Below are 57,671 nucleotides of genomic sequence, written 5' to 3'. Positions count from 1 at the left end.
CCGAGCGGCCGGATCTACACCCTGGCCGACACCGTCGGGTTCGTACGGCATCTGCCGCACCACCTCGTCGAGGCGTTCCGCTCCACCATGGAGGAGGTCGGCGAGTCCGACCTGATCCTGCACGTCGTGGACGGCTCCCACCCGGCCCCGGAGGAACAGCTCGCCGCGGTCCGCGAGGTGATCCGCGACGTCGGCGCGGTGGACGTGCCCGAGGTCGTGGTGGTCAACAAGGCGGACGCCGCCGATCCGCTGGTGCTCCAGCGACTGCTGCGCATCGAGAAGCACGCGATCGCCGTCTCGGCACGCACGGGCGACGGCATCGAGGAACTGCTCGCGCTCATCGACACCGAACTGCCCAGGCCGTCGGTCGAGATCGAGGCACTCGTGCCGTACACCCGGGGCGGTCTCGTCTCGCGCGTGCACGCCGAGGGCGAGGTGATCTCCGAGGAGCACACGTCGGAGGGCACCCTCCTCAAGGCCCGGGTCCACGAGGAACTGGCCGCGGAACTCTCCGCGTTCGTTCCCGTGGCGCACTGACGGCGCGGCGGCGGCACCGCCCGGTACGGACCGAGGGCCCGCTCCCCGAGAGGCACATATGCCTCTCGGGGAGCGGGCCCTCGCCGTCGACGCCGCCGGGCCGCGCGTCACGCGCCCGGTCGCGGCGCCGTCATCGTGAAGCGACGCCGTCACCGGACACCGGTCCGGTGACGGCCCGGTCTCACCGTCCCGCGTACTTCTTGCTGACCGCCTCGTAGACGCCCTCGGCCTCCTTGCCGAACCGCGGTCCGGCCAGCCAGCCGGCCGTCACCGGGCCGATGGAGGTGTTCGAGACCAGCGCGGGCTCGCCGTCCCGGCCGGTCGCGACCCAGCCACCGCCGGACGCGCCGCCGGTCATCGTGCAGCCGATGCGGTACATCGTGGGGTCCTGTGCGGCCAACGACAGCCGGCCCGGCTCGTCCTCGCAGCGGAACGCCTTCTGGCCGTCGTACGGAGGCGCCGCCGGGAAACCGGTGGCGGTCATGGTGCCGATCTTCGACACGGCCGGGGCGTCGAACTCGACGGGCAGCGCGGAACCGACCGTCTCCTCCAGGGACTTGCCCGTCGCCCCCTTCTCCGGCGTGACGCGCAGCACCGCGAAGTCGTACGGCGCGCCCTGCCCGCCGACCGAGGACCCCTGGGAGATCCACTGGTCGGACGTCTGCGCCCACTGCCCCCACCACACGCCGTAGGGGGCCATCTGCTCCCTGGTCGCCTTCTTCAGCTCGGCCGTCGGCAGACCCTCGTTGTTGTACGACGGCACGAAGGCGATGTTGCGGTACCAGCCGCCCTTCTTGCCCGCGTGCACACAGTGCCCCGCCGTCCACACCAGATTCGACTTACCAGGGTGCGCCGGGTCCTTCACCACGGTCGCGGAGCACACCATGGAGCCCTCGGGGCCGTCGAAGAAGAGCTTCCCGGACTCGGCGGCGCTGGAGTGGTACGGCGTTCCGACGGCGACGGCGCGCACCGGCGCGGGCTTCGGGTCCGTCACGCCGGCATCGCCCGAGATGTCGTTCTCGACCGGCCGCTCCGGCGCCTTGTCGGCGTCCCGCATCCGGTCGGGGTCCCAGAGGTCCTCGATGACCGGATTGACGAAGTCCCTGGCCTCGCGCAGCCACTTCTCCTTGTCCCAGTTCTTCCACTCGCCGTTCCGCCACCGGTCGAGGTCGATCCCGCGGTCCTTGAGCCGCTCCTTCAGATCGTCCGGGATGGTGATCTTGCCGTCGGACGCCTGGGTCGCCGCCGCGTTCGGCTTGTCGCCCCCGGCGTCCTCCTCCGGCCCGCAGGCGGTGGCGGTGAGCGCGAGGACCGCGGTGACCGCGGTCACGGCCGGCAGCGAGAAGCGCCTGCGCCGCACGCCCCTCCGGCGTGCGGCGAGAGCCGGTCGACTGAGTCGCATGTGGTGATCCCCCTGGGACTTCGTAACTCAACACTTCGGTACGGCACTTCGGCACTGCTGCGGGCCAACGGCCTCGAACGCCCTGCAGGCATGCGGAAGGCCGCCCGAGCGCCTGGTGCGGCCCTCCACTATGCCGGTGCCGGTGGGGACGGCGTGAGGCAGGTCCGTGGTTCCACCCCCGCAAGGATCTTCGGATATACCCGTGATCCGCCGGGCCCGGCGTCGTTGGTACGTGCGAGGGACGCCGGGGAGGGAGTTCATCCCCTGAGTCCGTCCGTCCGCGCACCGACGTACCGACCCACCGACGTGCGACGCAACCGTCCCAGCGGGAGGACCGACAGCCGTGGCCGTGACCGAACCAGCTCCGGTGGCAGCACCGGCGGCGTACGAGGGGATCCTGCGCCGTCAGTCGATGCGCGAGTCCGCCGCCCGTACCTACGCGCGCTCACTGCCCATCGTCCCGGTGCGCGCCAGGGGGATGACCATCGAGGGCGCGGACGGGCGGCGGTATCTCGACTGTCTCTCCGGGGCCGGCACCCTGGCGCTCGGCCACAACCATCCGGTGGTGCTGGAGGCCATCAAGAAGGTGCTCGACTCGGGCGCGCCCCTGCACGTCCTCGACCTCGCCACCCCGGTCAAGGACGCGTTCACCACCGAACTGTTCGCCACCCTGCCGCGGAGGTTCGCCGACGACGCCCGGATCCTGTTCTGCGGACCCGCCGGGACGGACGCCGTGGAAGCGGCCCTCAAACTGGTCCGTGCCGCCACCGGCCGCGAGGGACTTCTCGCCTTCACGGGCGCCTACCACGGCATGACCGAGGGCGCCCTGGCCGCCTCGGGCGGTGCCGAGGACGTACGGGTGACGCGCCTGCCGTTCCCCCGCGACTACCGCTGCCCCTTCGGGATCGGGGGAGAGCGCGGCGCGGAGATCGCCGCCCGGTGGACCGAGAACCTCCTGGACGATCCGAAGGGCGGCGTGCCGGCCCCGGCCGGGATGATCCTGGAACCGGTCCAGGGGGAGGGCGGAGTGATCCCGGCCCCCGACGACTGGATGCGCCGCATGCGCGAGATCACCCGTGCCCGGTCCGTGCCGCTGATCGCCGACGAGGTCCAGACGGGCGTCGGCCGCACCGGCGCCTTCTGGGCGGTCGAGCACAGCGGGATCACCCCCGACGTGATGGTGCTCTCCAAGGCCATCGGCGGTTCCCTCCCGCTCGCCGTGGTCGTCTACCGCTCCGCGCTCGACACCTGGCAGCCCGGAGCGCACGCCGGCACCTTCCGGGGCAATCAGCTCGCGATGGCCGCCGGAACCGCCACTCTCTCCCACGTACGGGAGAACCGCCTCGCCGAACGCGCCGCGACGCTCGGGGCCCGGATGCTCGCCCGACTCCAGGGCCTGGCGGCGGACCATCCGTGCGTCGGGGACGTCCGGGGCCGGGGACTGATGATCGGGGTGGAGCTCGTCGACCCCGAGGCCGCCGCGCCCGACGGCAGCCCCGAACCACCGCCCGCCCCCGCGCTCGCCGCCGCCGTCCAGCAGGAATGCCTGCGCCGCGGGCTCATCGTCGAACTCGGCGGGCGCCACTCCGCCGTCGTACGCCTCCTGCCGCCCCTCACCCTCACCGACGAACAGGCGACGGCGGTCGTGGACCGTCTCGCCGACGCCCTGGCAGCCGCCGAGCGACTGCCGTACCGCCGGATCGCGACCGGGCCGATCCACTGACCCGGCCACCTCACAAGGAAGACCGCAGTGAACCCCACCCCCCCACCCCAGGCCGATGGCCCGCCCCCCATGCCGCAGCGAGCGGAGGCCGGACCCGCCGGAAGCCTCCTCGTCGAGCCCACCGTGCCGCGCCAGAAGGCCGCACCGGACGACGAGCGGTACACCCCGCCGGCCCGGACCGCCGACGCGACGCCGGACGACCACTTCGACCATCTCGACCACCCGGACCCGCTGCGCGCCGCCGACGCGGCGGGCGTCGAGAACCTCCTCCGCTGCTGGGTCCGTGAGAGCGGCCTGGCCCGCCCCGAGGCGGACGTCCTGCGCGTCCCCCTCCCCGCGAGCGGAACAGCGCTGCTCGTCCCCGTCGTGCACTGGTCCGTCACGGGCTGGCACCGGTTCGGACCGCCCGTCCTGGAAGGGGCGCCCGACAGCGCACCGTCCGTCGACGCCGTCACGGTCGCCGCCCTGCTGGGCCGCGAGGCCGACCGTGACGAGGGAGCCGACATGGTGGCGCGGGTCGCCGATTCGGTCCGCCGCACCGCGGGCTTCATCGCGGAGCGGCGGCGTGCCCCCGAGCCTCCGGCCGCGGCGGACCTCTTCCTCACGGCCGAGCAGTCGCTGCTCCTCGGCCACCCGCTCCACCCGACGCCCAAGAGCCGTGAGGGGCTCTCCGAATCAGAGGCCCGCCGCTACTCGCCCGAGTCGTACGGCTCCTTCCCGCTGCACTGGACGGCTGTCGACCGGTCCGTCCTGGCCACCGACTCCGCCTGGACCGAACGCGGCCGTCCCGTGCCCGCCACGGAACTGCTCACCGCCCAGGCCCAAGGGCTGCGCCTCCCCGAGAACACCGCGCCGATCCCGCTCCACCCCTGGCAGGCCCGCGACCTGCTGCACCGGCCCGAAGCGGCCGCCCTGCTCGACGCCGGGCTCCTCCACGACCTCGGACCGTACGGCGGGCACTGGCACCCCACCTCCTCCGTCCGCACCGTGCACCGGCCCGGCGCCCAGCTGATGCTCAAGCTCTCCCTCGGCCTGCGCATCACCAACTCCCGTCGTGAGAACCTCCGCAAGGAGCTCCACCGCGGGGTGGAGGTCCACCGCCTGCTGCGCAGCGGGCTCGCCGCACAGTGGCACGCCGCCCACCCCGGCTTCGACATCGTCCGCGACCCCGCCTGGCTCGCCGTCGACGGCCCGGACGGCGCGCCCGTCGCGGGCCTCGACGTGGTGCTGCGGCACAACCCGTTCGGTCCGCACGACGACGCGGTCTGCATCGCCGGGCTCACCGCGCCGCGCCCGTGGCCGGGCCGCAAGGGCATGCACTCGCGCCTCGCCGAGGTCGTCCTCTCTCTGTCCGCCGCCACCGGCAGGGGCGTCGGCGCCGTGGCCACCGAGTGGTTCCTGCGCTACCTCGACCGGGTCGTGCGCCCTGTGCTCTGGCTCGACGCCCACGCCGGCGTGGCCCTCGAAGCACACCAGCAGAACACCCTGGTACTGCTCGACCGCCACGGCTGGCCCGTCGGCGGCCGGTACCGTGACAACCAGGGCTACTACTTCCGCGAGTCCCACCGCGCCGCCCTGGAGCGACGGCTTCCCGGCATCGGAACGGCCAGCGACACCTTCGTCTCCGACGAAGTCACCGACGAGCGCTTCGCCTACTACCTCGGGATCAACAACGTGTTCGGGCTGATCGGTGCCTTCGGCTCCCAGCGGCTCGTCGACGAGAGGGTCCTCGTCGCCGCGTTCCGCCGGTTCCTCGGCTCGGCCGCAGCACTCGGCTCCCCGCTGCCCGCGCACCTCCTGGACAACACCCATCTGCGCTGCAAGGCCAACCTGCTGACCCGGCTGCACGGCCTCGACGAACTCGTCGGTCCCGTCGACACCCAGTCCGTGTACGTCACCATTGCCAACCCGCTGCACGCCTGAAGGACCGCGACGACCGGAGACCGCATGATCAGCGAAAGAGCGGGACCCGCGAAGGCCCGTGACCGACGCACGACCACGACCACCGCCTGAACCACCGGGAGGAGAGCGACCACATGGCTTCCGCCGACGCACCCACAGGCGCCGGTACCGGCCCGGCCCCGCAGACCGACACGAGCGCCGAGGACACCCTGGACCTGCCGCTCTCCGAGGAACTCCTCGGACTGCTCAGGGACGGCACGCGTGCCACGGCCACCGCCGCGGCACCCCTCGAGGCGCCGGACGCGCCCGGGCCGTCGGGCTCGTCGTCCGCCTCGTCCGTGTCCTCCGCGACGCCACCCGTGTCCTCCGCGACGCCACCCGTGTCCTCCGCGACGCCACCCGTGTCGTCCGTGACGGCGGCATCGGGCGGCGCGGACCCGACGGGCGCCGCACGCATCACGGCCACCGGCACGACCGTCCCACGTACGCCGGAGAGCGGCGGGGCCTCCGCCGCCCTGCTCGACCGGCCGGCGGACTGGGGCCCCGTCAACACCCCGGCCGGAGTGTTCCAACTCGTCCCCGTGCGACTGGAACGCGATCTCGCCCTCATCAGCCGCTGGATGAACGACCCTGCGGTGGCGGCGTTCTGGGAACTCGCCGGAGCCGAAACGGTCACCGCGGACCATCTGCGTCCCCAACTGGACGGCGACGGACGCAGCGTGCCGTGCCTCGGGGTGCTGGCGGGCATCCCCATGAGCTACTGGGAGATCTACCGCGCGGACCTCGACCCGCTGGCCCGCCACTACCCGGCACGCCCGCACGACACCGGAATCCACCTGCTCATCGGAGGAGTCGACGATCGCGGACGCGGTGTCGGCACCACCCTCCTGCGGGCCGTCGCCGACCTGATCCTCGACCACCGCCCCCTGTGCGGGCGCGTCGTCGCGGAACCCGACCTGCGCAACACCCCGTCCGTGTCCGCCTTCCTCAGCGCCGGCTTCCGTTTCTCCGCGGAGGTCGAGCTTCCCGGCAAACGAGCCGCCCTGATGGTCCGCGACCGAACCCACCGGGCCCACCTGTGAACGAACGACTGCGATACATACACCGCTCGAACCCCATCGGTTCCACCCCGAGGAGTCACCGTGCCGAAATATCCCGCGCGCATTGATTCAGCGACTGATTCGACAACTGGTTCGGCGACTGATCCAGTGAGCGATTCAGCGGAATCCGCCGCGCCGCTCAGCACGCCCGAGCTGAATCCGGCGGACTGGGAGGGAGCCGCCGTCCGACTGCTCGCGAAAATGCTCGGCCAATTCGCCTACGAGGAGGTCGTCGAGCCGGTCGGTCCCCTCGACGGCGGCGATGCGTACACCCTCCGGCTCGACGACGGGGGCACCCTGATCTTCAGGGCCCGGCGCGGGGTGTACGGGAGCTGGCTCATCGCCCCCGAGTCGATCCAGGAACTGCGCGGCACCGCCGGGGAAGCGCCGACGCGAGCCGCGCACGACACCGTCGGGAGCGCGTCGCCGGAATCGACGCGCGCCAGGACGCGGGAGCTCGCGGACCCGGCGGCCGGGGCGGAGTGCGACAGCCTCCCCGGGGCGTCCGGCAAGCCCCGGCCGGAACGGAGTGCCGACGCCGTCGCGATCCCGGGCCGTCGCACGGATCCCGCACCGGACAGCAGCGCCGAAGCCGTGTCGACACCGCACCGAGGCGCCGACGACACCGCCCCGTCACGGCACCCGGGCTCCGACGCCGTGCCGTTCCGCGACCCCCTGAGCTTCCTCGCCCGCGCCCGCCGCCTCCTGGGGATCGACGGCGCCACGCTCGGCCACCTCATCCGCGAGATCACCACCACCCTCGCCGCCGACGCCCGGCTCGCCCGCACCGCGCTCACCGCCGCCCGTCTGGCCGAACTCGACTACGCCGAGCTGGAAGGGCACCAGACCGGCCACCCCTGGCTCGTCGCCAACAAGGGCCGCCTCGGCTTCTCCGCCACCGACGCCTCCCGCTACACCCCTGAGGCCCGCCGGCCCGTACGGCTGCCGTGGCTCGCGGTGTCCACCCGGATCGGGGCCTACCGGGGCGTCACCGGCCTGGCCACGCCCGGGCAGCTGTACGCGCGGGAACTCGACCCGGCCGTCCGCGACTCCTTCGCGGCCGTGCTCCGCGCCCGCGACCTCGACCCGGACCGATACCTCTTCCTGCCCGTGCACCCCTGGCAGTGGGACGAATGGATCGTCCCGCTCTTCGCCCCGGCCATCGCCTCGGGCGACATCGTGCCCCTCCACGCCGATCCGGACCGCAGGCTGCCGCAGCAGTCCATCCGCACCTTCACCAATGTGTCCCGCCTCGACCGGCACACCGTCAAGCTGCCGTTGTCGATCCTCAACACCCTGGTCTGGCGCGGGCTGCCGACCGAACGCACCCTCGCAGCCCCCGCAGTGACCGCCTGGGTCCAGGGCCTGTGCGAGCGCGACGGCTTTCTCCGCGACACCTGCGGGGTCGTCCTGCTCGGCGAAGTGGCCTCCGTGACCGTCGAGCACCCGCTCTACGATCACCTGCCGGAGACGCCGTACCAGTTCAAGGAGATCCTCGGCGCGATCTGGCGCGAACCTCTCCAGCCCCGGCTCGCCCCCGGCGAGCGCGCCCGGACCCTCGCCTCGCTGCTCCACACCGATCCGCACGGACGCGCCTTCACGGCCGAACTCGTCGAACGCTCCGGACTCGCCCCCACCGCCTGGCTGACCCGCCTCTTCGCCGCGCTGCTGCCCCCGCTGCTGCACTTCCTCTACCGCTACGGCACGGTCTTCTCGCCGCACGGCGAGAACGCCATCGTCGTCTTCGACGGACAGGACGTGCCGGTGCGCCTGGCGATCAAGGATTTCGTCGACGACGTGAACGTCAGCGCCCAGCCACTGCCGGAACACGCGTCCATGCCGCAGGACGTGCGCGACATCCTGCTCACCGAGGAGCCCTCCTTCCTCACCCAGTTCATCCACGCCGGACTGTTCATCGGTGTCTTCCGCTTCCTCTCCCCGCTGTGCGAGGAACAACTGGGTCTTTCCGAGGCCGATTTCTGGTCACTCGTGCGAGCCGAGGTGCTCCGGTACCACGCCCGCTTTCCCGAGCTCAAGGACCGGTTCGAGATGTTCGACATGCTCACGCCGCGCATCGACCGTCTCTGTCTGAACCGCAACCGTCTGCATGTGGACGGCTACCGGGACCGCCCGGGACGCCCTCACGCGGCCATCCACGGGAGCGTGCCCAATCCGCTCCACCCCGCTGAATCCGACCGGGAGTGAGCGCCGTTGTCAGTGGTGCCCCGTAGGGTGGTCGGGCTATGACGAAGCCATCCCTCCCCGAGCTCCTCCACGCCGCCGTGACCGCCGTCGGCGGTACGGAACGGCCCGGCCAGGCCGCCATGGCCGCGGCCGTGGCCGAGGCCGTCGACGACAACTCCCATCTGCTCGTACAGGCCGGCACCGGCACGGGCAAGTCCCTGGGCTATCTGGTGCCCGCGCTGGCCCACGGGGAGCGCGTCGTGGTGGCCACGGCGACCCTGGCGCTCCAGCGCCAGCTCGTGGAGCGCGACCTTCCGCGTACGGTCGACGCTCTGCACCCGCTGCTGCGCAGACGCCCTCAGTTCGCCATGCTCAAGGGGCGCTCGAACTACCTGTGCCTGCACCGCCTGCACGAGGGCGTGCCGCAGGACGAGGAGGAAGGGCTGTTCGACCAGTTCGAGGCGGCGGCCCCGTCGAGCAAGCTCGGCCAGGACCTGCTGCGGCTGCGCGACTGGTCGGACGAGACGGAGAGCGGTGATCGCGACGACCTCACCCCCGGCGTCTCCGACCGGGCCTGGGCGCAGGTCTCCGTCTCCTCCCGGGAGTGCCTGGGCGCCACCAAGTGCGCGTACGGGGCCGAGTGCTTCGCCGAGCAGGCCCGTGAGCGGGCCAAGCTCGCCGACGTCGTCGTCACCAATCACGCCCTGCTCGCCATCGATGCCATCGAGGGCGCCCCGGTGCTCCCGCAGCACGAGGTGCTGATCGTAGACGAGGCCCACGAGCTGGTCTCCAGGGTCACCGGCGTGGCCACCGGCGAGCTCACCCCCGGCCAGGTCAACCGCGCGGTGCGCCGCGCTGCGAAGCTGGTGGACGAGAAGGCGGCCGACGCCCTCCAGACCGCCTCCGAGGGGTTCGAGCGGGTGATGGAGCTGGCGCTTCCCGGCCGTTTGGAGGAGATCCCCGAGGACCTGGGCTACGCGCTGATGTCCCTGCGTGACGCGGCGCGTACGGTGATCACGGCTCTGGGCACCACGCGCGACAAGTCCGTCCAGGACGAGGACGCGGTCCGCAAGCAGGCCCTCGCGTCCGTGGAGACGATCCACGGCGTCGCCGAACGGATCACCCAGGGCTCCGAGTACGACGTGGTCTGGTACGAGCGCCACGACCGCTTCGGTGCGTCGCTGAGGGTCGCTCCGCTCTCGGTCTCCGGGCTGCTGCGCGAGAAGCTCTTCGCCGACCGGTCCGTGGTCCTCACCTCGGCCACCCTCAAGCTCGGCGGCGACTTCAACGGCGTGGGGGCGTCGCTGGGACTCGCTCCCGAGGGCACCGAGGGCGACGACCTCCCGCAGTGGAAGGGGCTCGACGTCGGGTCGCCGTTCGACTATCCGAAGCAGGGGATCCTGTACGTCGCCCGGCACCTGGCCGCGCCCGGCCGCGAGGCGTCTCGCACGGACATGCTGGACGAGCTCGCCGAGCTGGTGGAGGCTGCGGGCGGGCGCACGCTCGGGCTGTTCTCGTCCATGCGCGCGGCCCAGGCCGCGGCCGAGGAACTGCGGGGCCGGCTCGACAAGCCGATCCTGCTCCAGGGCGAGGAGACGCTCGGCGAACTGATCAAGAACTTCGCAGCCGATCCCGAGACCTGTCTCTTCGGCACGCTGTCGCTCTGGCAGGGCGTCGACGTGCCCGGACCCAGCTGCCAGCTCGTGGTCATGGACCGGATTCCCTTCCCGCGCCCCGACGACCCGCTGATGAGCGCACGCCAGAAGGCGGTGGACGAGGCCGGAGGCAACGGCTTCATGGCCGTCGCGGCCACGCACGCGGCACTGCTGATGGCGCAGGGCGCCGGTCGGCTGGTTCGAGCCACGGGGGACAGGGGGGTCGTCGCGGTCCTCGACCCGCGGTTGGCCAACGCCCGGTACGGCAGTTTTCTGCGCGCCTCGCTGCCCGACTTCTGGTACACGGTCGACCGCAATCAGGTGCGACGCTCACTCGCGGCGATCGACGCGGTGGCCAAGGCCGACGGCCGGTAGCCGGTCGGTCCGCTGCGTCTCCGGCGGGTCCCGCCCGCGCGTCGGCCGCCGGGACGCGGGCGGGACCCGGCTGCCCTGGTTCCCAACGGCCTGCTCGCCCGTCGGGCCGTTCGGTCGGTTCCGCTCCCGGCGCCTTCGCGACCCTCCTCGGCAGCGATGGCGGGACGGTCATGCGCATGACAGGGCTCGCATGGAAGAGGGGCCCCGGGATCGGCGCAGTGGATCCCGGGGCCCCGGTCGGGACCTGCGACGTGTCAGACCCGTCGCAGTACCGCCACTACCTTGCCGAGAATGGTCGCCTCGTCACCGGGGATCGGCTGGTACGCGGCATTGTGGGGGAGGAGCCAGACATGGCCGTCCTCGCGCTTGAAGCGCTTGACGGTGGCCTCGCCGTCGAGCATGGCGGCGACGATGTCACCGTTCTCCGCGACGGGTTGACGACGCACGGTGACCCAGTCGCCGTCACAGATCGCCGCCTCCACCATCGAGTCACCGACGACCTTGAGGACGAAGAGCTCTCCGTCGCCGACCAGCTGGCGGGGGAGCGGGAAGACGTCCTCGACCGACTCCTCGGCGAGGATCGGACCACCGGCGGCGATCCGGCCGACGAGCGGTACATAGGACGCCGCGGGCTTGCCGGCCGTGTCGGCGGGCTGGGTGCTGGGCTGGTCCGAACCGCGGACCTCGTACGCCCGGGGACGGTGGGGGTCGCGGCGGAGGAACCCCTTGCGTTCCAGGGCCATCAGCTGATGGGCCACGGACGACGTGCTGGACAGGCCCACCGCCTGACCGATCTCCCGCATGGAGGGCGGGTAACCGCGCCGCTGGACGGAATCCCGGATCACCTCGATCACGCGCCGTTGCCGGTCCGTGAGCCCCGAGCTGTCCGCCCGGATGCCTGGAGGTCGGCCGGGCAAGGAGCGCGCTGGGCGCATGGGCTCCGGCCCCTCCGTGCTCGTGAGGTGGTCATTCATGGCGCGTACCGGATCAAGTCGGCCCTGGGAGCGGTCCTGGGCGGTGATGGTGGCACTGTCTGCGGTGGTGGTCACGTCGGCCCCTCTCGAATGGTCTCCCTGGCTGGACAACGGTAGTGGCTTTCGAAAGGTTGCGCCAAACACACGTTCGAGTGAAAAACGAATAAAAGACTGTCGCCAGTTAACTGCTGGGTGTATGCGGATTCGCTGCCGGGTGTTTGTGCGAACAGGTGCCGGTGGCGTGCGGCCTTGTCGCGTGCCGACCGCGTTGCGTGCCGGCGGTCGTGCCTCGTGCGGCCCCGGCTTCGTCCTCCTCGTGCGGGCGAGGGCGGGCGCGTGCGTGGGACGGATCGTGCGTGGATGCGGTGGGCGGGGCCGTGGAGGTGAATCCGGACCGCACGCAACGCGATTCATTACGGTAACGTCCGCGGGCGCGGAGTGGCTGTTCGGGGCTCCGGCCGTACGCCGCGCGGGCATGGCGAAGGGCCCCGCGATTCCGGCGGGCGGGTGGTTCCCGTACCCTCGTCCACGGCCGCACGCCGCCTGCCGGCTGTCCGCGAACCGCGACACGCTCACAGGGCCAAATGCGCGACGGAACCCAAGATCTAGTGGTTGGATTGTTCCGGCCGCCCAGAAGTTGTGGTCCCTGGTCCGTCAGGGGTGTGGCCATCGCCTATGCTTGTGACTGCTTCGAGGGGCCCCGACGGGCCCCGCCGAGGCTGTTCAGTCGTGCTGTGAAGGAGGGTTGGGAGCCATGCACTGCCCCTTCTGCAGGCACCCCGACAGCCGGGTCGTCGACAGCCGCACCACCGACGACGGCACGTCGATCCGTCGCCGCCGCCAGTGCCCCGACTGCTCCCGCCGTTTCACGACGGTGGAGACCTGCTCGCTGATGGTGGTCAAGCGCAGCGGTGTGACCGAACCCTTCAGCCGGACCAAGGTCATCTCCGGCGTGCGCAAGGCATGCCAGGGGCGACCGGTCACCGAGGACGCCCTCGCCAAGCTCGGCCAGCGGGTCGAGGAGGCGGTGCGCGCCACCGGCAGTGCCGAGCTGACCACCCATGACGTGGGCCTGGCGATCCTCGGCCCCCTGCGGGAACTCGACCTCGTCGCATACCTGCGTTTCGCGTCCGTGTACCGGGCGTTCGACACACTTGAAGACTTCGAGGCGGCCATCGCGGAGCTCCGCGAACGGCAGCCTCCCACGGAGGAGCGCGGGACCGGCGCGGCCCTTGAGGTCCCCGTTCCCGCCGTCGCCGCCGACTGAGCGGCACCGGCCGGTCCTGCGGCATGTCCGCGGGCCGGCGCGGCCAATCGGCTTTTTGAACCCGCTCAGGGCGTCCTTCGTGGCGCCCGGAGCAGCAGAGACAGACTGTGCCCTGGGAAGTTCTGGGCACTTCAGGGCGTTTTTGCCCACATATGGGAGGCGGCATGACAGAGACGGCGAGCGGCCCGGCACGAGGTTCCCGAGCCAAGGGTTCCAAGGCGAGCAAGGGGCTGCGCATCGAGCGCATCCACACCACCCCCGGCGTGCATCCGTACGACGAGGTGGTCTGGGAGCGCCGTGACGTCGTCATGACCAACTGGCGCGACGGCTCGATCAACTTCGAGCAGCGCGGCGTCGAGTTCCCCGACTTCTGGTCGGTGAACGCGGTCAACATCGTCACCAGCAAGTACTTCCGCGGGGCCGTCGGCACCCCGCAGCGCGAGACCGGTCTGCGGCAGCTCATCGACCGGATCGTGAAGACGTACCGCAAGGCCGGCGAGGACCACGGCTACTTCGCCTCGCCCGCGGACGCCGAGATCTTCGAGCACGAACTGGCATACGCCCTCCTGCACCAGATCTTCAGCTTCAACTCCCCGGTGTGGTTCAACGTCGGAACGCCCCAGCCGCAGCAGGTCTCCGCCTGCTTCATCCTGTCCGTCGACGACTCCATGGAGTCGATCCTCGACTGGTACAAGGAAGAAGGCATGATCTTCAAGGGCGGTTCCGGGGCCGGTCTGAACCTCTCCCGTATCCGTTCCTCCAAGGAACTGCTGTCCTCCGGCGGCAACGCCTCCGGCCCGGTCTCCTTCATGCGTGGCGCCGACGCCTCCGCCGGAACGATCAAGTCCGGTGGCGCCACCCGGCGCGCGGCCAAGATGGTCATCCTCGACGTCGACCACCCCGACATCGAGGGCTTCATCGAGACCAAGGTGAAGGAGGAGGAGAAGATCCGCGCCCTGCGCGACGCGGGCTTCGACATGGACCTGGGCGGCGACGACATCACCTCCGTCCAGTACCAGAACGCCAACAACTCGGTCCGCGTGAACGACGAGTTCATGAAGGCCGTGGAGTCCGGCGGCAAGTTCGGGCTGCGCGCCCGCATGACCGGCGAGGTCATCGAAGAGGTCGAGGCCAAGGCCCTCTTCCGCAAGATGGCCGAGGCGGCCTGGGCCTGCGCCGACCCGGGCATCCAGTACGACGACACGATCAACCACTGGCACACCTGCCCCGAGTCCGGCCGGATCAACGGCTCGAACCCGTGCAGCGAGTACATGCACCTGGACAACACCTCGTGCAACCTTGCCTCGCTGAACCTGATGAAGTTCCTCAAGGACGACGGCAAGGGCAACCAGTCCTTCGACTCCGAGCGCTTCGCGAAGGTCGTCGAGCTGGTCATCACCGCGATGGACATCTCCATCTGCTTCGCCGACTTCCCCACCCAGAAGATCGGCGAGAACACCCGCGCCTTCCGTCAGCTGGGCATCGGCTACGCCAACCTCGGCGCCCTGCTGATGGCGACCGGCCACGCCTACGACAGCGACGGCGGCCGCGCCCTCGCCGGTGCCATCACCTCGCTGATGACCGGCACCTCGTACCGCCGTTCCGCCGAGCTCGCCGCGGTGGTCGGCGCGTACGACGGCTACGCCCGCAACGCCGAGCCGCACCAGCGCGTCATGAAGCAGCACGCGGACGCCAACGCCGCAGCCGTGCGTATGGACGACCTGGACAGCCCGATCTGGGCCGCCGCGACGGAGGCGTGGCAGGACGTGATCCGCCTGGGCGCGAAGAACGGTTTCCGCAACGCGCAGGCGTCGGTCATCGCCCCCACCGGCACCATCGGTCTCGCGATGTCCTGCGACACCACCGGCCTCGAACCGGACCTGGCCCTGGTCAAGTTCAAGAAGCTGGTCGGCGGCGGCTCGATGCAGATCGTCAACGGCACGGTCCCGCAGGCTCTGCGCCGCCTGGGCTACCAGGAGGAGCAGATCGAGGCGATCGTCGCCCACATCGCGGAGCACGGCAACGTGATCGACGCCCCCGGCCTGAGGACCGAGCACTACGAGGTCTTCGACTGCGCGATGGGCGAGCGCGCCATCTCCCCGATGGGCCACGTCCGCATGATGGCCGCGATCCAGCCGTGGATCTCCGGCGCCCTGTCCAAGACGGTCAACATGCCGGAGTCGGCGACCGTCGAGGAGGTCGAGGAGATCTACTTCGAGGCGTGGAAGATGGGCGTCAAGGCGCTCGCGATCTACCGCGACAACTGCAAGGTCGGCCAGCCCCTCTCCGCGAAGACCAAGGAGAAGGAGAAGTCCGCGACGGACGCGGTTGCGGCCAGGACCGAGGCGACCATCCGCGACGCGGTCGAGAAGGTCGTCGAGTACCGCCCGGTCCGCAAGCGCCTCCCCAAGGGCCGTCCGGGCATCACCACCTCCTTCACGGTGGGCGGCGCCGAGGGCTACATGACCGCCAATTCCTACCCGGACGACGGTCTCGGCGAGGTCTTCCTGAAGATGTCGAAGCAGGGCTCCACGCTCGCGGGCATGATGGATGCCTTCTCCATCGCCGTCTCGGTCGGTCTGCAGTACGGCGTCCCGCTGGAGACGTACGTCTCGAAGTTCACCAACATGCGCTTCGAGCCGGCCGGCATGACGGACGACCCGGACGTGCGGATGGCGCAGTCGATCGTCGACTACATCTTCCGCCGCCTCGCGCTGGACTTCCTGCCCTTCGAGACCCGCTCGGCGCTGGGCATCCACTCGGCCGAGGAGCGTCAGCGCCACCTCGACACCGGTTCGTACGAGCCCTCGGACGACGAGATCGACGTGGAGAGCCTGGCCCAGTCCGCTCCGGTGCGGACGGAGCCCCTGAAGGCCGTGGCCGCCGTGCAGGAGGCCGAGAAGCCGGCCCCGAAGACGGCGCACACCTCGGCGGAGCTCGTCGAGATGCAGCTCGGCATCAGCGCGGACGCCCCGCTCTGCTTCTCCTGCGGCACGAAGATGCAGCGTGCCGGGTCCTGCTACATCTGCGAGGGCTGCGGCTCGACCAGCGGCTGCAGCTGAGGCCGGCGGGAGTCGCGTCGGACGCGCCGTCCGACGTAGACCGCTCCTGTAGCTGACCGGCAGCACACGAAGGGGATCGACCATCGGTCGATCCCCTTCGTCGTGCCCGTGACCGGGGCGACGTACCGATTCGACGATGCCGCGCCGGACGCACCGTGCGCAGAAGGAGGGGAGTCGCCGACCACACCGACGGCAGGAGCGCCGGCGCCTCTTTCAGGTTGTGCTCGACGATCCCCCGCATGAGTGCCCGGTCGGGGAAGTCACCGTCGAGGAGACACAGCGGACCGGCCACGGCGGCGTCCGCCGGCTACCGGCGCCGGCTGTCGTCCGTCAGGAGTACCCGCGGAACCCGTGCCCCGAGGCTGTTCAAGCTCCGCTGCGCGGTCAGGAACGGGACCAGCCCGGAGGCGGGCACGAACGGGTCGGCAGGGTCGGCCTCGCGCGCGCCCGACCAGAAGTTCTCGGCTTCGGCCCAACTGCAGATGATCACACTGGCGCCTGAAGGCGGGATCCAGGCGGCGGCGAGCACGCTCGACCGCTTCCCCGATCGAGCGGGGTTCCCGTCCCGCGTCGGACACGTCTTCGGTGCCGGGTACCACGATGCCGTGCGGTTCCGCGTTCAGCGCAGTGCAGCGCCCTGCCGGTTCCGCGGTGCCGGCGGCGGGCGGCGGGTCAGGACGCGGACGGACGGCCTCCCATCGCCGTGGTGAACGACTCGGGGTCGACGTCGAACCCCCTGACCGTGTCGCGGAACTCCCATACACCCGAGGCGCCGCGGGCGAACTCCGCGACGGTCGCGGCGGTGGCGTCGCCCACGGAGGAGAAGTCGTCCTCCGACAGGTTGGTGTAGCCCTCCCTGACCTGCACGACGGTGTTCTCGATGTCGCCGAACGTCTTGCGGCCGTCGCGCTGCTGAATGACGACCCCGACGACGACCCGCGCGTACGTGGACGACAGGCGGTCCAGTTCCAGGGTCAGCACCTCGTCGAAGCCGAAGCCCTGACCGGTCCTGCTGTCACGGTTGAGCGTGATGGTGCCGTCCGGTGACCGGCTGTCGAAGTGCACGAGATACGCGGGAGCGTCGTAGGGCGCGTCCGTGCGGTAGATGGCCGCGATGATGTCGAGGTCGTGATCCGGGGCGCCGTGAGGGCTGGGATCCCACTTGAGTCTGACCTCGACCTTCTCGATGTCCTTGTTGGGGGTGCTCATCGGACTTCCCTCCTTGGTGCGCCGCTGTGCTGTCGGGCCGTTCATACCACTCGATCATGTCCGTAACCGGCCGCGTAACCAACCGGGTTGGCCCAAGGCGAAGGAATCGGGCCATCCCGCCCGGCGCGAGTTCCGGGCGAGGCGAACGGCAGTCACCTCGCGCGTACCACGAATCAGGGCCGGAGAAAAGGGGGTTGGTGCGACGGCGGTGCGCATGGCCCTGCAACTCCGTTTCGCGAGGGGCCGGTTCGAAATGACCGTGCACGGAGTGACTTCGGCCAGGTCCGGCACCGTACGATGGCGCAGTGCTGGTCAAGTGGATTCGTTGCACCGTGGTGGACCGTCGGGGTTTTGAACGGGAACAACGAAAGTGGGCGGAGCTGCTGGGAGAGCCGGGATTCTGCGGACAGGGCGGTGGGTGGAGCCGAGGGCGTCCCGATGTGGCACATGTCTTCGCCTTCTGGGACAACCGCGTCTTCTACGACTCGTTCATGGCGCGCAAGCACGACCGGTTGGCCGCCTCGCAGTCCGGTACGTGCAGTGGCGTCCAGGTCAAGCTGTTCGAGCACCGTTTCGACGTGAAGACCGGTTTCGAGCCGCGCTTCACCGACGTGGACGTTGTCAGGGTGGCCCACAGCATGGTGCACGAGGACCGGGCCGAGCACTTCGCGCTGATGCAGGAGCGGGTGTGGAACCCGGCGATGGCCGGTTCGCCAGGCATGGTGCGAGGGGTGTTCGCGGAGGCGCCGGGGCCTGAGTTTCTGGTGTTGTCGATGTGGCAGTCGAGTGCCGAGCGCGGCAAGTACCGGGCCGGCAGCATCGAGCGGCTGACGCAGCGGACGCAGGTCGAGGAGGACGTGGCGGCGGTGGCGGGCGACGTCGTGCGGCTCGAACCGTCCTGGACGGTGTGACGACGGGCGAACCCTCGCGGTCCTCGGCACGACCGTTCGTACTCGACCTGCTCCAGAGGGTTTCCGTCGCCGAAGTCGAAGAGGTGTGTGGCCCCGCTCTCGGCGAAGCCGCACTCGGCGTGGAAGCGGCGGGAACGCGGGCTGTCGCGCAGCGTCCACAGACGGACGCGGCGAAGGCCGTCGCCGCGCAGCAGCCGTAGGGTCCCGGTCATCAGCGCCGTGGCGATGCCGCTGCCCCAGCTGTCGGGATGGCTGGAGAAGCTGTGGATCTCGGGCAGGCCCGGCTGGGTCCGGGACGGTGTGTGGACGGACAGTGCCAGGGGGGCGGCCGTCCTCCCGCCTCCGCCCCGGCACGACTGCTGCCCGGCACCGGCCGGGGGCCGGGGCGGAGCGCTTACGACCTGGGGAACGAGAGGGAGTGGATCAGCGAGCGGCGTCGTGCGGCTTCGGATCCAGGGCGGAGGAGGGAGGCGGAGGGGGTCTCCCCTGCTCGAAAGCAGCTGAGAGCTCGGGGAAGGAGCGTCGGTGACCGACGACGACGCGGGAGGCGGAGGGGCAGGGCGTCGGGAGCCCGCTCCTTATTGCTCCCCAGGTCGTTAGGGTCGAACCATGGCACGACCGCAACGCATCGTCCTCGTCCGGCACGGGGAGTCCGAGGGCAACGCAGACGACTCGGTGTACGAGCGCGTGCCGGACCACGCGCTGAGGCTCACCTCCATTGGGCTCCGGCAGGCCGGCGAGACCGGCGCGCGGCTGCGCGAGCTGTTCGGCACCGAACGGGTCAGCGTGTACGTCTCGCCCTACCGCCGTACGCACGAGACCTTCAGGGCCCTGGACCTGGACCTGGCGCGGGTGAGGGTGAGGGAGGAGCCGAGGCTGAGGGAGCAGGACTGGGGGAACTGGCAGGACCGGGAGGACGTGCGGCTCCAGAAGGAGTACCGGGACGCCTACGGGCACTTCTTCTACCGCTTCGCCCAGGGCGAGTCCGGGGCCGATGTGTACGACCGGGTCGATGCCTTCCTGGAGAGTCTGCACCGGAGTTTCGACGCCCCCGACCACCCGCCGAACGTCCTGCTGGTCACGCACGGGCTGACCATGCGTCTGTTCTGCATGCGGTGGTTCCACTGGTCGGTGGCCGAGTTCGAGTCCCTGTCCAATCCCGGCAACGGGGAGACCAGGATGCTGATACTCGGCGAGGACGGGCGGTACACCCTGGACCGGCCGTTCGAGCGCTGGCGCACCCCTGAACCGTACGGAATCACCGGATAGAGTGGAAGGCGATGACGACCGCCTCCTCTGCCTCCGACCAACGATTCGAACGTGCCCTGGCCAGCCTCCGCGGACTGGCCGTGGGGGACGCGCTGGGGTCCCAGTTCTTCGTGCCGGTGAACTACCCGCTGCTGAAGCAGGGAGGGCTGCCCCCCGGCCCCTGGCAGTGGACGGACGACACCGAGATGGCCGCCTCGGTGGTCGCCGTGCTGGTGGCACACGGGCGGATCGACCAGGACGCGCTGGCCCGGTCCTTCGCCGAGCACCACGACTTCGACCGGGGATACGGCCCCGCCGTGAACCGGCTGCTCAGGCTGGTGCGGGAGGGCGGCGACTGGCGTGAGCTGGCGTCCGCGCTGTTTCAGGGGCAGGGTTCCTGGGGCAACGGCTCCTCGATGCGCATCGCCCCGCTCGGGGCCTGGTACGCCGACGACCCGGAGCAGGCCACGCACCAGGCCGAGATCTCCTCGTACACCACGCACCAGCACCGCGAGGCGGTCGCGGGCGCGATGGCCGTCGCGGCGGCCGCGGCGCTGGCCGCGGCGAGCGTGGGGCCGCCCGCCCCGACGGAGTTCCTCGACGGTGTGATCGACCTCGTACCGCGCAGCGCGGTCGGTGCCGGACTGCGCCGGGCGCGCGACATGCTCGACTACGACGACGCGGGAACGGTCGCCGCGGTGCTCGGCAACGGACGGCGTACCAGCGCCCACGACACCGTCCCGTTCGCCCTCTGGTCCGCGGCGCGGCACCTCGACGACTTCGAGCAGGCCTTCTGGGGCACGGCCCGGGCGGGCGGAGACGTCGACACCACCTGCGCGATCGTCGGCGGCATCGTCGCGGCGAGCGGGGCCGGCGCACCGCCCGCCGACTGGGCGGCACGGACGGAGGAACTGCCGGGCTGGCTCCCGCGGTAGCGCGATCCGGGCGAACGGCACGCCCCTGAACCGGACGGCGCCCGCCCCGGGCCGGAGCACGTCGCCCGCGAGCCGGACGGTGATCCCGAACCGGACGGGCGACGCGGGCTGAGACGCGGGCGGACGGAGTCTCTCCCAGCCGCACGGCTCTCGCGTCGAACGCGATGGTTCCCAGGCCGTGTCGGGTGCCCGGCCCGTACTGTCACGGTCCTGCCACAGCCTTCCCTCGAACGCGTGCCCAGGGGAAGGGGAGCTACTCTTTCGGCCACGTCGTCCCCGCTGATCAACCGGACCGGCGTGCACCGAATGAGACGCCGGGGTGTTCCCGTGCTGCCCGGCAGCGGTGCGCGCGCGGATCCCGGTGGGGGAGGGGTCCCATTGGCCGATCACGCAGCGGTACCACGACGGCCGCTCGATCGACATCGCCTACCTCCGTGTCCTCTCGGCCGACGCCGTTCCGGCCGACGCCGTTCCGGCCCTCGACACCCGGCCCGAGCCGCTGCGCTCCTGCGCCCTGCGGGACATCGAGCGTTCGCTGCGGTCCTCGGACACGCCCTGGTACGCCATGAGCCTGGGTGAGGCGCGAGCCCGGGAGATCCTGCGCGAGCGCGGTACGGACGGGTCGGAGGGCTCCTGTTCCCTCGTGCGCGGGGGTGTTGGAGGAGGAGAAGGAGGAGGGGCGAACGGCAACCGCGGCCACGAGGACGGCCGTTACGTTCTGAGCGACACCAGCGACACGAGCGACGTGGGCGACCCGCGCTGACCCGAGCCGCCGCGGGTGCGGTCCGCACCCGCGGCGGTGTGCCGTCCTTCCCTGTTGCGCCGGTCACTCGCGCGCCGGGGCGCTGCCCGTCGCCGTACCGCTCCGTACCGTGTTACGGGCTTCACGAATGTGACGCGGACCCCCACGAGCGCTTCGGGTGGTGATCCGCCGAGGGATTCCTCCGACGTCGCCGGGACCGCTCGCGGAACACACCGGCCGTGCCCGGCCCACTGATCCGTGTACCGCAGCAAACCGGCGCGAGGATCCGCGGCCGGGCGGCAGTTCGTCCCTCCGACGCGGCCCGCGTCCGGCGCGGTCGTCAGGCGCCCCCGGGGTGTTGCCCGCGTTCCCGTCGGCGTACGCTGACAGGCGCCATGCCGTACGAACCACCCACGCACACTGTCGAGCGCTCGTTGCGCGCCACCACCGGCGCCAGGATCGTCGCCGGTGTCGACGAGGTCGGACGCGGAGCGTGGGCGGGGCCGGTCACCGTGTGTGCGGCCGTCACCGGCCTTCGCAGACCTCCCGTCGGACTGACCGACTCCAAGCTGATCACCCCCAAACGCCGCGCGGAGCTGGCCCCGCAGCTTGAACGGTGGGTCACCGCGTTCGCCCTGGGGGACGCATCCCCGCAGGAGATCGACGACCTGGGGATGACGGCGGCACTGCGCCTCGCCGCCGTACGCGCTCTGGAGGGCCTGCCGGTGCGTCCCGACGCGGTGATACTCGACGGCAAGCACGACTACCTGGGACAGCCCTGGAAGGTCCGTACGGTGATCAAGGGCGACCAGTCCTGCGTCGCCGTCGCGGCGGCCTCGGTGATCGCGAAGGTCCGGCGGGACGAGATGATGGCTGAACTGGGCGCGGATTCCGGCGAGTACGCCGCGTTCGACTTCGGTGCCAACGCCGGTTATCCGTCGCCCGTGCACAGGGCCGCTCTGGAGGAGTGGGGTCCCACGCCCCACCACCGCCTCTCGTGGTCCTACCTCGACGCGCTGCCCAGGTGGCAGCACCTCAAGAAGGTCCGTTTCTCCGCCGAGGCGGCCGCACTGGAAAGCGGGGGCCAGCTCGGCTTCGACTTCTGACCGCGCACGAATACCCACCCGCCGACATCCCACATGTCGGCGTTTGATAGACAACCACCCATGCCTCTCATCCCCGAGGAGCCTCAGATTCACGAGAGCGCCCAGGGTCCCCGCGCCACTCCGGCCTCAGGCCGCGCCGCGTCGACCCCCCGTCCCGTACCCGGTCCGCGTTCAGCGGCCACGCCGCGTCCCGGTCGCCCGGGCCCCGGCCCCGCGAGGCCCGCGCCGCCGGCGCCGCGTCCGCACCCCGCCTCCAGAACGTCGCAGACGGCCCGTCCGGAGAATCGTTCCGCACCGCAGATCCAGCTGATCCCCGCCGTGGCCGCCGCCGCGGTCGACGCCGCAGACGAGGCGGTGGACCTGCTGCTCGACTCCGGGCGCACACCGGGCGACATCCTGGTGGTCACCACCGGTGAGCAGCACCCGTGGGCCGCGCACGAACTCTCCTTCGGCGAAGCCGCCTACTGGGCCCAGCACGACGCCGGCGAGGACGTCTTCTTCGCCCGCGCCGGTGCCGCCGGGCGGCTGAAGCCCCGTCCCGTGGTGGTCGTCGCCGTCAACGACGCCGCTGGTGACGACATCGCCGACGCGCTGTCCGGTGCCCTCGCACGGGCGGGTGCCCTGCTGATCGTGTGCGGGGACCCGCGACGGGTCGACGCGGTGCTCGGCGCAGGGGTCTGAGCGACGGCGCGTACGCAGTCGTGACGCTACGGCGCGTACGCCGCTGTGGTGCGGACGTTGTGTACGCGGTCGTGGCGCGACGCCGCCGGTGTCGTCCGTCGTCGTGAACGTGGTGGCCCGGTCGCCCGAGGAGGGTGGCCGGGTCCGCGACCGCCGGTCAGCGCGCCGCGGTGTGACGCAGCGCCCGGGATGCCCCGCCACCGGCACTCATCGGCTGCGGGGCGGCGTCGAGCGCCGTTCCCGCGAGGGGCGACGGTTGCGACGTGGCGCTGGGCCGACGGCCGCCGCGCCCCTCGCCGAGCACCTGCCAGCCGCCGCGGGTCAGGGTGATGTACGCGCCGCACCGCAGACCGTGCAGGGTGCAGGCGTCCCGCAGCCCCCACATCCAAGCCCCGTCCTCCTCCGTCCAACGTTCGTCGCCCTCACGGCAGTAGAGCAGTACGGCGGTGCGGACGGGGGTGCGGCGGCGCAGATCGTGCGGAACGACCCGGCGCAGATGCGCCAGCAGCGCGTTGCGGAACTCCCAGCCGTCCGTGGCCCTGGCACGGCGGGCGAACGAGGCGCTGGCCACGAGGCGTTCCTCATGGTCCAGGACCGCGACGACGGCGGTTCCCGGAGCGGGCCGGTGCCGGGCGTGCAGACCGCCGACGACCTCGCGGGGGCTGCGCAGCAACGGTATGCCCGCCTCGGCCCACTCGGCCGGTTCGAGCATCCTGGCAAGTCGGTTGGTGGAATCGGCGGACGCGGACGGCGCCGGTATCGAAGCGGCCGCGGACGGGGCGAATTCGAAGGTCACGATCCTCCCTTCGCGTACGCGCCCACATGGCGGGCGGGGACGAGTGAGGGCGCACCGGGGCACAGCCGTTCCGGGATGGCGAACGCTCGTGCGGGGAGCGAGTTCAATTCTTCCTGGCGTTTCGACCGGCGGCAACGAGCAATCGGCGCGGCCGACGGGAATGCGGGGGTATGGCCCTGATATCCCGCGCGTGCCGTACCCGGACGACACCCCCGGTCGCGCTCGAACGGCGGGGACCAGCGGAAACGTTCCGATCGGGTCGTCGTCGGCGATTCGGGGCGGCTCCTCGCCCAGCACCCGGGGCCTGTCGTCCGAGAGCGGTACGCGACCTGCGGACCGTGCATGAGTCGCTCGTCACGCCGCGTGAACTGGCTGTCCGTACCCGCCATCGGGTTGCATGGGGGGCATGAACGAACCGGAACTCCGCGCCGAAGCCGATGCCGTCCTCGCCGAACTCGTCGGTGCCCCCGAGGGCTCGGCACGGCTGCGGGAGGACCAGTGGCAGGCGGTGGCCGCTCTGGTGCGGGAGCGCCGACGCGCCCTGGTGGTGCAGCGCACGGGCTGGGGCAAGTCGGCGGTGTACTTCGTCGCCACCGCCCTGCTGCGTCGGCGCGGATCCGGCCCGACGGTGATCGTCTCGCCGTTGCTGGCGCTGATGCGGAACCAGGTCGAGGCGGCGGAACGGGCCGGTATCCGGGCGCGTACCATCAACTCGGCCAATCCGGAGGAGTGGGGCACCGTCTACGAGGAGGTCGAGCGCGGCGCGACCGACGTTCTCCTGGTGAGTCCGGAACGCCTCAACTCCGTGGATTTCAGGGAGCAGGTGCTGCCCGGGCTCGCGGCCACGACCGGCCTGCTGGTGGTCGACGAGGCGCACTGCATCTCCGACTGGGGCCACGACTTCCGCCCCGACTACCGCCGGTTGCGGGCGATGCTCGGGGACCTCGCGCCCGGCGTGCCGGTACTGGCGACCACCGCGACCGCCAACGCGCGGGTGACGGCCGACGTGGCCGAGCAGCTGGGTACCGGCGCCGGTGAGGCCCTGGTACTGCGCGGTTCGCTGGAACGGGAGAGCCTGCGGCTCGGCGTCATCCGGCTGCCCGACGCGGCGCACCGCCTGGCCTGGCTCGCCGAGCACCTGGACGAGCTGCCGGGTTCCGGGATCGTCTACGCCCTCACCGTCGCCGCGGCCGAGGAGGCCACCGCCTACCTGCGGCAGCGTGGCTTCCAGGTGGCCTCCTACACGGGCCGCACCGAGAACGCCGACCGGCTGCAGGCCGAGGCCGACCTGCTGGGCAACCGGGTCAAGGCACTGGTCGCGACCTCGGCGCTGGGCATGGGCTTCGACAAACCGGACCTGGGATTCGTGGTCCATCTCGGCTCGCCGTCCTCGCCCATCGCCTACTACCAGCAGGTGGGGCGGGCCGGCCGCGGTGTGGCCCACGCCGACGTGCTGCTGCTGCCGGGCAAGGAGGACGAGGCCATCTGGCGCTACTTCGCCGACACCGCCTTCCCGCCCGAGACACAGGTGCGTCAGACCCTCTCGGCCCTCGCCGGTGCGGAGCGGCCACTGTCCGCTCCGGCCCTGGAGGCGGCAGTGGACCTCCGGCGCACCCGTCTGGAGACCATGCTCAAGGTGCTCGACGTGGACGGGGCGGTCAAGCGGGTGAAGGGCGGCTGGATCTCCACCGGCGAGCAGTGGGTCTACGACTCCGAGCGCTATGCCTGGGTCGCCCGGCAGCGGGCGGCCGAGCAACAGGCCATGCGCGATTACGTGAGCACGACGCAGTGCCGGATGGAGTTCCTGCGCCGGCAGCTGGACGACGAGGGAGCGGTCCCATGCGGCCGGTGCGACAACTGCGCCGGGGCCTGGGCCGATGCCTCCGTCTCCGCGGAGGCGCTGACGGGGGCCACGAAGGAACTGGACCGCCCGGGCGTGGAGATCGAGCCGCGCCGGATGTGGCCGACCGGCATGCCCGCACTCGGCATCGACCTCAAGGGCCGCATCCCCGTCGGCGAACAGTGCTCCACCGGGCGCGCCCTGGGCCGGCTCTCGGACATCGGCTGGGGCAACCGCCTGCGCCCGCTGCTCGCGGAGAACGCGCCCGACGGTCCGGTCCCCGACGACGTCCTGCGGGCCGCGGTGGCCGTCCTCGCCGACTGGGCGCGCTCTCCCGGCGGCTGGGCGTCGAACGCCCCGGACGCCTCCGCCCGCCCGGTCGGAGTCGTCGCCGTGCCGTCGCTTGCCCGTCCTCGGCTGGTCGGCTCCCTCGCCCGGGAAATCGCGGCCATCGGACGCCTGCCCTTCCTGGGCACCCTGGCGCACACCGGACCGAACGGAGCGCACCCGGTACGCCGCAGCAACTCCGCCCAACGCCTCCGGGCGCTGTCCGATGCCTTCGCCGTCCCCGAGGAGTTGGCGAGCGCGCTGTCCGACGCTCCCGGACCCGTCCTGCTCGTGGACGACTACACCGACTCCGGCTGGACCCTCGCGGTCGCCGCCCGTCTGCTGCGCCGGGCCGGCGGTGAACAGGTGCTTCCGCTGGTTCTCGCCGCGACGGGCTGAGCCTCCCCGGGAACGGCGGGGACGCGCCGCCGCCGCGCGGCGCCTCGCGTGGTGGTACGCAGCGTCCCGCGCGGACGATGCCGCACGGGACGCAGGGCCCCGGGACGCCCGGCCGACAGGCCCACTCACGTCGACGCGGTCGGGCCTGTGCGGCCCATGTACGTCGGGCCCCGGACCCCCGGGCTCCGGGCTCTGCGTGGTCTGCGTGGTCATCCCTCCATGGAACCCGACGGCCCGACGAACGGCGAGTGACTCCCGGCGCCTGTGGATAACGTTATCCACAGGGGTCGCGGGAATCGGCCGTTCGCGGGACGGTCGAGCCATGAACCAGCACCACGAATCCACCGGCCCGGTCGACGAGCAGCAGATCACCCTGCGAGGCCCTGCCGAACTCGCCGACGCACTCCCGTACCTGATGGGGTTCCACCCGAGCGACAGCGTGGTCATGGTCGCCCTGCACGGCGGCCGCGGCCGCTTCGGCGGGCGGCTGCGGCTCGGCATTCCCCAGGCGTCCCGCGAATGGCCATCCGTCGCAGAACAGCTCGCCGAATGCCTGATCAAGGGGAGCGAGCGGCGCGGCGGACGGCCCGACGCGATCGTCGTCTTCCTCTGCCAGGACCCCGCCGAGGGCGAGAACGGCAACCAGGTCATGGAGCGGCTGCGCCCCCTCGCCCAGAACCTGCGCACGGCCTGCGGTGCGCTCGATGTGCCCGTGCTCGAAGCACTCTGCATTTCCGCCGGCCGTTACTGGTCGTACTGCTGCCCCGACGAGCGCTGCTGCCCGGCCGAGGGGAACCGGATGGCGATGCCCGGTACCTCGGTGATGGCGGCCGCTGCGGCGTACGCGGGCATTCAAGTGCGCGGCACGCTGCGGGAGATGGAGGCACGACTCGCACCGCTGGACGCCTCGGCGGTGGTCGCCGAACAGCAGCGCGCGCTCGACGCGGCCGGCGCCGAGCTGATCCCGCAGATCCTCGACGAGGCGGGGCGTGGGGACGTGGCCCGGGAGACCCTCGATCTCGTCCGACGGCTCATGAAGCGCCTCAAGGAGGCACCGATGTCGACACCCTCGGCGTCGGACACCGACGACGACCGGCTGATCACGCACGACGAGGCCGCCACGTTGATCCTTGGCCTGCAGGACCGGGAAACGCGTGACAGGGCTGCGGAATGGATGGAGGGACCCGAAGCCGGTTCCGCGCTGCGGCTCTGGCGCGCACTCGCACGGCGCTGCGTCACACCGTACGAGGAGCACGCGGCCGCCCCACTGACGCTCGCCGGGTGGGTCTCCTGGTCCACCGGCGACGAACCCGGTGCGCGGGTCGCACTCGGCCTCGCCCTGCGCGCGGACCCGCACTACACCTTCGCCCAGCTCCTCCACGAGGCGTGCAATCAAGGGCTGGATCCGGAAACGCTGCGCCGCTGCCTTCGCGGCGAGCGCGGCGCCCGGGCGGCCGGGCAGGACCGGGCCGCCGAGCGGACCGGACGTCCCCGCGAGGAACGCCGAGCACGGCACCGGACGGTTCGCCCGGCCACCGGCCGCCGCACGAGGCCGTCACGGGGACCCGTCCGCCCGGGGCCGACGTTCTCCCGACGCCGTTCGGCGCAGACACCCCCGAACCGCCGCGGCTCCAGGAGCGGTCGATGACGACATGCCGCATGGCACGGACGAGCGGGGGAGCGGCCGCCGTGCCCCGCCCGCAATCCGGTCCATACGGGACGACGGGCGAGGCAACACACGCAACGAACGGCGCGAGAGCGACAGTCGGGCCCGGGAGCACGGCGAAGGGAGTGTTTATCGTCAGGAAGACGACTATGATCACGGCATGCCGCCCTACGACCCGTCGACCTTCCCGCCCTTCGCAGTCACCGTCGATCTGGTTGTGCTCACGGTGCGCCGTCACGCGCTCTGTGCACTGGTCGTACGCCGGGGTGAACCGCCCTTCCAGGGCAGCTGGGCACTGCCCGGCGGCTTCGTCAGGGCCGACGAGGACCTCGGCGCCGCCGCGGCGCGCGAACTGGCCGAGGAGACCGGCCTGTGCGCCCAGGACCCGGCGGCACCGGCGGCCGGCAACGGCGCGCACCTGGAGCAGTTGGCCACATACGGCGCCCCCGGCCGCGATCCCAGGATGAGGGTCGTCAGTGTCGCCCATCTGGTGCTGGCCCCGGACCTGCCCGCGCCCCGTGCGGGCGGTGACGCGAACTACGCCCGCTGGACGCCTGTCGAGGACCTGCTCGCGGCCGAGGCCAAGGACGGCCGTGAGGGCGAGAACCAGGCCGCGCTCGCCTTCGACCACGCGCAGATCCTCGCCGACGGCGTCGAACGCGCGCGTTCCAAGATCGAGTACTCCTCCCTGGCCACCGCCTTCTGCCCGCCGGAGTTCACGGTCGGTGAGCTGCGGCGGGTGTACGAGGCGGTGTGGGGCGTGGTTCTGGACCCCCGGAACTTCCACCGCAAGGTGACGGGCACCCCGGGCTTCCTGGTGCCCTCCGGGGGGACGACCACCCGGCAGGGCGGCCGCCCCGCCCAGCTCTTCCGGGCCGGCGCGGCGACGGTGCTCAACCCGCCGATGCTGAGGCCGGAGGTCTGACCCCGCGGAACACCCGCGGGCTCGACCCTGCGCGAAAAGTCGGATACGTCGCGTTATCGTGCTGTGGTACCCGCCCTGCCGCCGAGCGGTCTCATCCTCCGCGAGAGAAGCGATGCTCCAGGCCATCGGACTCACCAGCGCACCCCGACGCAGCCATCCGGCCGTCGTGGACGATCTCACCTTCGAAGCCCGGCCCGGTCACGTCACCACACTTCTGGGCGCGCCCGGATCGGGCAAGACCGCGGCCCTCCGCCTGATGCTCGAACTCGACCCGGGGCGGGGGGTCACGTATTTCCGGGGCAGGCCGCTGCACCGGATCGAGCACCCCGCGCACGAGGTGGGAGTGCTCCTCGGCGACGTGCCGGGGCACCCCGCCCGTACGGTCCGGGGGCACCTCCGCATGCTCTGCGCCGCCGTGGGCGTACCGGTCTCCAGGGCCGACGAGGTGCTGGAACTCGTCGGTCTCGCCGGGCTGAGGGACCAACGCGTCGACGCACTGCCGCTCGGCATGGACCGCATGCTCGCATTCGCGTCGGCCCTGCTGGGAGACCCGCACACGCTCGTCCTCGACGATCCCGCCGAAGGGCTCTCGCCGAGGGAGGCGAGCTGGGTGCACCGGCTGATCCGGGACCGGGCGGCCCGCGGCGGTACGGTTCTGTGCACCACGACCGACGCCAAGGAGGCCCTGCGGACCGCCGACCGCGTGGTCACCGTCGACGCGGGACGGCTTGTCGCCGACCAGAGCGCGGGCGACTTCTCCCGGGCCCGTCTCCGTCCCCGGGTCGCGGTGCGAAGTCCGCACGCCGCCCGCCTCGCCGCCGTTGTCGGGCGTGAGGCCCGGGCGGCGAAACGCCCCGTCGAGGTGGTCGCCGGGACGGGGGGCCGGCTCTCCGTGTACGGGGCCACCTGCGCCGAGATCGGCGACATGGCCTTTCGGCACGGTCTCCCGGTGCACGGACTCGCCGACGAGGTCGCGGACGCCCGTCCCCCGCACATCGTCGGCCCATCGGCCGTCGCCGCCGGGTCCGTGGAAGCCGGACCACGCCCGGCTGCATGGGTGAACGGCGCGCGACCCGCGCCGCCGATCAGGCGCCGGCCCGCCCGCGGCCCCCTCCAGCCGCTGCGTTACGAACTGCGTCGCCTCCTTGGCACCGGTACGACAACTCTGGTCACCGCCGCCGTCCTTGCTGTCTCGCTCGGAATCTCCGCCTTCCTCGCACTCTCCGGGCATGCCCCGCTGCACAGGGTGCTGGTGGCCTGGCCGTCGCCGCTGCCGCTGCCGCCCGCGGCGATCGGGGCCGGGCTGCTCGGCGCGCTCTCGTTCGGCGACGAATTCCGCCACCCCGCCCTCGCGGCGGGGTACGGCACCGTCCCGCGCCGCCTCGGGCTGCTGCTCGCCAAGCTGGTGGTGTCGGCGGGAACCGCCCTGGTGCTCGCTGCGGCCGTCGTACTGACCTCCGCAGGGACCCATCACCTCCTAAGCGGCGCTGATTTGACCGCAATCATCCATAATTCTCCAACGCTGGGTGCGAGTTGGGCGGGGCTGACCGTCGGCTGCGCCTGGGCGGGCCTGCTGGGTGCCGGGGTCTTCAGGGCGACGGCGGCCGGAGTCGCCGCAGTGCTTGCCGTGCCCGTACTCGTCGTTCCGCTGCTCCGGGCGGTGTCGACGGGATCGGGCTCCCGCCCGGCCGTCGGGCTGCTGGGCAGGCTCCGTGAACTGGTGTGGCCGCACTGGCCGCACGAGGCGGAGCGGTGGCTGGCGGCCGCCCTGCGCGTGGTGGACCAACCGGTGGGGGCTGCCTTGTCGCTTTCGCTGTCGACCCTGGTCTGCGCCTACGTGCTCACTGGCCTTCGCGCCAGGGTTCGTTGGTGACCGAGGGTGGCGACGAGCCGTTTCGGGATCACAACTCCCTTGAAAATGCCTGATTTGAGGAGATAAGGCGTCAATTGGCGGGCGGGTGCCGATCACCCTTTCGTGTGCTTTTCACCAAAGACCTCAAGGGGTGGAGGAGCCGCGCCGACAAAGGATGCGTGAGTACCCTTGCGCACACCATGATGACCGCCGCCCGCTCCGTCGATTCCGGTCTCGCCGGCCCGGGTGAACTCGACCGCTACTCGTATGCGGAGGCGCCGGCCGGCGAGCGCGCCGCTCTGCGTTCCTGGGAAGGGTCCGATGCCGAGCTCGGCCGGGTCGGCCGGCGGGGCTCGGCCAGCCGGGGGCGTGGCCTGCACGGCCAACTCGTTCAGCAGCTGGGTCAGATGATCGTCTCCGGAGACCTGGGCGCCGACCGCCCCCTCGTGCCGGAGGAGATCGGCCAGCGCTTCGAGGTCTCCCGCACCGTCGTCCGTGAATCACTGCGCGTCCTCGAGGCGAAGGGCCTGGTCAGCGCCCGGCCCAACGTGGGCACCCGGGTCCGTCCCGTCAGCGACTGGAATCTGCTCGACCCCGACATCATCGAATGGCGCGCCTTCGGCCCGCAGCGCGAGGACCAGCGGCGCGAGCTGGGGGAGCTCCGGTGGACCATCGAGCCGCTCGCGGCCCGTCTCGCGGCGGGCCACGGCCGCGAGGACATCCAGCAGCGCCTCGGCGACATGGTCGAGATCATGGGGCACGCCCTCGGGCAGGGCGACGTGATCACCGGCTCGCGAGCCGACGCGGAGTTCCACTCCTTGCTCATCCAGGCCGCGGGCAACCGCATGCTGGAGCACCTCTCCGGAATCGTCGCGGCGGCCCTGCAGGTCTCGGGTGGTCCCGCCACGAGCTGCGACCGCCCCACCGAAGCGTCCCTCGCCCACCACGCCCGGATCGTCGACGCCCTCGCGTCGGGGGACGCGTCGGGCGCCGAGGCGGCCATGCGTCAACTGCTCGTCGTCCACCCCGAGGTGGAGCGGGTGGTGCCCGCGCCCCGCGAGCACTGAACACAGCACGGTCAGGTGTGTGAACCGCGTGTCGCCGGACCGCTGCGGTCCGGCGACATAATTGTGGCGAGATGGCACCCCTGATCGCTTTCGTCGCAAATGAGGTGTGACTCGGGCCACGCGGATTGGGCGTAACACTCCTCGAAGCAGTGCGATGACCTAAGAGGTGACCGCCACGGAAGGAATACAGCAGCCGTTCAGTGCGCTGTGCAGTTCTGAGGCCAAACCCGCGCCGTCGGTACATTCCCAGCCCGGCGGTCGTCGGCTCCGGTCCTCTCCAGGGCCGGGCCGGAAGCCGTTTCCATCGTTCCGAGAGGTTGTTCGTGTCGGCCAGCACATCCCGTACGCTCCCGCCGGAGATCGCCGAGTCCGAGTCTGTGATGGCGCTCATCGAGCGGGGAAAGGCTGATGGGCAGATCGCCGGCGATGACGTGCGTCGGGCCTTCGAGGCTGACCAGATTCCGCCAACCCAGTGGAAGAATGTTCTGCGCAGCCTCAATCAGATCCTCGAGGAAGAGGGTGTGACGCTGATGGTCAGTGCCGCGGAGCCGTCCAAACGTGCCCGCAAGAGCGTCGCAGCAAAGAGCCCGGTCAAGCGCACCGCCACCAAGACCGTCGCGGCCAAGACGACCGTGACCAGGACCGTCGCGGCCGCTGCCGCCCCGTCGGCAGAGGCCGTGGGCGCGACGGTCGGCGACACCGCCGCGGCCGGACCTGCGAAGAAGGCGGCAGCCAAGAAGACGGCAGCCAAGAAGACCGCCGCGAAGAAGACGGCGGCGAAGAAGACAGCTACGAAGAAGGCCGGGAAGCAGGACGACGACCTCCTCGACGGCGACGACCTGGTCGAGGACGTGAAGGTCGGCAAGGAGGACGAGGAGGGCGAGGGCGAGAACAAGGGCTTCGTCCTCTCCGACGACGACGAGGACGACGCGCCCGCGCAGCAGGTCGCCGTCGCCGGTGCCACCGCCGACCCGGTCAAGGACTACCTGAAGCAGATCGGGAAGGTCCCCCTCCTCAACGCCGAGCAGGAGGTCGAGCTCGCCAAGCGCATCGAGGCCGGTCTGTTCGCGGAGGACAAGCTGGCGAACTCCGACAAGCTCGCGCCGAAGCTCAAGCGCGAGCTGGAGATCATCGCCGAGGACGGTCGCCGCGCCAAGAACCACCTGCTGGAGGCCAACCTCCGTCTCGTGGTGTCGCTGGCCAAGCGTTACACCGGCCGCGGCATGCTCTTCCTGGACCTGATCCAGGAGGGCAACCTCGGTCTGATCCGCGCGGTCGAGAAGTTCGACTACACCAAGGGCTACAAGTTCTCCACGTACGCCACCTGGTGGATCCGTCAGGCGATCACCCGCGCCATGGCCGACCAGGCCCGCACCATCCGCATCCCGGTGCACATGGTCGAGGTCATCAACAAGCTCGCCCGTGTGCAGCGCCAGATGCTCCAGGACCTGGGCCGTGAGCCCACGCCGGAGGAGCTGGCCAAGGAACTCGACATGACGCCCGAGAAGGTCATCGAGGTCCAGAAGTACGGCCGCGAGCCGATCTCCCTCCACACTCCGCTGGGCGAGGACGGAGACAGCGAGTTCGGTGATCTGATCGAGGACTCCGAGGCTGTCGTCCCGGCCGACGCGGTCAGCTTCACGCTCCTCCAGGAGCAGCTGCACTCGGTGCTCGACACCCTCTCCGAGCGCGAGGCGGGCGTCGTCTCGATGCGTTTCGGACTCACCGACGGCCAACCGAAGACGCTGGACGAGATCGGCAAGGTCTACGGCGTGACGCGTGAGCGCATCCGGCAGATCGAGTCCAAGACCATGTCGAAGCTGCGCCACCCGTCGCGCTCGCAGGTGCTGCGCGACTACCTCGACTAGGCCGGGAGGCCTCGTCGGAGTTCTCGCGCCGAGGGCCCGGATCCCATGGGGAGCCGGGCCCTCGGCGTATCTGCGGGTGCGCCTGGGGTCGTCTGCGACGACTCTGGGTAGGAGGTGTTCACCACAGAGTCAGGAGCGCGCATGTCCCGTACCGTCTTTCACGCCATGTCAGGGGCGCTCGCCCTGGTCGCCGCCACGGTCGCGTTACCGTTCGGACTCTCTGCTCCCGCCGCCGCGGACAGCATCGTCATCGGTGGTCAGCCCGCACACGCCAAGGACAGTCCTTGGGTCGTGGCCCTGTCCAGTCGGGAGCGTTTCGGGGAGACGCGCGCCGGTCAGTTCTGCGGAGGCGTCGTCGTGGCGCCGAGGAAAGTGCTCACCGCCGCGCACTGCCTGAGCCGGGCGGCGCTCGGTGTCGATGTCGGCCGGGTGCGTGACCTGAAGGTGATCGTGGGCCGGGACAGCCTGCGCGGAACCGGCGGTCAGGAGATCCCTGTGCAGGCGGCGTGGAGCAACCCGAGGTTCGACCCCTCGACGAACGCCGGGGACCTGGCGGTGCTCACCCTGGCCGGTGCGCTCCCCGCGAAGAACGTGATCCCCGTGGCCGAATCCGGCGACTCGGCGTACCAGCCGGGTACGAGCGCGATGGTCTACGGGTGGGGTGACACGACCGGCAACAGCGACTACGCCTCGTCACTTCGCGCCGCGAAGGTGAGCGTGTTGTCGGACAGCACGTGCGAGCGGGCCTACCCCGGGGGAAGAAACGGCACGTACGACGCCTCGACGATGCTCTGCGCGGGCGAACCGCAGGGTGGGTATGACGCCTGCCAGGGGGACAGCGGAGGGCCGCTGGTGGCCCGCGGGCGGCTCATCGGGCTGGTGTCCTGGGGGGACGGATGCGGCCGGGCGGGCAGCCCCGGTGTGTACACCCGCGTCTCCGCCGCCATCGGCTGGGTGCCGGAGAGTGTCTGAACGGCACGGGGCCGTGACGACGAGGACGGGCGGCTTCCGTGCGGAAGCCGCCCGTCGCCAGGTCGGGACCTGGCCCTGGCTCGTCGTGGATGCGAGGTGTCAGTGCCGTTCCTCTTCGACGGCGTGCCCCGGCACGGCCGTCAGCCTGTCCGTCTCATCCTGTATCTCCGCGGCGATCTTCTTGAGTTCCGGCTCGAACTTGCGACCATGGTGGGCGCAGAAGAGCAGCTCACCGCCGCTGATCAGGACGACGCGCAGATATGCCTGGGCGCCGCAGCGGTCACAGCGGTCTGCTGCGGTCAGCGGGCTCGCGGGGGTCAGAACAGTAGTCACGTCGCCTCTTCTCTAGCTCGACGAGCTGTCGTACCAGGGTCAACATCCAACCAGGCCGAAAACGTTCCCGCTCGTGGCTTTTCTTTGAAACTTCTTCTCAAGATGGCTGTCTGTTGCCGGTTGGCGGCGAATGTGCCGTATTGCGTAGCGCTACGGTTTCGCGTTGCTTGTCTCGGTGGTTCGGTCCTCCCGGCCGGCTTGCCGGTTTGTTCATGAGGACGTGCCCGGAGCCTAAATGGTTCATGCCCGGAAGGGAACGTGATGTGCGCGTCACTCCTCCGAGGGATCGAACGTGTATGCGAGGCTGGACTAGTGTGAGGGTTCTCGGAGGGTGGCGTGACAACCGCTCTACCAGGCCTCGGTACCCTCTCAGCGGCGACCGAAGCCGAACCCCTTACCCACTGGGTACCAAAAAGAAATTCAGCGAGGAGCGAACCGCGTGACCGCCGATACGTCCGTGCCGTCCACTGCGCTGCTGACCGGAGCAGACCGAGACGGTTCCAACTACACCGCGCGGCATCTCCTCGTACTCGAAGGGCTCGAAGCGGTTCGCAAGCGCCCTGGCATGTACATCGGATCCACGGACAGCCGTGGGCTCATGCACTGCCTCTGGGAGATCATCGACAACTCCGTCGACGAGGCCCTGGGCGGCTACTGCGACCGTATCGAGGTCGTCCTCCACGACGACAACTCCGTCGAGGTCAAGGACAACGGTCGCGGGATCCCGGTCGACGTCGAGCCGAAGACGGGCCTGTCCGGCGTCGAGGTCGTGATGACGAAGCTGCACGCCGGCGGAAAGTTCGGCGGCGGTTCGTACGCCGCGTCGGGCGGACTGCACGGTGTGGGCGCCTCCGTGGTCAACGCCCTCTCGGCCCGGCTCGACGTCGAGGTCGACCGCAACAGCGCGACCCACTCGATCAGTTTCCGGCGGGGAGTGCCGGGGATCTTCACCGAGCAGGGGCCGGACAGCCCGTTCGACCCGGCCAACGGCCTGATCAAGGGCAAGCGGGTGCCGAAGGCCCGCACCGGCACGAGGGTGCGCTACTGGGCGGACCGGCAGATCTTCCTCAAGGACGCCAAGCTCAGCCTGGAAACGCTTCACCAGAGGGCACGGCAGACGGCCTTCCTTGTGCCCGGTCTCACGATCGTCGTGCGCGACGATCGCGGTCTCGACGGCGAGGGGAAGTCGGAGGAGACCTTCCACTTCGACGGCGGAATCAGCGAATTCTGCGAGTACCTCGCCCAGGACAAGGCGGTCTGCGACGTGCTCCGCCTGTCCGGGCAGGGCACGTTCAAGGAGACCGTGCCGGTCCTGGACGAGCGCGGGCACATGACGGCGACCGAGGTCACCCGTGAACTCGGGGTCGACATCGCCATGCGCTGGGGCACCGGATACGACACCACCGTCAAGTCCTTCGTCAACATCATCGCCACCCCCAAGGGTGGCACGCACGTCACCGGGTTCGAACGCTCCGTGACGAAGACCATCAACGAGGCGCTGCGGTCCGCCAAGCTGCTCCGTGTGGCCGAGGACGACATCGTCAAGGACGATGCGCTGGAGGGGCTCACCGCGGTCGTGACCGTGCGGCTGGCGGAACCGCAGTTCGAGGGCCAGACCAAGGAGGTGCTCGGCACCTCGGCGGCCAACCGGATCGTCGCCAACGTCGTGGCCAAGGAGCTCAAGGCGTTCCTCACCTCGACGAAGCGCGACGCGAAGGCGCAGGCCAGGGCGGTTCTGGACAAGGCGGTGGCGGCCGCGCGCACCCGCATCGCCGCGCGTCAGCACAAGGACGCCCAGCGCCGGAAGACGGCACTGGAGTCCTCCTCGCTGCCTGCGAAGCTCGCCGACTGCCGCAGTGACGACGTCGACCGCAGCGAACTCTTCATCGTCGAGGGCGACTCCGCGCTCGGTACGGCCAAGCTCGCGCGGAACAGCGAGTTCCAGGCGCTGCTGCCGATCCGGGGCAAGATCCTCAACGTGCAGAAGGCGTCCGTCTCGGACATGCTGAAGAACGCCGAATGCGGCGCGATCATCCAGGTCATAGGAGCCGGGTCCGGACGGACCTTCGACATCGACGCCGCCCGCTACGGGAAGATCGTCCTGCTGGTGGACGCCGATGTCGACGGCGCGCACATCCGCATCCTGCTGCTGACGCTGTTCCAGCGCTACATGCGCCCCATGGTCGAGGCCGGTCGGGTCTTCGCCGCCGTGCCCCCGCTGCACCGGATCGAGCTCGTCCAGCCCAAGAAGGGCCAGGACAAGTACATCTACACGTACTCCGACAACGAACTGCGCCAGCGGCTGCTGGAGCTGCAGCGGAAGAACATCCGGTACAAGGACTCGATCCAGCGCTACAAGGGTCTGGGCGAGATGGACGCCGACCAGCTGGCGGAGACCACGATGGACCCCCGCCACCGCACGCTGAGGCGGATCAACATCGGCGACCTGGAAGCGGCCGAGCAGGTCTTCGATCTGCTGATGGGGAACGAAGTGGCTCCGCGCAAGGAGTTCATCACCAGCTCGGCGGCCACCCTCGACCGCTCGCGCATCGACGCCTGAGCACTGCCGTCTCCACCCGGGGCCTCCACCGCGCGGGCTCCCCACCCGTGGGTGGAGACGGCATCTCCATCCGTGGTCAACCCCTGAGCCGATCCCGTGACCCGGCCGATTCCGTAGCGTCGAAGGCGTCCGATCTTCCCGCATCACGGAGGCAGCCATGCCGGGGTTCGTCGATGTCCTGGCGACCGTCGCCGTCGCCGTAGTCGCCGTCGTGGTCCGTCAGTTCTCGGCCCAGCGGATCTCCGACGACAGGCGCTGGTGGGTCCTGCCGGGCATCCTCCTCGTCATCTCGCTGCGGGAGCCCGGACTCGTCGATCCGCATCACGCGGCGCCGGCCGTGGTGTTCCTGTGCGCGGAACTGGCGGTGGCGTTGACGACCGGCGCCACCCGGGGCTGGACTTCCCGCCTGTGGCGAGGGGCGGACGGCTCGTTGTGGACCAAGGGCGGCAGGGCGACCGTCTTCGCCCGGGCAGGCGGACTGGCGCTGAGGGCGTCCCTGTACGGGGCCGCCACGCTGGTGGGCATACAGCAGAACAGTTCCGTACTGCTGTCAGCTCCCCCCGTGACCCTGTCGGTGCACGGCGGCTCGGGTCATGAGGCGCCGTCACGCATGGTGGGGAGGGACCGGGCATGACGCAACGATCTGGACGAGCCGGCCTTCCAGAGAGGCGCCTTCGACGGCCCGCACCCGGCCACGGGCGGTGCTCGCCTGGTCCGTCCGGTTCGGCCTGCTCGCCGCCCTGCCATGGGGCACCTTCGCCGACGACCAGTCGGTGGTGCGTGAAGGCATCGTGATGCTGTGGGGCTGCTGCCCGGGATCGAGGTGGTCGGTTCGGTGAAGGACGGTGAGGAAGCGGTCGCGCTCATGGCCGAGTTGGCCCCGGATGTGGTCCTGATGGACCTGCGCATGCCCCGTTGCGACAGGGTGGAGGCAACGCGGCGGATCCGCAGGGACTGTCCGGGGACACAGATGGTGGTGCTCACGACGTTCGCGGACGACGACTCGCTCTTTCCCACGCCCCGGGCCGGGGCTGGGGCCATCTCACCAAGGACGCCGGGGGCGAGGAGATCGTGCGGGCCATCCGGGCGGTGCTGTCGGGAGAGGCCGGACTCTCGCCGTCCGTGCAGCGGCGGCTGCTGGAACACGTCACCACACAGCCACCTCCGCCCGAGGCGTCTCCCGATCCGCAACTGCCCGACGGCCTGAAACCGTGCGAGGTGGAGGTGCTGGTCCTGATCGCCGATGGGCTGTCCAGCCCGGAGATCGCGCGCAGACTGCACATCTCGCAGGCCACGGTGAAGAGTCACATCAACAAACTCTTCGCCAAGGCCGGGGTACGTGACCGCGCACAGGCCGTTCGCTATGCGTACGTTCGGGGCTTCGCACAGCCACCCGGGCCGGTGTTCACCTGATCGGATGAATACCGGCGAATGAACTGCCCGAGATCTTCCCAATCCACTCATTCTTGGGTACGCGGCCGAAGTAGTCCGTGGACAAGGGGAGTTGTTCGGTGGAGAAGGAAGCAGGGCGTGACGCCGCGGCGGTGCGGCTCGACGACCCGTGGTACGACACGCTTGCCCCCGGCTGGGGCGAGTCGGACGGGGCGGGGAGGCTCGCACCCGCGGGGCCACCCGTTCCTGCTGCCTCGCACCGGGGCAACAGCGCGGCCGAGATCTATCTGGAGGTGCAGCGCAGTAGAGCCTTCCAGGAGGTGCGGCGCCGGTACAGGCGCTTCGTCCTCCCCGCGACACTCGCCTTCCTCACCTGGTACCTCGCCTATGTCGTGGTCGCGATCAGCGAGCCCGGGCTGATGTCCCGTCCGGTGGCCGGGGCGGTCAATGTCGCAATGGTCGCGGGCCTCGGGCAGTTTCTGACGACGTTCCTCCTCACCTGGGCGTACGCACGACACGCACGGCTGCGCAGGGACCGCGCCGCGCTCGAACTGCGCTGGAAGACGCAGGAGATGACACGGAAGGCGGGCCGTTGAGCGGGCACCACCAGACGCCGGCCCTCGTGCTCTTCAGCGTCTTCATCGCGGTGACGCTCGCCATCACCACCTGGGTGAGCCGTAACCGGCACGGCTCGGCCGAGGAGTTCTACGCGGGCGGCCGGCTGTTCTCCCCGATGGAGAACGGTTTCGCCATCGCGGGCGACTACATGTCGGCGGCGTCGTTCCTCGGTATCTCCGGCCTGATCGCCCTCTTCGGTTACGACGGCATGCTCTACTCGGTCGGGTTCTTCGTCGCCTGGCTCGTGGTTCTGCTGCTGATCGCCGAACTGGTCCGCAACTGCGGCCGGTTCACGCTCGCCGACGTGGTGGCGGCGCGCATGGCGGAGCGCCCGGTGCGGATCGCCGTGGGCACGTCGTCCGTCACCGTCTCCCTGCTCTATCTGGTGGCTCAGATGGTCGGCGCGGGCAGCCTCGTCGCCCTGCTCCTCGGCGGTACGAGCGGTGCCGCCCGGCCCTGGACCGTCATCGGTGTCGGAGCGCTCATGGTGATCTACGTCTCCTTCGGCGGAATGCGTGCCACCACGTGGATCCAGATCGTCAAGGCCGTGCTGCTGATGGCGGGAGCGGTCGTGCTCACCGTTCTCGTCCTGGTTCGCTTCCACGGCGACGTCAACGCACTGCTCGACTCCGCGGCCCGGCGCAGCGGACACGGAAGCAGTTTCCTGGTGCCCGGTCTCCTGTACGGCGAAACCTGGACGGCGCGCCTCGACTTCATCAGCCTGGGCCTGGCTCTGGTGCTCGGTACGGCGGGCCTGCCGCACATCCTGTCGCGGTTCTACACCGTGCCCACCGCCCGCGCGGCCCGGAGGTCGGTCGTCTGGTCGATCGGACTCATCGGCGGCTTCTACCTGATGACCATCGCGCTCGGCTTCGGGGCCGCCGCACTGGTCGGCCCGGCCGACGTGCGGGCGTCGAACGCCGCGGGGAATACGGCGGTGCCGCTGCTGGCCCTGGCCCTCGGCGGCGGCGAGGGTTCCACCGCGGGAACGATTCTGTTCGCCGTGGTGGCGGCCGTCGCCTTCGCGACCATCCTCGCCGTCGTTGCGGGGATCACGCTCGCGTCCTCCGCCTCCGTCGCCCACGACCTCTACGCCTCGCTCAGGAGCCCCGGTTCCAAGCAGTACAGCGAGGTCACCGTGGCCCGGGCCGCCGCGGCCGGGATCGGGCTGGCGGCCATTGGGCTCGGTCTGGTCGCGCAGAACCTGAATGTGGCGTTCCTGGTCGGGCTGGCCTTCGCCGTGGCCGCCTCGGCCAACCTCCCGGCTTTGCTCTACTCCCTGTTCTGGCGGCGTTTCACCACGAGGGGAGCGGTCTGGTCGATCTACGGAGGACTGATTCCAGCGGTACTCCTCGTGGTGTTCTCACCGGTCGTCTCCGGTAGCCCGGCCTCGTTCTTCCCCGGGGTCGACTTCCACTTCTTCCCCCTGGAGAACCCCGGTCTGGCCTCCATCCCACTGGGATTCCTGGCCGGCTGGGCCGGAACGGTGACCTCCGCAGAGCCGCCCGATGCCGCCAAGCACGCGGAGACCGAGGTCCGCGCGCTCACCGGCGCCGGAGCGGTGTAGCCGCCGACCACATCGCGGGGTCCAAGGCCCCGTGCGACCCGTGGAGGGCCTCCGGCCGCCGTTCACCCCGGTCGGGCCTTCGCCGGTCGGCCGTCGTTCAGCACGGCGGCCGACCGTCGGTCGGCCGGTCGGCGCTCGGCGGAGGGGAGCGGCTGAGGGGGACGCGGGCCGTCGTACTGCCCACTGGGCCGTATGCGCAACGGCCGTTCCTCGTACTCCTCCAGCGCGTGCGCGATCCAGCCCGCCGTGCGCGACACGGCGAAGGCCGTCTCGCCCGACTCGGCGGACATGCCGCAGGAGACCGACAGCACGGCCGGCGCCGGTTCGACGTTGGCGTGCAGGGGCGCGTGGCGGGCGGCCGTGGCGACCACGTCCTGCGCGGCGGCGAGTGCGGACACGGCCTCGGGGGACGTCCGCGAGCAGGGCGAACAGCGTCCGCGCCCGCGGGCCGTCCGCCGGGCGCGCGGTGAGTTTCGGCCACAACAGCCGGGCGAGCCCGCCCTCCTTGCCCGATGTCGGTTCCTCCTCGCCGGAGGTCTGTTCCAGGTCGTCGGCGGTCGAAGGGCCGCCGGACACCGCGGGCAAGGCGCGGACCAGCATCGGGATCAGGCTCCGCGCACCGGCGATCACCGCCTCGCGCGAGAGGTCGAAGCGGAGCGGCCATCGCCGCGGCGACCACGGCCACCCGCAACCGGTCCGTCGAACCGCTGTGGGCGGGCAGTGCGCCGACCGCCCGGCGCGCCGCCGCCAGTGCCTCGGCGGGCGTCGCTCGCGATCAGCGTGATACCGGCACGGAACACCAGGTCGCCCGTGCCGACGACGGAGGGCCCGCGGCGGCCCGAGCGCCGGGCCGGGGCGTCCACCTCCGCGGCGTCGAACCGCCGCGCTGCGACGACTGCCCGCGGAGGTGCGCGAGGCCCTGCCCGCCACAGCCCGGGCAGGATCCGTCTCCGGCCCGCTGGCCGGTCTGGCGCACCGCCCTGTCCCTCCTCGGCGCCTCGGCGCACTTCCGGCCGGTGTACGACATCGACGCCGACCGGCGTCGCGACGACGCCCTGGCCGCCTGTGCCGCCGTTCCGACCGTGCTCACCGCCCTGCACAGGCTCGGCCGGGGCCTCGAACCGGTCGAGCCCCGCGACGATCTGCCGTACGGGTCGTCATGGAGCTGTGCGGGCTGCCGTGCGAGATGTTCACCCCGACGTTCTGTGCGGCGCGGGTGATCGGCTGGAGCGCCAATATCCTGGAACAGGCGGAGGACACGAAGATCATCCGCCCGGCGGCCCGATAGGTCGACACCCCGCCGCCACAGCCGGTCCCGGCACCCTGACGACCCGGAGGAAGGTCCCCCCTTGAACCCGCCGTCCCCGCCCCGCACGCAGCAGATTCCGGTCATCGTCCTCGCGGGGTTCCTGGGGTCGGGCAAGACGACACTGCTCAACCATCTCCTGCGCAACCGTGCGGGGAACCGGATCGGTGTGATCGTCAACGACTTCGGTTCGATCGAGATCGACGCCATGACGGTTTCGGGACAGGTCGGTTCGACGGTCTCGCTCGGCAACGGCTGCCTGTGCTGCGCGGTCGACGCGAGCGAACTCGACTCCTTTCTGGAGACGCTGACCCGGCCCTCGGCCCGGCTCGACGTGATCGTCATCGAGGCCAGCGGACTGGCGGAGCCGCAGGAACTCGTCCGCATGCTCCTGGCCAGCGAGAATCCGCGCGTCATGTACGGCGGCCTGGTGGAGGTCGTGGATGCGGCGGAGTTCGCCGCCACCCGGCGCCGCCATCCGGAGATCGACCGCCATCTCGCCGTCGCCGATCTCGTCGTCCTCAACAAGACCGACCGGGTCGGGGACGACGAACTGGCCCGCATCCGTGAGGCCGTCGCCACGGCCGGCACACGGGGCACCGACGGATCCGCAGCGGGCACCGGCGGGTCCCCGGGTGGCGGCGCGGGTGCCGTCATCTGCGCCACGTACGGACGCGTCGATCCCGAGCTGCTCTTCGACCCCTCGCTGCGTCCGGACGGCGAGGAGAAGGCGCGCCAGCTCACCTTCGAGGACCTGCTGCTGGCGGAGCGGGCCGAGGCGGAGGCCGACGCCGGGCACGAGCACCATCTGCACGCCGCGTACGAGAGCGTGTCCTTCACCGCGGACGTGCCCATGAACCCGCGCAGGCTGATGGACTTCCTCGACTCCCGGCCGCAGGGGCTCTACCGGATCAAGGGACTCGTCGACTTCGGCATGGGCGATCGCGCCAACAAGTACGTGCTGCACGCGGTCGGGCGGTTCCTGCGGTTCGAGCCGCAGCCGTGGGCACGCGACGAACCACGCCTCACCCGACTCGTGCTGATCGGCTCGGGCATCGATGCGGAGGCCCTGCACAAGGAGCTGACCGACTGCCGCGAGACGGACACGCCGACCCGGGACGCACCGCTGCCCGGCACACCGGACTTCGGCACCTCCATCCCTGACGTGCCGGACCCCGGCGCGCCGGGCCCGGACACGGCGCAGGACGCCGCACATGACCGAAGCATGTGGGGCGTCCTGCGGTACGTGCGACGGCCCGACGAGGACGGCTGGTGACGGAAGGGGCACGGGCCCCGTCGTCACACCGCCGTCGCCGGGTCTGACGAGGGGCTACACCGGTCCCGCGACCGACGCGACCGGCTTGGCCAGCGGCGCACCCGAACCGTCGCGCCGGGGGTCCGGCGCCGGCAGCTCGGCGGGCGCGCCGTTCTTCTGGGCGGCCCTCGCGGGCACGGGGCCCGCCCAGGCGAAGACCAGGGCGTCCTCGCCCTTGAGGAACCGCTGACAGCGCACCCCGCCGGTGGCCCGGCCCTTGCGCGGGTACTGGTCGAACGGGGTGAGCTTGCACGTCAGCATCGAGTCGTCCAGCATGCCCTGCGAACCCGCCACCGTGAACACCATCGCGTCCGCGGCCGGATCCACCGCCGTGAACGAGATCACCGAGACGCCCGCCGCGAGCTTGATGCCCGCCATGCCGCCTGCGGGCCTGCCCTGCGGCCGCACCTGCGCCGCCGGGTAGCGCAGCAACTGCGCGTCGGACGTGATGAAGACCAGGTCCTCCTCGCCCGTGCGCAGTTCGGCCGCGCCGACGATCCGGTCACCGTCCTTGAGGGCGATGACCTCCAGCTCGTCCTTGTTGGCCGGGTAGTCCGGCACCACCCGCTTGACGATGCCCTGCAGGGTGCCGAGCGCCAGACCGGGGGACGTCTCGTCCAGCGTGGTCAGACAGACGACCTCCTCGTCGCTTCCCAGCGTGAGGAACTCCGAGACCATCGCCCCGCCCGACAGACTGGGCGCCGCGTGCGTGTCCGGCAGCTGCGGCAGATCGATGACCGCGAGCCGCAGCAGCCGTCCCGTCGATGTCACCACCCCGATGTCGCCCCGGGCGGTCGCGGGCACCGCGGACACGATCACGTCGTGCTTGGCTCGCTTGGCGTCCTCGGCGAAGGCGATCGGGTCGTCGCTGGCGGTACGCGCCAGCAGACCGGTCGACGACAGCAGCACCCGGCACGGGTCGTCCGCGACCTGCAGCGGCACCGAGGCGACCTGCGTACCGGCCGACTCCAGCAGCACCGTGCGCCGCTCGGTACCGAACTTCTTGGCGACCGCGGCCAGTTCCGACGAGACGAGCTTGCGCAGCGCGGCGTCCGACTCGAGGATCGTGGTCAGCTCGTCGATCTCCTTGTTGAGCCGGTCCCGCTCGCTCTCCAGCTCGATCCGGTCGAACTTGGTCAGCCGGCGCAGCGGCGTGTCCAGGATGTACTGCGTCTGGATCTCGCTCAGCGAGAAGCGCTCGATGAGCCGCTCCTTGGCCTGCGCCGAATTGTCGCTGGACCGGATGAGCCGGATGACCTCGTCGATGTCGAGCAGCGCGACGAGCAGGCCCTCGACCAGGTGGAGACGGTCGCGGCGCTTGCCGCGCCGGAACTCGCTGCGCCGGCGCACCACGTCGAAGCGGTGGTCGAGGTAGACCTCCAGCAACTCCTTCAGGCCGAGCGTGAGCGGCTGCCCGTCGACCAGTGCCACGTTGTTGATCCCGAAGGAGTCCTCCATCGGGGTCAGCTTGTAGAGCTGCTCCAGCACCGCCTCGGGCACGAAGCCGTTCTTCACCTCGATGACCAGGCGCAGACCGTGCTCGCGGTCGGTCAGGTCCTTCACGTCCGCGATGCCCTGGAGCTTCTTCGCCGAGACCAGGTCCTTGATCTTGGCGATCACCTTCTCCGGGCCGACCGCGAAGGGCAGTTCGGTGACGACGATGCCCTTGCGGCGCGGCGTCACGTTCTCCACGGACACCGTCGCACGGATCTTGAACGTCCCGCGCCCGCCGGCGTACGCGTCCTTGATGCCGCCCAGGCCCACGATCCGGCCGCCGGTCGGCAGGTCGGGACCGGGGATGAACCGCATCAGCGTCTCCAGGTCCGCGCCCGGATGCTTGATGAGGTGGCGGGCGGCGGCGACGACCTCGCCCAGGTTGTGCGGAGGCATGTTGGTCGCCATGCCAACGGCGATCCCGGACGCCCCGTTGACCAGGAGGTTCGGGTACGCGGCCGGGAGGACGGAGGGCTCCTGCTCCTGGCCGTCGTAGTTCGCCTGGAAGTCGACGGTCTCCTCGTCGATCGACTCCGTCATCAGCGATGTCGCGTCGGCCATCCGGCACTCGGTGTACCGCATGGCGGCCGGTGGGTCGTCGTTCCCGAGCGAACCGAAGTTGCCGTGTCCGTCGACCAGGGGGAGACGCATGGAGAACGGCTGCGCCAGCCGGACCAGCGCGTCGTAGATCGACGCGTCGCCGTGCGGGTGCAGCTTGCCCATGACCTCGCCGACGACCCGCGCGCACTTCACGAAGCCGCGGTCGGGGCGCAGGCCCATCTCGTTCATCTGGTACACGATGCGTCGGTGCACCGGCTTCAGACCGTCACGGGCGTCGGGCAGGGCCCGTGAGTAGATCACCGAGTACGCGTACTCGAGGAAGGAGCCCTGCATTTCGTCGACGACGTCGATGTCGAGGATGTTCTCCTCGAAGTCGTCCGGCGGCGGGGTCTTCGTGCTGCGGCGGGCCATCGCTGCTGCGACTCCTTCACGGATTCTGTTCGGGCAACCTCAGGTTCTGACGCGGACCATTGTGGACCTCCGCACCGACAACGCCGACCTCGCCCCGTCCCAACCGGCCCTCCCGACGCCGCCGGGAAGGGCTCCGGAGCGGTGAAAGGGGCGCGTGCGCCGGGTGGTGCGCCCCTCTTTCACGCGAACTTCCGCGGTATGGGAACTTCGCCAGGTGTCGGTGCGCTTGCTTACAGTGGCAGGCCACGCAGAAAAACCAGTAACGCGATCGAAGGGACGTACATGCCCATGGGTCACACGGCCACAGCCCAGGCCGGTTCCGGCGGCTTGACAGCGACCGAGCACCGCCTGGCCAATGGCCTGCGCGTGGTGCTCTCCGAGGACCATCTGACCCCGGTCGCCGCGGTCTGCCTCTGGTACGACGTCGGATCGCGCCACGAGGTCGAGGGACGCACCGGTCTGGCTCACCTCTTCGAGCACCTGATGTTCCAGGGCTCCGGCCAGGTGAAGGGGAACGGACACTTCGAGCTGGTGCAGGGCGCCGGCGGTTCACTCAACGGGACCACCAGCTTCGAGCGCACCAACTACTTCGAGACGATGCCCGCGCACCAGCTGGAGCTGGCCCTCTGGCTGGAGGCGGACCGGATGGGCTCGCTCCTCGCCGCGCTCGACGAGGAGTCGATGGAGAACCAGCGCGACGTCGTCAAGAACGAGCGCCGCCAGCGCTACGACAACGTCCCCTACGGCACGGCGTTCGAGCGGCTGACAGCGCTCGCCTACCCCGAGGGGCACCCGTACCACCACACCCCGATCGGCTCGATGGCGGACCTCGACGCCGCGACGCTGGAGGACGCGCGCGCCTTCTTCCGTACGTACTACGCGCCGAACAACGCGGTGCTGTCGGTCGTCGGCGACATCGACCCCGAGCAGACGCTCGCCTGGATCGAGAAGTACTTCGGCTCCATCCCCTCCCACGACGGGAAGCGACCCCCGCGCGACGGCACGCTGCCCGACGTCATCGGCGAGCAGTTGCGCGAGGAGGTACGCGAGGAGGTTCCGGCGCGGGCGCTGATGGCCGCCTACCGGCTCCCGCACGACGGCACCCGCGAGTGCGACGCAGCGGATCTCGCGCTGACCGTGCTCGGTGGCGGGGAGTCGTCGCGGCTGCACAACCGCCTGGTCCGCCGTGACCGTACGGCCGTGGCGGCCGGATTCGGGCTGCTGCGGCTGGCGGGCGCCCCGTCGCTCGGCTGGCTGGACGTCAAGACCTCCGGCGGTGTCGAGGTGCCGCGGATCGAGGCGGCGGTCGACGAGGAGCTGGCCCGGTTCGCCGCCGAGGGCCCGACGCCCGAGGAAATGGAGCGCGCCCAGGCCCAGCTGGAGCGCGAGTGGCTGGACCGGCTCGGTACGGTCGCGGGCCGCGCCGACGAACTGTGCCGGTTCGCCGTGCTGTTCGGCGACCCCCAGCTCGCCCTGACCGCGGTGCAGCGGGTTCTGGACGTGACGGCGGAGGAGGTCCAGGCAGTCGCCAAGGCCCGGTTGCGGCCCGACAACCGGGCGGTGCTGGTCTACGAACCGGTCGAACCGGCCGATTCCGCGGATGCCGCGGACACCGACGAGACCGACGCCGACACGCACGAAGGAGCGGACAAGTGACCGACGCCGCCGCGACTGGAGTTTCGATGCAGTTCCACCCCCAGCCGGCCCCCGGCGTCGCCCGCCCCTGGGCTTTTCCCGCGCCGGAGCGCGGTTCGCTGCCCAACGGCCTGACGGTGCTGCGCTGCCACCGCCCCGGCCAGCAGGTGGTGGCGGTCGAGATCGTCCTCGACGCCCCGCTGGACGCCGAGCCGGAGGGGCTGGACGGCGTGGCCACGATCATGGCGCGGGCCCTGTCCGAGGGCACCGACAAGCACACCGCCGAGGAGTTCGCCGCCGAGCTGGAGCGCTGCGGTGCCACGCTCGACGCGCACGCCGACCACCCCGGCCTCCGGGTTTCCCTGGAGGTCCCGGCCTCCCGGCTGGCCAAGGCGCTCGGACTGGTCGCCGAGGCGCTGCGGGCCCCCGCCTTCGCCGAGAGCGAGATCGAACGGCTGGTGCGCAACCGGCTCGACGAGATCCCGCACGAGCAGGCCAACCCGGCGCGCCGCGCCGCCAAGCAGCTCTCCAAGGAGCTCTTCCCGGCCGCCTCGCGGATGTCCCGGCCGCGCCAGGGCACCGAGGAGACGGTGGAGCGGATCGACGCGGGGGCGGTGCGCGCCTTCTTCGAGGCCCATGTCCGGCCGTCCGCGGCGACCGCCGTGGTCGTCGGCGACCTGACCGGCATCGACCTGGAGGCTCTGCTCTCCGAGACACTCGGCGACTGGTCGGGCGACACCGTCGAGCCGCGCCCGGCCCCGCCGATCACCGCCGACGACACCGGCCGCGTGGTCATCGTGGACCGTCCGGGCGCGGTGCAGACGCAACTGCTGATCGGTCGGATCGGACCGGACCGGCACGACAGCGTGTGGCCCGCCCAGGTGCTCGGCACGTACTGCCTGGGCGGCACGCTCACCTCCCGGCTGGACCGGGTGCTGCGCGAGGAGAAGGGCTACACCTACGGTGTCCGCGCCTTCGCCCAGGTGCTGCGGTCGTCGGCCCCGGACTCGGACACGGGCGCGACCGGCGCCGCCATGCTCGCGATCAGCGGATCGGTGGACACGGAGTCGACCGGACCGGCGTTGGAGGACCTGTGGACGGTCCTGCGGACGCTGGCGGCCGAGGGGCTGACCGACGAGGAGCGCGAGACCGCGGTGCAGAACCTCGTGGGTGTCGCGCCGCTGAAGTTCGAGACGGCGGCCTCCGTGGCGGGCACGCTGGCCGACCAGGTCGAGCAGCACCTCCCCGACGACTTCCAGGCCCACCTGTACGCGCGGCTCGCGGCAGCCGGCACGGTCGAGGCGACCGCAGCCGTGGTCAGCGCCTTCCCGGGTGACCGGCTGGTGACGATCCTCGTCGGCGACGCGTCCCGGATCGAGGAGCCGGTCCGGGCCCTGGGCATCGGTGAGGTGTCGGTGGTCACCGGCTGAGCGGTACGCCGTCACGGTCCCCGGCCGCCTCCTCGGGCGGAGACGCCGGGGACCGTCCCGGCGTCCCGGCCCAGTCGGTCCGGCGGCCGGGCGTCCGGCGCCCCGTTCCCGTACGGGGCAGGTGCCGGAGCACAGCCGCGGGCCGGGCCGTTCCGGGTACCGAACGGGGGCGGCCCGACCGGCCCGGTGGCCGGGCGTGGAAGGCCCCTGTGAGCGATGTCTCGCCGGGGTCTTCCCCATGTTCGGTTCCGGTCGCCGGGTTGGTCGCCGGGTTGCCCGTACGACCTGTGGCATGCGCTACAAAACGGCTTGTCCGTTTGGTGAACGAATGTGCTCGCGCTTAGCGTCGACCGGGCTGCCGGCCACTCGTATGTCGCGACCGCGACGCACCGGACAGCCATCGCCGAGTCCCCGCCGGGCGTGAGCCCTGGGGAGCCGGGGACCCAATGAAGTCCCTGGGGTGAATCGGAAACCTGAGCCTCGCTGAGGCCGGGACCTCCGTAGGAGACCTTCCTGCTCCGAACCCGTCAGCTAACCCGGTAGGCGAGAGGGAAGGAAAGGATCAGCCACTTCATGGCGTTCACCCGTGCCACCGGGAAGCATCGCCCCCCCGGGCGACTGACGCGCGGCAGCGCGAGGATCGCCGGCGTCGCGGCGCTGGCCACCACCGGCGTCATCGGAGGCGCTGCTTCCCCGGCCCTCGCCGCGGACGCCGAGACCTCCGCGGTCGGCGAGATTGGCCTGAACCAGGTCATCGCCATCCAGGACGTCATCGCCGACCGGATCGACGCACAGGCCGACGCGCAGCAGCGCCGGGCCGACCTCATCGCCGAGGCGAAGGAGGCGGCCCAGCGGAAGGCCGAGGCCGAGAAGCGCGCCCGGGCCGAGGCGAAGGCCAGGGCCGAGGCGAAGCGTGCCGCCGAGGCGCGGGCCGAGAAGGCGCGTGCCGCCCGCTCCGCCGAGCGCACCCGCCTGGGCCTCTTCCAGCTCCCGGTCGCCGGTTCCTACGTCACCACCGGCTACAAGTCCAGCGGTTCGCTCTGGTCCTCCGGCAGCCACTCGGGCATCGACTTCCACGCCGCGTCCGGCAGCTCCGTCGTCGCCGTCGGCGCCGGTACGGTCGTCGAGGCCGGCTGGGGCGGCGCGTACGGCAACAACATCGTGCTGCGGATGACGGACGGCACGTACACGCAGTACGGGCACCTCTCGTCGATCGGTGTCCGTGTCGGCCAGAGCGTCGGCGCGGGCCAGCAGATCGGCCTTTCCGGCTCGACCGGCAACTCCACCGGACCGCACCTCCACTTCGAGGCCCGGACCACGCCCTCCTACGGATCCGACATGGACCCCGTCACGTATCTGCGTGCCCACGGCGTCTCCCTCTGACCGACGGCCGACCCGCGAACCGCCTCCCGAAGGCCCCGGCAGCACGCCGGGGCCTTCGGCCTGTCCGGGGCGCCCGTCCGCCGGTCCGCCCCTTGCGCGACCGTCCCGGATCCCGGGAAGAGGCACCCGGGGCCGGGAAGGGATCCCGGGGGCCGGAAGACGAAGGAGCCGCGGTGCCGGTGGGCGGCACTGCGGCTCCTTCGCGGGAATCGGTCCCGTACAGAAGTCCGGAAGTCCCGGGAGCGGGAATCCCGGAACGTGGCTCAGACGGTCTCCGGGAGTTCGTCGAGCCCCTCCGCGACCAGCTTCGCCAGGCGGTCCAAGGCGGCCTCGGCGTCGTCCGCCTCGGATGCGAGCACGATCTCCTCGCCGCCCTGCGCGCCGAGCCCGAGCACCGCGAGCATGGAGGCGGCGTTCACCGGGGTGCCGTCGGCCTTGGAGATCGTCACGGGGATGCCGGACGCCGTGGCGGCGCGGACGAATATGGAAGCGGGGCGGGCGTGCAGGCCCTCGGCCCAGCCGACGTTGACGCGGCGCTCAGCCATGGTTCTGCCCTTCATGAATCAATAGTTGTCTAGACCATTCCCTCATGTGGTGCGCGGTGCTCCGGCCGACCCGCGCCACACCCACGAGCGGTGCCGCAACGCCGTTCGGCCCCCCTCAGACTGCCCCGGCCCCGGCGGCTACGCGAGTGGTGGACGAGCCGTAGTCTGTGCCCATGCAGTCCTCGACGGAGCAGAGTCCGCATCACGCCTATCCCGACCACTGGGAAGCGGACGTGGTCCTCCGTGACGGAGGCACCGCGCGGATCAGGCCCATCACCACGGACGACGCCGAACGCCTGGTCAGTTTCTACGAGCAGGTCTCCGACGAGTCGAAGTACTACCGCTTCTTCGCCCCGTACCCCCGGCTGTCCGCCAGGGACGTGCACCGGTTCACCCACCACGATTACGTCGACCGGGTGGGGCTCGCGGTCACGGTCGGCGGCGAGTTCATCGCGACCGTCCGCTACGACCGGATCGACGGACGGGGCAGGCCCGCCTCGGTGCCCGCGGACGAGGCGGAGGTCGCCTTCCTGGTCCAGGACGCGCACCAGGGCCGGGGAGTGGCGTCGGCACTGCTGGAGCACATCGCCGCGGTGGCTCGCGAGCGCGGCATCCGCCGCTTCGTCGCCGAGGTGCTCCCCGCCAACACCAAAATGATCAAGGTGTTCCGGGATGCCGGCTACACCCAGCAGCGGAGCTTCGAGGAAGGTTCCGTCCACCTCACCCTGGACCTCGAACCGACGGCCGAGTCCCTCGCCGTCCAGCGCGGCCGTGAGCAGCGGGCCGAGGCGCGCTCCGTGCAACGGCTGCTCGCCCCCGGCTCCGTGGCCGTCATCGGCGTCGGCCGGACGCCCGGCGGTGTCGGCCGCGCGGTCCTGCGCAACCTCCTCGCGGCCGGATTCACCGGCCGTACGTATGCCGTGAATCGTTCCTTCGCCGCCGACCAGGACACCATCGACGGCGTCCCCGCCCACCGCCGCGTCGGCGAGATCGGCGAACCGGTGGATCTCGCGGTCGTCGCCGTCCCCGCCGAGCGCGTACCGGAGGTCGTGGCCGACTGCGGCGAGCACGGCGTCCAGGGTCTCGTCGTCCTCTCCGCCGGATACGCCGAGTGGGGTGCCGAGGGCAGGGACCGGCAGCGCGAACTCGTCCGCCAGGCACGCTCGTACGGGATGCGGATCATCGGTCCGAACGCCTTCGGCATCATCAACAACGCCGAGGCCGTCCGGCTGAACGCCTCCCTCGCCCCCGAGCCGCCCGAGCAGGGCCGCATCGGGCTGTTCACCCAGTCCGGGGCGATCGGCATCGCCCTGCTCTCCCGGCTCTACCGGCAGGGTGCGGGGCTCTCCACCTTCATCTCCGCGGGCAACCGGGCCGACATCTCGGGCAATGACTTCCTCCAGTACTGGTACGAGGACCCGGACACCGACGTCGCCCTGCTGTACCTCGAATCGTTCGGCAACCCGCGCAAGTTCATGCGGCTCGCCCGGCGCACCGCGGCCGTGAAGCCCGTGGTCGTGGTGAAGGGCGCCCGGCACACCGGCGCCACCCCGCCCGGCCACGCCGTACCCGTCAGCCGGATCCCGGACGCGACGGTCTCCGCCCTCATGCGGCAGGCGGGCGTGATCCGCGTCGACACGGTGACGGAGGTGGTCGACGTGGGTCTCCTCCTCGCGGACCAGCCGCTCCCGGCGGGCCCCCGGGTCGCGATCCTCGGCAACTCCGAGTCGCTCGGCCTGCTCACCTACGACGCCTGCCTGACCGAGGGGCTGCGTCCGCGGCCGCCCCTCGACCTCACCACCGCCGCGACGCCGCAGGACTTCCGGGACGCCCTGACCGAGGCCCTCGCCGCCGACGACTGCGATTCGGTGATCGTCACGGCGATCCCCTGGGTGGGCGAGGACGGCGAGGCGGAGAACGGCGGCGGGGAGGTCCTGGCGACCGCGCTGCGCGCGGCGGCGGCCACCGGTCCCGCGAAGCCCGTGGCCGTCGTCCACGTGGAGATCGGCGGGCTGGCGGAGGCCCTGGCCGTGGCCAGTGGCACGGCCGCGCCGCGCACGGCGAAGCCGTCCTCCACGACCGGGGAGCCCGCGGACACCCGGCCCATGACCACCCGGCCCATGACCACCCGGCCCGCGACCACTCGGTCCGCGTCCGTCCCCGCGCACGCCCGCACCGCGCCCGCCGGAGCTTCGGGCACCCGGGAAGCGCCGGGCGGCCAGCGCGGCCAGGGCGCCCGGACCACCCCGGCCGGACCGGGAACGGCCGGACCGGGAACGGACGGCCACGGAACGGACGGCCCGGGAACGGACGGCCGCGCGGGCCGGATCCCCGCCTACCCCGCCGCCGAACGGGCCGTACGAGCCCTGGCCGAGTCGGTGCGGTACGCGCAGTGGCGGCGGCAGGCCGCCGTACCCGGCAAGGTGCCCGAGTTCCTCGACGACACCATCGACGAGTCGGGTACCGCCGAGCTGATCGACACCCTTCTCGGCCCGCCCCCCGCCCCGCGCGGCAGACAGCTCACGCCCGACGAGGCGTGCGCGCTCCTCGGCCGCTACGGCATCGCCGTACGGCCGACACTGCCCGCCCCCGACCCGGAGGCCGCCGTCGCCGCCGCGGCACGGATCGGCTATCCCGTCGCGCTCAAGACCACAGCGCCCCATCTGCGTCACCGGGCCGATCTCGGCGGCGTGCGGCTGGACCTCGCGGGCGAGGATGCGCTGCGCCGCGCGTACGGCGAGCTGACCGACCTGCTCGGCAGGCCCGCCGAACTCCAGCCCGTCGTCCAGGCCATGGCGCCGCGCGGGGTCGACACCGTCGTGCGGGCCTCGATCGACCCGGCGGCGGGCGCCGTTCTCTCGTTCGGGCTCGCGGGCGCGCCCTCCGAGCTCCTCGGCGACACCGCCCACCGTCTGGTTCCGGTCACCGACCGCGATGCCGCGGAGCTGATCCGGTCCATCCGGGCGGCCCCGGTGCTGTTCGGCTGGCGGGGCGCGGCACCCGTGGACACCGCGGCGCTCGAAGAACTGCTGCTGCGGGTGTCCCGGCTGGTCGACGACCACCCGGAGGTGGTCTCCGTCGCCCTGGAACCGGTCGTGGTCGCCACCCACGGGCTGGCCGTCCTCGGCGCGAGCGTCCGGCTCTCCCCGCCGCCGCCCCGCACCGACCTCGGCCCCCGTCGTCTCCCCAACTACTGACCGGACGGCCACTGCCGGGACGTTCCCGCTGCCGAAAGGGCCAGGACCGGGGCCGGGACGCTCCGTCCCCGCCGCCCCGTGCCCACGAGAGCGCGGACCACCGTGTCCCCGGTCCGTGCTCGCCGTACGACGTCCCCGGCAGTCATCCGCCCCCCGTAGGATGGTGCCCATGGCTAAGACCGGTACGACGACCCAGGGGCTGCGCGCGGCGATCGAGCGCAGTGGCTACTACCCGGCCCTCGTGGCCGAGGCGGTGGAAGCCGCCGTGGGCGGTGAGCCCGTCGCCTCGTACCTGGTCCACCAGGAGACCACCTTCGACTCCAACGAGGTGCGCCGTCACGTCACGGTCCTGGTCCTCACGGGCACCCGTTTCATCGTCAGCCACACCGACGAGCAGAACGCGGACACCACCTCCCCGTCGCCGTACGCCACCACCTCGACGGAATCGGTCAAGCTCGATCGCATCTCGTCGGTCGTGGTCAGCCGGGTCGTGGCCGACCCCGAGAAGTACGTGCCGGGCACGCTGCCCCGCGAAGTCGTCCTCACCATCGGCTGGGGTGCGGTCTCCCGCATCGATCTCGAACCGGCGGCCTGCGGCGACCCCAACTGCGAGGCCGACCACGGCTACACCGGCAACTCGACGGCCGACGACCTGAGTCTGCGGGTGAGCGAGGCCGGGGACGGCCCGGACACCGTGCGCCAGACCCTCGCCTTCGCGCAGTCCCTCTCCGAGGCCACGGCCGCGACCGCGGCGACCGACCGCTGATGGCTCAGCCGGCCTGGCAGGACCCCGTTCTGCTCGACGTCGACACCGCTCCCGTCCCCGAGTACGGCAACGGCTCGCTCGCCGATCTGCTGCCCACGCTCGTCGCCGGGCAGGGCGTACCCGGTTTCACCGCCACGATCGCCGAACTCACCCCGGCGGACCGGAACTGCGTCTTCCTGATCGACGGCCTCGGCTGGGAACAGATCCAGGCGCACCCCGACGAGGCGCCCTTCCTGCACTCGCTGCTCCCCACCTCGCGCGGCGGCACCGGCCGCCCGGTCACGGCGGGCTTCCCGGCCACCACGGCGACGTCACTGGCCTCGGTCGGCACCGGACGCCCGCCGGGGGAGCACGGCCTGCCCGGCTACACCGTGCGCGATCCGGACACCGGCGAGCTGATGAACCAGCTCCGCTGGCAGCCGTGGACCCCGCCCGCAGTCTGGCAGCCGTATCCCACCGTCTTCGCGCTCGCCGATGCCGCGGGGGTGCGCACCGCCCAGGTCTCCGCGCCGGCCTTCGAGCGGACTCCGCTCACCCAGGTCGCGCTCAGCGGCGGCACGTTCCTCGGCCGGCTGACCGGCGAGGAACGGATGGACGTCGCCGCCGAACGCCTTGCCGCGGGAGACCGGTCGCTCGTCTACACGTACTACAGCGAGGTCGACGCCAACGGTCACCGCTTCGGAGTCGACTCCGACGCCTGGCGCGGACAGCTCATGCACGTGGACGGCCTGGCCCGGCGCCTGGCCGAACAGCTCCCGCCCCGCTCGGCGCTGTACATCACCGCCGACCACGGCATGATCGACATCCCCTTCGACGAGCGGTCCCGCATCGACTTCGACGAGGACTGGGAACTGCGCGCGGGCGTCGCGCTGCTCGGCGGCGAGGGCCGGGCCCGGCACGTGTACGCCGTCCCGGGTGCCGAGAACGACGTCCTGGCCGTCTGGCGCGAAGTGCTCGGCGAGCAGTTCTGGGTGGCGAGCCGGGACGAGGCGATCGAGGCCGGATGGTTCGGCCCGACGATCGACGAACGTGTCCACGGCAGGATCGGCGACGTCGTCGCCGCGGCCCATGACGACGTGGTGATCACCGCCTCGGTCAATGAACCGCACGAGTCCGCGATGGTCGGCATGCACGGCTCGATGACCCCCACCGAGCAGCTCGTGCCCCTGCTCGAAGTACGCTCGTAGCCCCTCCCGCGTCGGCACGCCTCCCTCCTGATCCGCCCGACCGCCCCACCGTGTCCGAAAGGCCCTCAGTTCCCCATGTCCGAGCCCGTGTTCTCCTCCGGGGCGGCGGACCGTGCAGAGCGCGCCGTCGTGCTCGGGCATCCGTCGCCCCGCGAACGGGCCGCGCCGGTACCGGCCGGTCGGCGGGTCCCCCCGGCGCTCCCCCTCGATCCGGAAGATTGTGCTCCACTGATGTCCGAACTGGTCTCCTTCTCCGGCGCCATGGACTGCGGAAAGAGCACCGACTTCCCGGGGTATTCGCCATCGACGGTAGCTGCCGCCAAGTGCTGCCCGGGCGGCGTGCTGTCCCTGGAGCCCCACTCGTCGGAGCCCCACTCGTCCCGAAAGGCAACCTTCCACTGATGTCCGAATTGGTGTTTTTCTCCGGCACTATGGATTGTGGGAAGAGTACTTTGGCGCTCCAGATCGGACATAACCGCTCAGCCCGGGGGCTTCAAGGTGTGATCTTCACACGGGATGACCGGGCGGGCGAGGGGAAGCTGTCGTCGCGACTGGGCCTCGTCGCGGAGGCTGTCGAGGTTGCCGAGGGTATGGACGTGTACGGGTACGTGGTCGACCTGTTGTCCAAGGGCGGCAAGGTCGATTACGTGATCGTCGACGAGGCGCAGTTCCTCGTGCCGGCGCAGATCGACCAGCTGGCGCGGGTCGTGGACGACCTCGGGCTCGATGTCTTCGCCTTCGGTATCACCACCGACTTCCGAACCAAGCTCTTCCCTGGCTCGCAGCGGCTGATCGAGCTGGCCGACCGGATCGAGGCCCTCCAGGTCGAGGCCCTGTGTTGGTGCGGCGCCCGAGCAACGCACAATGCTCGTACGGTGGGAGCGGAGATGGTGGTCGAGGGTGCTCAGGTGGTCGTCGGTGACGTCAACCGCCCAGCGGAGGAGATCGGCTACGAGGTCCTGTGCCGCCGCCATCACCTCCGCCGGATGACTGCCGCTTCAGCCCGCGCGGGAGCGCTGTCCCCCGACGTCCTGCCGGTGACACCGGCTTGACTGCGAGGTTCTTCCCTGGCCTTTCTTGTTGCGCTGCCGGGTAGGCAGGCGCGTTTTTCAAGCCGTCTGCGCGACTGCGACCAACAATTTCTGGGTGTAAGAGGTCGCGCGGATAGGTGGGTCGGCGTCGCGTGGCGATGGGCGGCGCCCGGCGGCGTTGTCGTCGGTCGACGACTCCCCCATGGCCCGAAAGG

Annotated in this window: 41 protein-coding genes, 4 pseudogenes and 1 riboswitch (1 of these 46 running past the window's edge); of the genes and pseudogenes, 35 read left to right on the top strand and 10 right to left on the bottom strand. The window is 71.2% G+C overall.

The features are described 5' to 3' along the window. A protein-coding gene (hflX, locus tag ACFYXM_RS25375) for a GTPase HflX (RefSeq protein WP_389292610.1) crosses the window boundary here: on the top strand, window positions 1-537 show its final stretch. The gene continues 984 nt to the left of window position 1, outside the view; the window shows 537 of its 1,521 coding nt (coding positions 985-1,521); its start codon lies beyond the left edge, outside the window; the stop codon is at window positions 535-537. Between the two features lie 181 nt (window positions 538-718). Here hflX and ACFYXM_RS25370 read toward each other — a convergent pair whose 3' ends face one another. After that, the gene (locus tag ACFYXM_RS25370) at window positions 719-1,939 is read right to left on the bottom strand and encodes a trypsin-like serine peptidase (RefSeq protein WP_389292609.1); all 1,221 of its coding nucleotides are present in this window, start codon (window positions 1,937-1,939) and stop codon (window positions 719-721) included. Between the two features lie 343 nt (window positions 1,940-2,282). On the opposite strand from ACFYXM_RS25370, the gene ACFYXM_RS25365 reads away from it, so the two are divergent. The 5 genes from ACFYXM_RS25365 (at window position 2,283) to ACFYXM_RS25345 (ending at window position 10,878) form a co-directional block, all read left to right on the top strand. After that, a complete protein-coding gene (locus ACFYXM_RS25365) occupies window positions 2,283-3,662 on the top strand; it encodes a diaminobutyrate--2-oxoglutarate transaminase family protein (RefSeq protein WP_389292607.1) in 1,380 nt (459 codons plus the stop codon). Between the two features lie 27 nt (window positions 3,663-3,689). After that, window positions 3,690-5,585, top strand: coding sequence for an IucA/IucC family protein (locus tag ACFYXM_RS25360; protein WP_389292605.1), 1,896 nt, complete (start codon window positions 3,690-3,692; stop codon window positions 5,583-5,585). Window positions 5,586-5,698: 113 nt separating this feature from the next. Beyond that, window positions 5,699-6,646 carry a GNAT family N-acetyltransferase gene (locus ACFYXM_RS25355; protein WP_389292604.1) on the top strand — a complete coding sequence of 316 codons (948 nt, stop codon included), beginning with the start codon at window positions 5,699-5,701 and terminating at the stop codon, window positions 6,644-6,646. A gap of 219 nt (window positions 6,647-6,865) precedes the next feature. Further along, window positions 6,866-8,869 carry an IucA/IucC family protein gene (locus tag ACFYXM_RS25350; RefSeq protein WP_389292679.1) on the top strand — a complete coding sequence of 668 codons (2,004 nt, stop codon included), beginning with the start codon at window positions 6,866-6,868 and terminating at the stop codon, window positions 8,867-8,869. 38 nt (window positions 8,870-8,907) lie between these two features. Further along, window positions 8,908-10,878 (top strand): ATP-dependent DNA helicase, encoded by a 1,971-nt coding sequence (locus ACFYXM_RS25345; RefSeq protein WP_389292603.1) that lies wholly within the window; start codon window positions 8,908-8,910, stop codon window positions 10,876-10,878. Window positions 10,879-11,132: 254 nt separating this feature from the next. Here ACFYXM_RS25345 and lexA read toward each other — a convergent pair whose 3' ends face one another. Beyond that, a complete protein-coding gene (lexA, locus tag ACFYXM_RS25340) occupies window positions 11,133-11,927 on the bottom strand; it encodes a transcriptional repressor LexA (RefSeq protein WP_389292602.1) in 795 nt (264 codons plus the stop codon). Window positions 11,928-12,606: 679 nt separating this feature from the next. Between lexA and nrdR the strand changes: the two genes are divergently transcribed. Together nrdR and ACFYXM_RS25330 are read left to right on the top strand one after the other, a co-directional pair. Beyond that, window positions 12,607-13,119, top strand: coding sequence for a transcriptional regulator NrdR (nrdR, locus tag ACFYXM_RS25335; protein WP_389292601.1), 513 nt, complete (start codon window positions 12,607-12,609; stop codon window positions 13,117-13,119). A gap of 164 nt (window positions 13,120-13,283) precedes the next feature. Next, the gene (locus tag ACFYXM_RS25330) at window positions 13,284-16,181 is read left to right on the top strand and encodes a vitamin B12-dependent ribonucleotide reductase (RefSeq protein WP_389292599.1); all 2,898 of its coding nucleotides are present in this window, start codon (window positions 13,284-13,286) and stop codon (window positions 16,179-16,181) included. Between the two features lie 307 nt (window positions 16,182-16,488). Here ACFYXM_RS25330 and ACFYXM_RS25325 read toward each other — a convergent pair whose 3' ends face one another. After that, window positions 16,489-16,671, bottom strand: a complete 183-nt coding sequence (locus ACFYXM_RS25325) for a hypothetical protein (RefSeq protein ID WP_389292597.1) — start codon at window positions 16,669-16,671, stop codon at window positions 16,489-16,491. A 182-nt stretch (window positions 16,672-16,853) separates the two neighbouring features. Beyond that, window positions 16,854-17,390: a TerD family protein gene (locus tag ACFYXM_RS25320; protein WP_389292595.1), complete on the bottom strand. Its 537-nt coding sequence runs from the start codon at window positions 17,388-17,390 to the stop codon at window positions 16,854-16,856. Between the two features lie 305 nt (window positions 17,391-17,695). Here ACFYXM_RS25320 and ACFYXM_RS25315 point away from each other — a divergent pair, with 305 nt between their 5' ends. Further along, window positions 17,696-18,301: a YdbC family protein gene (locus ACFYXM_RS25315; protein ID WP_389292593.1), complete on the top strand. Its 606-nt coding sequence runs from the start codon at window positions 17,696-17,698 to the stop codon at window positions 18,299-18,301. Between the two features lie 116 nt (window positions 18,302-18,417). Here ACFYXM_RS25315 and ACFYXM_RS25310 read toward each other — a convergent pair. Continuing rightward, window positions 18,418-18,570 (bottom strand): annotated as a pseudogene (locus ACFYXM_RS25310) (GNAT family N-acetyltransferase); the annotation flags it as partial. Between the two features lie 340 nt (window positions 18,571-18,910). On the opposite strand from ACFYXM_RS25310, the gene ACFYXM_RS25305 reads away from it, so the two are divergent. The 5 genes from ACFYXM_RS25305 (at window position 18,911) to ACFYXM_RS25285 (ending at window position 23,013) form a co-directional block, all read left to right on the top strand. Beyond that, window positions 18,911-19,570 (top strand): histidine phosphatase family protein, encoded by a 660-nt coding sequence (locus tag ACFYXM_RS25305; protein ID WP_389292591.1) that lies wholly within the window; start codon window positions 18,911-18,913, stop codon window positions 19,568-19,570. 11 nt (window positions 19,571-19,581) lie between these two features. Beyond that, the gene (locus ACFYXM_RS25300; protein ID WP_389292589.1) at window positions 19,582-20,484 is read left to right on the top strand and encodes an ADP-ribosylglycohydrolase family protein; all 903 of its coding nucleotides are present in this window, start codon (window positions 19,582-19,584) and stop codon (window positions 20,482-20,484) included. Between the two features lie 319 nt (window positions 20,485-20,803). Then, window positions 20,804-21,247 (top strand): hypothetical protein, encoded by a 444-nt coding sequence (locus ACFYXM_RS25295; RefSeq protein ID WP_389292587.1) that lies wholly within the window; start codon window positions 20,804-20,806, stop codon window positions 21,245-21,247. A 374-nt stretch (window positions 21,248-21,621) separates the two neighbouring features. Continuing rightward, window positions 21,622-22,332, top strand: coding sequence for a ribonuclease HII (locus tag ACFYXM_RS25290; protein WP_389292586.1), 711 nt, complete (start codon window positions 21,622-21,624; stop codon window positions 22,330-22,332). Between the two features lie 60 nt (window positions 22,333-22,392). Next, a complete protein-coding gene (locus ACFYXM_RS25285) occupies window positions 22,393-23,013 on the top strand; it encodes a hypothetical protein (protein ID WP_389292584.1) in 621 nt (206 codons plus the stop codon). A gap of 157 nt (window positions 23,014-23,170) precedes the next feature. Here the strand turns inward: ACFYXM_RS25285 and ACFYXM_RS25280 are convergent, their stop codons facing one another. Beyond that, entirely contained in the window at window positions 23,171-23,809 is a 639-nt protein-coding gene (locus tag ACFYXM_RS25280; RefSeq protein WP_389292582.1) for a hypothetical protein, read from the bottom strand. 406 nt (window positions 23,810-24,215) lie between these two features. On the opposite strand from ACFYXM_RS25280, the gene ACFYXM_RS25275 reads away from it, so the two are divergent. The 7 genes from ACFYXM_RS25275 (at window position 24,216) to ACFYXM_RS25245 (ending at window position 34,725) form a co-directional block, all read left to right on the top strand. Then, entirely contained in the window at window positions 24,216-26,375 is a 2,160-nt protein-coding gene (locus tag ACFYXM_RS25275; RefSeq protein WP_389292580.1) for a RecQ family ATP-dependent DNA helicase, read from the top strand. 322 nt (window positions 26,376-26,697) lie between these two features. Next, window positions 26,698-28,023, top strand: coding sequence for a DUF4192 domain-containing protein (locus ACFYXM_RS25270; RefSeq protein WP_389292579.1), 1,326 nt, complete (start codon window positions 26,698-26,700; stop codon window positions 28,021-28,023). Between the two features lie 178 nt (window positions 28,024-28,201). Next, window positions 28,202-28,966 (top strand): NUDIX domain-containing protein, encoded by a 765-nt coding sequence (locus tag ACFYXM_RS25265; protein WP_389292577.1) that lies wholly within the window; start codon window positions 28,202-28,204, stop codon window positions 28,964-28,966. Between the two features lie 112 nt (window positions 28,967-29,078). Beyond that, complete coding sequence (locus ACFYXM_RS25260) at window positions 29,079-30,839, top strand: ATP-binding cassette domain-containing protein (protein ID WP_389292575.1); 1,761 nt, start codon at window positions 29,079-29,081, stop codon at window positions 30,837-30,839. Window positions 30,840-30,997: 158 nt separating this feature from the next. Beyond that, window positions 30,998-31,885 carry a FadR/GntR family transcriptional regulator gene (locus ACFYXM_RS25255; RefSeq protein ID WP_389292574.1) on the top strand — a complete coding sequence of 296 codons (888 nt, stop codon included), beginning with the start codon at window positions 30,998-31,000 and terminating at the stop codon, window positions 31,883-31,885. Window positions 31,886-32,208: 323 nt separating this feature from the next. Next, window positions 32,209-33,753, top strand: coding sequence for an RNA polymerase sigma factor (locus ACFYXM_RS25250; RefSeq protein WP_389292572.1), 1,545 nt, complete (start codon window positions 32,209-32,211; stop codon window positions 33,751-33,753). Window positions 33,754-33,894: 141 nt separating this feature from the next. Further along, a complete protein-coding gene (locus tag ACFYXM_RS25245; RefSeq protein ID WP_389292570.1) occupies window positions 33,895-34,725 on the top strand; it encodes a S1 family peptidase in 831 nt (276 codons plus the stop codon). Between the two features lie 99 nt (window positions 34,726-34,824). Here ACFYXM_RS25245 and ACFYXM_RS25240 read toward each other — a convergent pair whose 3' ends face one another. Then, on the bottom strand, window positions 34,825-35,058 hold the full coding sequence (locus tag ACFYXM_RS25240) for a hypothetical protein (RefSeq protein WP_073789906.1): 234 nt from the start codon (window positions 35,056-35,058) through the stop codon (window positions 34,825-34,827). 439 nt (window positions 35,059-35,497) lie between these two features. Between ACFYXM_RS25240 and ACFYXM_RS25235 the strand changes: the two genes are divergently transcribed. From ACFYXM_RS25235 to ACFYXM_RS25215, 5 genes and pseudogenes are all read left to right on the top strand, one after another. Next, window positions 35,498-37,618 (top strand): type IIA DNA topoisomerase subunit B, encoded by a 2,121-nt coding sequence (locus ACFYXM_RS25235; RefSeq protein WP_389292568.1) that lies wholly within the window; start codon window positions 35,498-35,500, stop codon window positions 37,616-37,618. Window positions 37,619-37,775: 157 nt separating this feature from the next. Further along, entirely contained in the window at window positions 37,776-38,252 is a 477-nt protein-coding gene (locus ACFYXM_RS25230) for a DUF1453 domain-containing protein (protein WP_389292566.1), read from the top strand. A gap of 160 nt (window positions 38,253-38,412) precedes the next feature. Then, a pseudogene (locus ACFYXM_RS25225) lies at window positions 38,413-39,031 on the top strand (response regulator). A gap of 131 nt (window positions 39,032-39,162) precedes the next feature. Beyond that, window positions 39,163-39,606, top strand: a complete 444-nt coding sequence (locus ACFYXM_RS25220; protein WP_389292677.1) for a DUF485 domain-containing protein — start codon at window positions 39,163-39,165, stop codon at window positions 39,604-39,606. Next, the gene (locus tag ACFYXM_RS25215; RefSeq protein ID WP_389292564.1) at window positions 39,603-41,195 is read left to right on the top strand and encodes a cation acetate symporter; all 1,593 of its coding nucleotides are present in this window, start codon (window positions 39,603-39,605) and stop codon (window positions 41,193-41,195) included. Before ACFYXM_RS25220 ends, ACFYXM_RS25215 begins: the two co-directional genes overlap by 4 nt. Before the next feature lie 62 nt (window positions 41,196-41,257). Here the strand turns inward: ACFYXM_RS25215 and ACFYXM_RS25210 are convergent. Further along, a pseudogene (locus ACFYXM_RS25210) lies at window positions 41,258-42,073 on the bottom strand (citrate/2-methylcitrate synthase); the annotation flags it as partial. On the opposite strand from ACFYXM_RS25210, the pseudogene ACFYXM_RS25205 reads away from it, so the two are divergent. Both ACFYXM_RS25205 and ACFYXM_RS25200 read left to right on the top strand, forming a co-directional pair. Further along, window positions 42,070-42,483, top strand: a pseudogene (locus ACFYXM_RS25205) (citrate/2-methylcitrate synthase); the annotation flags it as partial. The pseudogenes ACFYXM_RS25210 and ACFYXM_RS25205 sit on opposite strands and share 4 nt — an antisense overlap. 61 nt (window positions 42,484-42,544) lie before the next feature. Beyond that, a complete protein-coding gene (locus ACFYXM_RS25200) occupies window positions 42,545-43,777 on the top strand; it encodes a CobW family GTP-binding protein (protein ID WP_389292563.1) in 1,233 nt (410 codons plus the stop codon). A 54-nt stretch (window positions 43,778-43,831) separates the two neighbouring features. On the opposite strand, the gene ACFYXM_RS25195 is transcribed toward ACFYXM_RS25200, so the two are convergent. Continuing rightward, window positions 43,832-46,282, bottom strand: coding sequence for a DNA topoisomerase (ATP-hydrolyzing) subunit A (locus ACFYXM_RS25195; RefSeq protein WP_389292561.1), 2,451 nt, complete (start codon window positions 46,280-46,282; stop codon window positions 43,832-43,834). 282 nt (window positions 46,283-46,564) lie between these two features. Here ACFYXM_RS25195 and ACFYXM_RS25190 point away from each other — a divergent pair, with 282 nt between their 5' ends. The 3 genes from ACFYXM_RS25190 to ACFYXM_RS25180 all read left to right on the top strand — a co-directional run bounded on the left by ACFYXM_RS25190 (window position 46,565) and on the right by ACFYXM_RS25180 (window position 50,730). Then, window positions 46,565-47,938 carry a M16 family metallopeptidase gene (locus ACFYXM_RS25190; RefSeq protein WP_389292559.1) on the top strand — a complete coding sequence of 458 codons (1,374 nt, stop codon included), beginning with the start codon at window positions 46,565-46,567 and terminating at the stop codon, window positions 47,936-47,938. Window positions 47,939-47,964: 26 nt separating this feature from the next. Further along, window positions 47,965-49,347, top strand: coding sequence for a M16 family metallopeptidase (locus ACFYXM_RS25185; RefSeq protein ID WP_389292557.1), 1,383 nt, complete (start codon window positions 47,965-47,967; stop codon window positions 49,345-49,347). 391 nt (window positions 49,348-49,738) lie between these two features. Beyond that, window positions 49,739-49,908, top strand: a riboswitch (cyclic di-AMP (ydaO/yuaA leader). Window positions 49,909-49,920: 12 nt separating this feature from the next. Next, window positions 49,921-50,730 (top strand): M23 family metallopeptidase, encoded by an 810-nt coding sequence (locus ACFYXM_RS25180; RefSeq protein ID WP_389292556.1) that lies wholly within the window; start codon window positions 49,921-49,923, stop codon window positions 50,728-50,730. A gap of 263 nt (window positions 50,731-50,993) precedes the next feature. On the opposite strand, the gene ACFYXM_RS25175 is transcribed toward ACFYXM_RS25180, so the two are convergent. Beyond that, window positions 50,994-51,275: an HPr family phosphocarrier protein gene (locus ACFYXM_RS25175; RefSeq protein ID WP_073789882.1), complete on the bottom strand. Its 282-nt coding sequence runs from the start codon at window positions 51,273-51,275 to the stop codon at window positions 50,994-50,996. Between the two features lie 173 nt (window positions 51,276-51,448). Between ACFYXM_RS25175 and ACFYXM_RS25170 the strand changes: the two genes are divergently transcribed. The 4 genes from ACFYXM_RS25170 to ACFYXM_RS25155 all read left to right on the top strand — a co-directional run bounded on the left by ACFYXM_RS25170 (window position 51,449) and on the right by ACFYXM_RS25155 (window position 57,477). Next, the gene (locus ACFYXM_RS25170; protein WP_389292555.1) at window positions 51,449-54,472 is read left to right on the top strand and encodes a GNAT family N-acetyltransferase; all 3,024 of its coding nucleotides are present in this window, start codon (window positions 51,449-51,451) and stop codon (window positions 54,470-54,472) included. A gap of 169 nt (window positions 54,473-54,641) precedes the next feature. After that, the gene (locus tag ACFYXM_RS25165; protein WP_389292553.1) at window positions 54,642-55,238 is read left to right on the top strand and encodes a DUF5998 family protein; all 597 of its coding nucleotides are present in this window, start codon (window positions 54,642-54,644) and stop codon (window positions 55,236-55,238) included. Then, window positions 55,238-56,425, top strand: a complete 1,188-nt coding sequence (locus tag ACFYXM_RS25160) for an alkaline phosphatase family protein (protein ID WP_389292552.1) — start codon at window positions 55,238-55,240, stop codon at window positions 56,423-56,425. Before ACFYXM_RS25165 ends, ACFYXM_RS25160 begins: the two co-directional genes overlap by 1 nt. Window positions 56,426-56,826: 401 nt before the next feature. Next, window positions 56,827-57,477: a thymidine kinase gene (locus ACFYXM_RS25155; RefSeq protein ID WP_389292550.1), complete on the top strand. Its 651-nt coding sequence runs from the start codon at window positions 56,827-56,829 to the stop codon at window positions 57,475-57,477. Window positions 57,478-57,671 lie beyond the last annotated feature (194 nt).

Origin of the sequence: Streptomyces sp. NPDC002476, assembly GCF_042889785.1 — a bacterium.
Lineage (GTDB): Bacteria > Actinomycetota > Actinomycetes > Streptomycetales > Streptomycetaceae > Streptomyces.
Note: the sequence above shows the minus strand (reverse complement) of the source record. Positions and strands in the feature narration are given on the sequence as shown.

Excerpts from the sequence above, each read along its gene's own strand:
- ACFYXM_RS25370 (WP_389292609.1), bottom strand. The coding sequence starts at position 1,939 with ATGCGACTCAGTCGACCGGCTCTCGCCGCACGCCGGAGGGGCGTGCGG.
- ACFYXM_RS25355 (WP_389292604.1), top strand. The coding sequence starts at position 5,699 with ATGGCTTCCGCCGACGCACCCACAGGCGCCGGTACCGGCCCGGCCCCG.
- ACFYXM_RS25350 (WP_389292679.1), top strand. The coding sequence starts at position 6,866 with ATGCTCGGCCAATTCGCCTACGAGGAGGTCGTCGAGCCGGTCGGTCCC.
- ACFYXM_RS25345 (WP_389292603.1), top strand. The coding sequence starts at position 8,908 with ATGACGAAGCCATCCCTCCCCGAGCTCCTCCACGCCGCCGTGACCGCC.
- nrdR (WP_389292601.1), top strand. The coding sequence starts at position 12,607 with ATGCACTGCCCCTTCTGCAGGCACCCCGACAGCCGGGTCGTCGACAGC.
- ACFYXM_RS25330 (WP_389292599.1), top strand. The coding sequence starts at position 13,284 with ATGACAGAGACGGCGAGCGGCCCGGCACGAGGTTCCCGAGCCAAGGGT.
- ACFYXM_RS25320 (WP_389292595.1), bottom strand. The coding sequence starts at position 17,390 with ATGAGCACCCCCAACAAGGACATCGAGAAGGTCGAGGTCAGACTCAAG.
- ACFYXM_RS25305 (WP_389292591.1), top strand. The coding sequence starts at position 18,911 with ATGGCACGACCGCAACGCATCGTCCTCGTCCGGCACGGGGAGTCCGAG.
- ACFYXM_RS25300 (WP_389292589.1), top strand. The coding sequence starts at position 19,582 with ATGACGACCGCCTCCTCTGCCTCCGACCAACGATTCGAACGTGCCCTG.
- ACFYXM_RS25290 (WP_389292586.1), top strand. The coding sequence starts at position 21,622 with ATGCCGTACGAACCACCCACGCACACTGTCGAGCGCTCGTTGCGCGCC.
- ACFYXM_RS25285 (WP_389292584.1), top strand. The coding sequence starts at position 22,393 with ATGCCTCTCATCCCCGAGGAGCCTCAGATTCACGAGAGCGCCCAGGGT.
- ACFYXM_RS25275 (WP_389292580.1), top strand. The coding sequence starts at position 24,216 with ATGAACGAACCGGAACTCCGCGCCGAAGCCGATGCCGTCCTCGCCGAA.
- ACFYXM_RS25270 (WP_389292579.1), top strand. The coding sequence starts at position 26,698 with ATGAACCAGCACCACGAATCCACCGGCCCGGTCGACGAGCAGCAGATC.
- ACFYXM_RS25265 (WP_389292577.1), top strand. The coding sequence starts at position 28,202 with ATGCCGCCCTACGACCCGTCGACCTTCCCGCCCTTCGCAGTCACCGTC.
- ACFYXM_RS25260 (WP_389292575.1), top strand. The coding sequence starts at position 29,079 with ATGCTCCAGGCCATCGGACTCACCAGCGCACCCCGACGCAGCCATCCG.
- ACFYXM_RS25245 (WP_389292570.1), top strand. The coding sequence starts at position 33,895 with ATGTCCCGTACCGTCTTTCACGCCATGTCAGGGGCGCTCGCCCTGGTC.
- ACFYXM_RS25230 (WP_389292566.1), top strand. The coding sequence starts at position 37,776 with ATGCCGGGGTTCGTCGATGTCCTGGCGACCGTCGCCGTCGCCGTAGTC.
- ACFYXM_RS25195 (WP_389292561.1), bottom strand. The coding sequence starts at position 46,282 with ATGGCCCGCCGCAGCACGAAGACCCCGCCGCCGGACGACTTCGAGGAG.
- ACFYXM_RS25190 (WP_389292559.1), top strand. The coding sequence starts at position 46,565 with ATGCCCATGGGTCACACGGCCACAGCCCAGGCCGGTTCCGGCGGCTTG.
- ACFYXM_RS25185 (WP_389292557.1), top strand. The coding sequence starts at position 47,965 with ATGCAGTTCCACCCCCAGCCGGCCCCCGGCGTCGCCCGCCCCTGGGCT.
- ACFYXM_RS25180 (WP_389292556.1), top strand. The coding sequence starts at position 49,921 with ATGGCGTTCACCCGTGCCACCGGGAAGCATCGCCCCCCCGGGCGACTG.
- ACFYXM_RS25175 (WP_073789882.1), bottom strand. The coding sequence starts at position 51,275 with ATGGCTGAGCGCCGCGTCAACGTCGGCTGGGCCGAGGGCCTGCACGCC.
- ACFYXM_RS25170 (WP_389292555.1), top strand. The coding sequence starts at position 51,449 with ATGCAGTCCTCGACGGAGCAGAGTCCGCATCACGCCTATCCCGACCAC.
- ACFYXM_RS25165 (WP_389292553.1), top strand. The coding sequence starts at position 54,642 with ATGGCTAAGACCGGTACGACGACCCAGGGGCTGCGCGCGGCGATCGAG.
- ACFYXM_RS25160 (WP_389292552.1), top strand. The coding sequence starts at position 55,238 with ATGGCTCAGCCGGCCTGGCAGGACCCCGTTCTGCTCGACGTCGACACC.
- ACFYXM_RS25155 (WP_389292550.1), top strand. The coding sequence starts at position 56,827 with ATGTCCGAATTGGTGTTTTTCTCCGGCACTATGGATTGTGGGAAGAGT.